Genomic DNA, 43,341 nt, shown 5'->3' with positions numbered 1-43,341 from the left:
TGCTCTACGAGGAATACGGCGGCGCTCTGGTCAACGGGGACAAGGTGCGCGAGGCCTACCAGCAGGGGATGGAGCCGGAGACCTGGCTGGAGTACGCTTCCGGGAAGAGCGCCTACAATTCCGACGGTGAGGGCGGCCTGACCATAGCCGAAACCGCCAAGTCCATCCGGGAAAGCGGGCTGACAAACGACCAGCAGGAACTCCTCTGGCTGGTCAGCTACCCGGAGTGGCCGGAAAAGGCAGACAAGGCCGGTGTTCCAATCTCGGATTACATCGCGTACAAGGCTGCGACCGCCGGGCTGAAGAAGTCGGCGGAGAAAAAGGCCGCCCTGATCGACGCCGGGCTTCCGCTCTCCCTGTACGACAAAATCGGCTGAAAAAAGCCCCCGCCTCCCGTAGCATCGGCTCTTGGGTGGCGGGGGATGTTTTGTGAGCAGAAATTTAAATGATAAAACTTTTGTTTTTTGAACGGTTTATGAGTTGACGTTCAATTCTTAATATATCCACATATGGACGAAGCTTTCCATTTCGGACTAGGCTTAAATATCTTGCCGCCTTCTTTCGAACGGCCTTTATTGTATTTTCATCTTTCACAATATAGTGTTGACAGGATATGGTAAATTCTTTACTTATGTACTCTTCAGTAACTGGAATCATATTGCCAACCAGCAATGCCCGCTCATCTGACATGAAATTCATGATATGATAGTAAATACAGTTTCCGTATTTAATCTCATCCTGTGCTATTTTGGCCTTATATTTGTCTACCTTGCTACTTATAGGTATAAACCAAGTAATTCCATTGTGCTCCCTTATTGAAAGATAGTACGGGCGGCCTTCGGACTTATTATGCATGTGGCGATCACTTTTGAAGTCGGAAAAGTATCTGTCCTTTATGGTGTACAACCCACAATCGACAATCTCCATATAACCACGTCACCGTCTCTTTGTATAAAGAGAATCCCTCCGCGCATAGCGGAGGGAGCCCCTTTTAATTTTTGCAAGCCGTCTATTTATATGTCGCCGAACGGCAGGCGGCAATCAAAAGCACGTCCGGTATTTATTAGTCGCCCCGCGACAGGCGGCAAAGCGGAGCAGACGGGCGCAGATACGAGGGTGTATCTTTTCGTCTGGCGGCAGATTCCTCTGTCGCACTCTTATTATAGCAGCAGAGTAACCAAAAATATACGTCAATTTTATATAAAAATGCCAGCAAATCGTTGTTGACTTTGTTCAGCAAGTCCACGATAAATAATGAATTGATTGCTACAACATATTCCAAATGATAACTTCTGTAACTCCACAAAATATGTTATATCGAAACAGACTCCTACGATAGCTGCCATCTTCCGCCCCCGCCTCTCATCTTTCGCTCCCCCAACATCCTCCCCCACCCCCGGATGCCCTGTTCTGGTATCCGGGGGATGTTTTTGGGCGCGTCGTCCGTGTGCAAATCCGTGTGCAATTTTTGCGATTTCTTCATGTTATGTTGTATCTGATTTTATTATTTCGTATTCGCTCGAAAGCCAGCAAACCATTGATAAATCAAAGAAAAATCCCGAAGCCCTGATTTCTCAAAGCTTCGGGATTTGGTACGGCTGAAGGGATTCGAACCCCCGACCTTTTGGTTCGTAGCCAAACACTCTATCCAGCTGAGCTACAGCCGCATACCGTCGTTTGGGAACCTGTCCCGTTGACAGCTTAATTATATTAGCACAGTCCGGGATAGAATGCAAGAGGGAATTTGCCAAAATACGAGTTTTTTATTTTGAATCGGGGAGCTGGGCATCCAAAGGGTCCAACGCGGAGTTGGAGGGAATGGCCGGATCGGGCAGGCGCTGGTAGAGAACGGAGTCGGTGCCCTGGAGGTTGCGTTCCTCGTAGGCCTTCAGGTCCTCCAGGGTGCGAAAGGTCAGGTTGCTGTGGTTCATGGCCACCTGATAGGAGAGCGGGAGCGATTGAAAATAGGACAGTGCCTCCGGAGTGAGGGCGGCATGGTCAAGCATGTCCCTCGCCCTCCGCGATGATGCGTTCCAGGCAGGCCATCAGGTCGGACATGGTCTCCAGTTTCACGTCCATGGAGAGGATGGCGTTTTTCAGGTCAATGGGCATGGATTCGAATTTGTCCCGAATGGCGGGATTGACATAAGACATGGAATATCACCTCGACCATATTATGGTCGGCAGAGCGGCGGGATATTCGGAGGGACATCAAAAAACGCGCCCCTGAAACAGAGGCGCGGAACATTTGGTCTGTCCCCCCCGCAGGGAGCGATTGCCGCCCTGCAGGGGGGACAGTGGCTGTGTGTTCGGAAAGAGAGAGGGAAGAGAGGAGGAGTTTCTGTTCTGTGTCTCTGGTGTCCTGACAATGATTATAATACCAGAAGGAACTGGAAATTGGTGAACCGTTTTCGAATTTACTGTGAACGATTTATGAACGGCAAAATACGCGCAGTTACGCCTCCCGGATGCGGTAGAGCGCATTCAGTACCCGCCAGTTTTGGGGAAAGTCCCGCATCAGGTTCCAGTAGCCGACGCCACGCAGGCCGTATTCTGGAATGAGGGCCAGTTTGGCACGGATGCTGCGGGCGTCCTCGAACCAGACCTCATGGACCACGCCGTCCCCGTCGGTGTAGCGGAACCAGGGCGCCTGGGCGGTCTCGTCGTACTGGATGGCCGCGCCATACCGGCGCGCCCGGGCCAGAGCCGCCTGGGGGGAGATGGACTGGGCGCGGGTCTCCCCCTGTACAAAGGGGAGAGGCCAATCGTAGCCGTAGGTGGGGACGCCCAGCCAGATCTGTTCCGGCGGCATCTCGGTCAGGGCATATTCCACCACCTGACGCACATTCGGCAGCGGCGCGACCGCCATGGGCGGGCCATAAGTATAAAACCATCTAAGGCATCGGTGATCGAACGGCTGGGCGCTCTTCCAGCCGCTCGATGCGGGGAAAGAGGAGCAGACGCATGTCGCTGGAGACCCAGCGGCCGCCCCGGGTTTTGGAATAGACCACCTTGTCGACGATCTCCTTCAGCAAGGCGTTCTTTGCGCCCGGGTCGGCGAGGGTGGGGTACGCCTCAAGTACATGCGCGACGCGGGGGACGCTCGGAAAGCGGCTGCCGGTCAGGCGGCGGGACGCGGCCTGGTGTGCCCGGGCCTCCAGAAGCGCCCGGTCGAGCGCGGCCATACGGGCGGAGAGAACTTGGGAGCGCTGCAGGAACCGCTGGGGCGTGTAAACGCCCTGCTCGACCAGATCACAGAGACGGTCCATCTGGGTTTGCAGGCCGTCAAGGGATCGCTGGAGGAAGACGACCGTTTTTTCCGCTCCCGGATCGGCGCGGTCGGACGGAAGCGGTTCAAGCTGGAGCTGATAGCCGGACAGCCAGCTCGCCAGGGCGTCCAGTATGGCCCGCTCCACCGTCTCCAGGACAGAACCTTTGGTGTCACAGTCCCGATTGGGACAGACCATGCAGTCCTGGCCGCGCGCATAGCGGCGGCGCTCCAACGTGCGGCCGCATGTTCCGCAGACGACCAGACCGGCCAGGGGGTTTTGGAGCGGGACGGCCCTGGGGACCGGGGGATGGGAGCGGCTGTTCAGAATGTCCTGGGCGCGGTTGTAGAGCGGCTCTTCCAGAATGGGGGCATGCCTGCCGTCGGAAAGCGGCACGTCATGGTTCACGGGACGGGAGGAGATCACCGCGCCGTCCACCATGCGCTTGACGGTGGGGCGATAGCTCCAGCGGACCTTGCCGATATAGGTGGGGTTGGCCAGGATCGCCTGGACCGTACACGCAGGCCACTTTCCGCCGCTGGGGGAGGGAACGCCGCAGGCGTCCAGCCGTTTGGCGATGGTAAAGGAACCGAGCGGACGCAGGGACCCGTCGGGCTGTTCCTCTCCGTTGACGTACCAGTCGAAGATCTGCCGGACCACCTCAGCCTGCTCGGGGATGATGCGCAGGGAATAGCCCTTCTCCCCGGGAAGCTTGTAGCGCTCATAGCCGTAAGCGGCCTTGCCCGCGATGTACTTCCCCTCCGCCAGGGAGGCGCGGCGGCCCCGTTGGAGCCTTCGGTTGATGGTCTTGTACTCCCGGCGGCTCATAAATAGGCCAAATTCGAAGTATTCCTCGTCAAACTCGTCCGCCGGATCATAGTCCTTGGCAGGGGTGATGATCCTGGTGCCGCTGTACTTAAAGGTATCGGCCACCATGCCCTGATCGGTGGTGTTGCCGCGGGCCAGGCGCTCCACCTCCATGACCAGGACGCCGCACCAGAGGCCCGCCTCCACGTCGTTCAGGAGCCGCTGCATCTCCGGCCGGGCGGCAATGGATTCGCCGCTGCATACTTCCTCATAGCAGCCCGTGACCGGAAGGTTTCGGGTATGGGCCAGCTTCAGAAGGGCGGCCCGATGACGGGCCAGCGTGTCGCCCTCTCCATGGGCTTCCGCCTCCAGATCCAGACGGGATTTGCGCAGGTATAAGCAGTATTCTCCCACAGAAGTCACCTCACAGTCTGCGATAAACCGCTCCGGGCAGGCGGGCCGGTCCTGAAAGGGCGAGCCCCCCCTTTGTTTATATGCATTCCATCCCGGCTGATGATTCTCCGCCCGCTTGCATCCGCTGCGGATTCATAGGACGAGCAGGCAAACGCATAGGGTGCCGGGGGGTGGCGCAATGAGCAGAACGGTCATAAGCAGAAACGGCGCGTTTCTTTACCGGTTTCCGTTTGAGCCGCCATGGGAGGATCTGCGGGCGGAAGGAACGGCATCCGGCGGCGTAACGTTTTGCCTGTTCGATTCCTGTGTGGAGCGGGAGCCGGAGAAACGGAATGAGATCGACCGGCGGGTGGCGGATATCCTCGCCCGGTCGGAGCAAAAAGGGCGTCCGACGGGGCTGGAAGAGAAAGAAGCCGGAACGGCGAACGGATGACGTGAGCCGAAAAGAGGGGAGGAAAGGGCAGAAAAACAGTACCGCCCATTGGGCGGGTGTCCGTAAAACGGTTTAGCACCACATTTTCTGCTTTACGGCATCTTGGTTAAAACGAGAATAAGCATCGCTAGGTTTTGCAACCAAGTGATGCTTATTTTGTACCATACAAAAGCATACTGAGACAGCCTTTCACGTTTCCAACAACGTGACCATTTGATACGGTTCATGTAGAATTGTTTATGAATTTGTGCTATACTACTAATTAAGAGGCGGTGAGCTCACGCAATGAGACTTATTCGAGGTAACTACTCGGTGCAGTTATAAATCTGGCAGCAGATTGTATCGAGCCTATTCTTATGATGTTGCCAGTTGACTGCACCTATTTTTGATTTATAATTACCAAATGCAGATAGGAGTAGTTATTGTGAACGAAATCGAATTGATGAGCTTTTGGCAAAAAGAAGAAAGTGTTGCCCATATCCACGGATGGGATTTTTCTCACATTGATGGCAGATATACCGAGGAAACCGATTTGCCTTGGGATTATCAGAGTATCATCCTGCATTACCTCAAGCCGGAAATGAAACTGTTGGATGTGGATACTGGTGGGGGGGAATTTCTGTTATCGCTTCACCATCCTCATACAAACACAAGTGCGACAGAGGCATACCCTCCGAATATTCAGCTATGCAGGGAAACCTTGCTTCCCCTCGGGATTGATTTTCGTGCAGGCGACGGAAAGGACATTCTCCCCTTTGATGATGCGGAATTTGATATAGTCATCAATCGTCACGGTGATTTTAATGCACAGGAAATATATCGAGTTCTAAAAGCTGGAGGCATCTTTATTACTGAACAAGTGGGAGCCGAAAATGATCGTGAACTGGTAGAACTTTTGTTAGGAAAGGTTGAGCTTCCGTTTCCAGAGCAGTATCTTGAAAAAGTACGCAAGCAGTTTCGTAATGCGGGATTTGATATCCTTGATGAACGGGAATGCTTCAGACCCATTAAGTTTTTTGATGTAGGCGCACTTGTTTGGTTTGCCCGAATTATAGAGTGGGAATTCCCTAATTTCTCGGTAGACACTTGCAAGGATAGATTGTTGAATGCACAGCGGGTTTTAGAGCGAAAGGGATGTATCGAAGGATTAATTCATCGCTTTTTACTGGTAGCTGAAAAGGTAAAATAAATCGATTATTAGGGCGCACTTCTATACAATGGATCTTTGACACAACAGCCCTGACCGAAGAAGTCAGGGCTGTTTAGCGTGGCCAAAAGACTTTTTTACACGTTGAACGGCCTGATCGCAATTAGATCATGCCATTCGCTGTTTTATGAAGCCCCGGCTTTGGGCGGCACTGTTTTTCATCCGTCCCCGCGGGTCAAATTTTCGGCATAGTCTTTGAGACTGGCGAAAGAGTTGACCCCGTTCGGGCGGGTGCGGATCTGCTCCCGAACGTAATCCGGCAGCGTGTCAAAATACTGCTTTGCCACCGGTTCGCGCTGGAGAAGCATATAAATATCACTGTAGGTCGGCTCCATGTTCCATCACCTCGCGGATAGTGTGCCCGCAACCGGCCCGATCTATCAGGCGGTTCTGCAGCGAACATGGGCCGTGTTTGCTCCGCGTGGGCAAGCAGGCTGCAGGACGAGCGGCCCCAGCGGCGCAGGCCGCTGGGGCCGCCAACTCAGATTCCCTTAGCAGCCGACGCCAAAATACCGGCAGAGAGTCTCCCAGATGGAGCCGCAATTAAAGTTATTGCCATTAAAGCAGAACATGGGTGAAACCTCCTTATAAGTATTGGTCTCGCGAAGACATTTTGATTGTAACCGTTTTGTAACTATTTTTCAAATGTAATATTTCCCGGTACCCAACCGGGGCTGACGGGAGCCGAACACAAACGGGAAATTTATGAAATCGGGGCCTGCGAAAGGCGCCAAAAAGCCGCCCCCTTTTGGGGGGGCGGCGCGGAAGGACCGGGGTCACCAGGGCCGGAAGCCGGGGCCGAAGGGCGGGCGCGCAAAGGGGGGACACCGGCGGCATCCGGCGGGCGGACGCACGATCGGAGGAAAGAAAACCGGCGGAAAGACAGCCGGAGGAAAAACAGCGGGCGGAACTGTGTCCCGCGGGATCACAGCGATATTGGATGCCGATATTTGCGGCGGTATGCTGTTCGTCATTACGCCGTTGTACCGGATGCGGATCAGGTCACCGGGGCGGAACCGGCGTGCATCCGGTGTATTTACAAGGATCGTTTGCCGTGTATCAAGATCCAGTACGAGCAGGCGTTCCCACTGTACCTCGATCACGACGGCTTGCATGAGCATGCATGACACCTCCTATCGTCATATTACAGGATATGCCGACTGGAGACAGACGGAGACAGACGGCGCTTGGACGCCGGGGAAAGGCCGCGGTGTGCAGCGGAAAGGACCATGGCGCCGGTATGTAGAAAAACGCCTCCAAGGAAGGGAGGGCGTCCGCTCCAGCTTGCCGAAAAAGCCTCACAGAGTTCGCGCCCGTGCCCAAGCCTGCAGAGCAGGCGCGGAAATGCCCTTGGGGTACAGGCGCGAATCCAGTCCAATCCGTTTGCTCCGGCGACATGTGCGTCGGAGCAAACGCTTCTCGGCCTGTAAGTGTGCCAGATGTCCGCCGTAAGCGGACGGCGAGTGCCCGCAGCAGGCCGCAGCTCCTTCGGAAAGGTGGCAAAGCCACTTTTTGACACGCAAAGGCGGGCGCCGGAGGGCGCCCGCCTTTGTTCAACCGCAGGGACAGTGAAGATCGATGCAGGTTGCGGTGATCTGCGGCGGTATACTCATGGTCATGGCCCCGCTGTAACGGATACAGACACAATCGCCGCACGAGAAACAGCAGGCTCGATCGGTGTGTACCAGAACCTCTTGATGCGTACAGCAATCGCAGACCAGAAGCCGGCAGCATTCCACACACAGCACCCGTGCGATCATTGTAACTGAGAAATTTTGTTCCAAGGCTATTCTCACCTCCGAAGAACTGCAGTACGAGCTGCAATACATTCTATGCAGCGGCCGGGGGCAGGTGCATTTCAGCGGAGGCATCTCTCCGGCCTGGAAGCAGGGGCGGGAAGGCCGCAGGCTCCCCGGCGTCACCGTGGACCTGTGTGGTGATAAGTATAGCCCCATTCATAGGTCATAAGCAGCACTTCGTTGACGGCTTCGGCAATGGCGCGGTAGTTGTGGGCCTCGTACAGCAGCCCCGGCTGGTCGGCGGAGGTCTTGGGGGCCAGTGCGGCGATGACCGGATAGCCCAGGGGATTGAGCAGTGCGGTCAGGCGGCCGAGAAAAGCGGCATAGGCCGATGCGTCCTCGGGAAAGACATACTCAAAGTCCACATCCAGACCCCGGTAGCCCTTTTCCTCCAGCGTGCGCCGGAGGTTGGAGATCAGCGCATCCTGCACCGTTCGGTCAGTGAGGGCGATGTGGGCCAGTTCATTGGAGAAGCCGCCCTCTCCGGTCAGCGTGGACAGGTGCATCAGCGGGGCCGCGCCCCCCGCCTTGGCCATGGCGATCAGTACGCCGTCATCCAGATCCACCAGCGTCCCGTCCGGGGTAAAGCCATAGGTAAAGGGGGTCAGAAAGGTCAGATAGGGGACCGTGGACTGGAGCAGGTCCTTGTCGATGAAGGGATAGGCGTACCCATTCACCGAGAGGACGCCCTCGGTCGCGCCCTCATAGGAGATGACCAGCGTCTGGCCGGGGTAAAGGACCGGGCCGCCGCCCAAGATCGGGTTGTTGCGATAGAGCTGCCGCAGGCTCATGCCGTATTGCCGGGCGATGGAAGAGAGGCTTTCACCGGGCTGCACGGTGTGCACCTGCTGGGGAAACTGCACCACCAGCGCCTGCCCCACCACCAGCCGGGGATCGTTCTGCAGGCCGTTGTCCACCGCCAGCTGGGACAGGGGCACGCCGTATTCCCGGGCGACGGAGGAGAGACTCTCGCCCGGGCGGACTACGTGGATGACCATGACCCTGCCCTCAGATCAGCGTGACAAAATCACTGCTGGCCCAGCCCATCACCTCTCCAAAGCGCACCAGATACCAGCCCTGCCACTGGTTGAGCACCGTCAGACGGGCTCCGTCGTAGGCCCGCGCCACCACGGGAGCGGAGCGGTCCGGCCGGTCCCGGATATTCAGATAGCCCCAGGATACGTCCACCACCGCGCTGCGGGGGGACTGGGGGGTCAGGAAGGGCAGGCCGAAATACTCGGTCAGGGAGAGCGCGATACTGCGGGCCACCGAATCCAGGTTGTTTTTGATCCAGGCCGCGTCGTCCACGTTATCATGGTAACCCAGCTCCAGAAAGACCGAAGGGGCCCGCACCCGGCGCACTTCACCGATGGCAATGGTGGGCTCGGCCCGGACGTTGTTGGGCAGAGGATAGATTTGTTTTAGACCGTCGGCCACCAGGTTAGCGGCCCGCTGCCCCTCGGCGGAGCCGGGATAGTAGTAGACCAGGATGCCGCGCACCTGTCCGTAGCGCCCTTCCGGAGCGGCATTGGAGTGGAGGGCCAGGTGCAGGTCGAAATTGCCCGCATTGGAGGCCCGGATCGACGATGCGGCGGTCATATCCGGCGTGTTGCGCACGTACTGGATGCCGGAGGCCGTCAGATAGGGTACCATGGCGTCGGCCAGACGGTTCATCCACTCCTCCTCAGTACCGCCGCTGACATATAGGTTGTTCTCCTGGGTGGAAGGAGAAAGGTAGATCACAGGCATGGGGATACCTCCTTTTTGCCCCATCCTATGCGCGGGCGCAGTTTAAGGGAACCTTTGGAAGCGGGACGCGTCTAAAAAGTACCGCGCAAACAAAACGAATGGAGGTGCTCCAATGAAACGAAACCGTCTTTTGCTCCCGCTCGCCCTGCTCCTGCTCCTGACCTGTGCCTGCAGCGGCGGCAACTCCTCCTCCGCCTCCTCCGCCGGGGAGGAGGCGGCGCCGGAGGCCATGGCCCCCATGGAAGCGACCGTGGCAGACCAGAGACTGAATTTTTCGGAAAGCGAAAGCGCTGCGGGGGAAAGCCGGGTCTATTCCGACGAGAACGCCAAGCTGATCCGCCGGGCGTCGGCACGGCTCCAGACCGACGACTTCTCCGCCGCGGAAGCCGCGCTGAACGCCCTGGTGGTGGAACAGGGAGGCTATTATGAAAGCGCCGCGGTGGAGGGCGGCGGCTATTATGACCGCAATGCCGCGCGGTACGGCAGCTACGTGATACGGGTGCCCAGGCAGGCCTACGATACGTTTCTGAGCGGCGTGGACGGCGTGGGGTATGTGGTCAGCCTGAACCAGAGCTCAGAGGAGATCGGAGAGGTCTATTTTGACACCGAGGCCCGCCTGCGCACCCAGCAGACCAAGCAGACGCGGCTGCTCGCGCTGCTGGAGCAGGCCGCCACCATGGAGGATATCATCGACCTGGAGAACGCCCTCAGCGAGGTGGAGTATCAGATCGAGAAGTACAGCACCGAGCTGCGCCGGTACGACAGCCTGGTGGATTACGCCACCATCGGCGTGGAGCTGTACGAGGTGCGCCGCCTCAGCGACGGCGCCGGGACCGCCGACCGCCTGGGGACGCGGATCTCAACCGCCCTTTCGGAGGGAGCGCAGGGGGCGGGGGAAGCGCTGGGCAATGTCATCGTCTGGTGCGCCTATCACCTGATCGCCCTGCTGGTGCTGGCGGCCGCGGCGGCCGTGGTCCTGGCCGTATGCCTGCGCCGCAGAAAAAAGCGCGCCGCACCGCCCGCAGCGTCTGCCCCCGCTGAACCGCCGGCCCAGGAGTGAGCGGGCGCGTTTTCCCTACGGGCGGAGGGTAAAGATGCGCCCGATCGTCGGCTACATACCAGCGGGGGTGGGTGTGCCCCCGGCAGAGGATGGAATGCCCCCCGGCCTCCAACAGGGCCCGCTGGTGGCCGGCCCAGGCGGCGATGGAGACGAAAATGCCCGCGGCGGCGGGGTCGGGAAGACCCGCGCCGCTCCTGGGGGCAAAATGGTCCCGGATATCCCCCACGGTGAGCGCCTGCCCGAAGGGGACCCGACGCACGTCCGGTCATAGTCCCTGGGCGGGGCCAGGCACATCCGCGTCTTGCCGTATGGTTCGATGGCCTTTGGATCGGTCACGATCTGCACCCGGGGCATACCGTTGTCCCGCAGCAGCATCGCGTTGAAATCCTTTTTTCCTCATTTGCCATGTCCCGAGCCTCCTGGACCCAGGAGCGCCTGTTTTTTACCGTCATGCAATGAAATGGCTTCAAAAAATGAAACGCACCGGCGCCCCGGGCCAATAGCCCGGGGCGCCGGTGTGTCCCAAAAGCCCCGCAGCGCTTCGCCGCCGCAGCGGCGGGCGGCGCGCCTGCGTTATTCCGTGGTATAATTGTCGAAATAGCCCTGGATATGGACGATGGGGGTCCCCTTGTCGCCCGAGCCGGAGGTCAGGTCGCACAGGGAGCCGATCAGGTCGGTGAGCCGCCGGGGGGTAGTGCCCTGAGCGGCCATCTTGCCCACCAGACTGCCGTCCTTCTTCTGGATCTCGCCCTTGATGGCATCCCGCAGGGCCTCGCCGGAGAGGGCGGCAAAATCATTATCCGCCAGATACTTCAGCTTGAGCTCGTTGGGCGTACCCTCCAGCCCGGCGGTGTAAGCGGGGGAGACCACCGGGTCGGCCAGCTCCCAGATTTTGCCTACCGGGTCCTTGAAGGCCCCGTCGCCGTAGACCATGACTTCCACGTGCCGGCCGGTCTCAGAGAGCAGCCGGGCCTGAATGGCCTCCACCAGGCCCTGGCAGTCCCGGGGGAAGAGCTTCACTTTATCCTCCGTGGATTTGTTGGAGCCCAGCAGGCCGTATCGCTCATTGCAGCCGCTGCCGTTCACCGGGGCGGTCATGATCTCGTCCAGCCCCAGCACCCGTTCCGCTCCGGCGGCTTTCAGACGCCGCTTGGTGCGCTGGCGGGTATGGATATCGCAGCAGAGCACATCCCTGGCATAGGGCAGGATGGCTTTGGGGTCATTGGCGAAGAGGATCTCCGCCTCCGCGCCGCTTTCCCGGATGAGCTGGGCGTAATAGTCCACATAGTCCACACCGGTGAATGGATGGGTGGTGTATCCGAACAGCTCGCGGTAGCGCTCCAGGGTAAGCACGTCCCGATAGGGGTCTACGCCCTTTTCGTCCATCCGGTCCACGTCGATCAGATGGTTGCCCACCTCGTCCGAGGGATAGGAGAGCATCAGGACGATTTTTTTGGCGCCTTTGGCAATGCCCCGCAGGCAGATGGCAAAGCGGTTCCGGCTGAGGATGGGGAACAGTACGCCTACCGTGCCGCCGCCCAGTTTGGCGCGCACGTCGGCGGCGATGTCGTCCACGGTGGCGTAATTTCCCTGGGCCCGGGCTACGATGGCCTCGGTCATGGCGATTACGTCCCGGTCACGGACGGAAAAGCCGTCCTGGCGGGCGGCCTCAAGAACAGACTGGGTGACGATCTCCACCAGGTCGTCCCCGCTGCGGATGATGGGAGCGCGAATCCCCCTTGATACGGTACCGACCATCCGGCTCATGCAACAACACTCCTAATTCAATTCAAATCATGGCGGCAGCTTTGCCGCGCTGAATGGATTATACTATATTTGCGGAAAGATGTAAAATCAAAATTGAACGGTTACACTCCCGACGGATGCGCCTGGCCGATCCAGCGGCGGACGCAGTCCACAAAGCGGGCGGTAAGGACGGAGGGGGCGCGCCCCCTCCGCACGGCCAGAACCAGATCCCGGAAGTGGGGCTGTTCCAAAGGGATGGCCGCAAAACGGTGGCCGGAATTTTGCAGGATCAGCTCGGGCTGGATGCTCACGCCCAGCCCCTGCTCCACCATGGCCTGGATCGCAAAATCGTCGTTGACGGTGTAATGGAGGTTGGGGCGCACACCGGCCTGCTGAAAGATGCGGCCAAACTCCACGTCCCGGTCCTCCGGCACACGGATGAAAGGATCCTCCGCAAAACGGGCCATCGGGTAGAATGGGGCTTGGGACAGCGGGTGATCCGGGGGCAGGATGGCCATGAGCTGATCCCGGAACAGGGGAAAGGTCTCCAGGTCCGGCCCGACCGGAAGGCCCAGAAAGCCGCAGTCCGCCTGGCCCCGGCGAATCAGATCCTCCACCTGGGCGAACTCCCAGCAGCAGAGCAGCTCGAACCGGATACCGGGATACAGGCCCATAAATTCCTTCATGATGGCGGGCAGCAGCTGAATGGAGGCGCTGGCAAAGGTGCCCACCCGCAGAGTGCCCCGGGTCAGCCCATGAAGGGCGGCCACTTGGGTCTCCAATTCCCGCCCGGCGTTGCAGAGGGCCTGCAGATAGGGAAGCAGGGCTTCCCCCTGGGAGGTGAGCACCGTCCCACTCCGGTTTCGGGTGAGCAGCGCCACGTCCCACTCCCGCTCCAGATCCGCTACGGCGCGGCTTACCGCCGACTGGGTGTAGCCCAGGGCCTCCGCCGCGCGGGTGATGCTCCCCAGCTCCACCGCTTTCAATAGGATCTGACACTTGGTGGTGTTCATTTGTATCATTCCAATCGCTCATGATAAACATAAAAAAGATTCGTTTGACTCATGTATGGAAGTATTGTATACTGCAATCAGAAGGAAGTCAAACACGAAATACAGAAAGGAGCGCGCCGTATGACGATGACAAGGGATCGGAAGAACGAGTGGAAGGGAGGGTACCGCCTGATGCAGCTGGGCGGGTACAACACGCTCCGGGAGCGTTATTGGAAGGGCAGCCCCTGGCGGGCCTTCCGGGACCTCCAGCGCAACGCGTAACGCCGCTTCTGCGGATTGGGGAGTTAAGGGGGCAGCGCCTCAGCCGAACGACTGGGGCGCTGCCCCCGTCGTTTTTGGCCAAAAATGAAACATGTTTGACCGAAACGATCGTGGCGTATGGAACGAACAGGTAAGGGTGCCAGCATTTCTCCGGCGAACCGGCGCGCTGCTCCGTCCGTCGGAGACAGACGGAACGGAGTGACCCTGATGAAGGAACCGGATGGCTGCCATGCCGGCCCTGCAGCTTGGCTGTGCGGCGGCGGGACGCTGCTGGGGGCGTATTCCGAGCTTTGGGACTCCCCGGGGATGCAGCGGAACGATTGGTCCGGCAGCCCTTGGCGTGCCGTCATGGACTGTTTCCGGCCGTCCGATAGGACTGCCGCGCAGCAGAAGCTTCCGGCAATGGGGCCGGGAGCTGTTTTTATTGGAGGAGGGCGGCGCAGGACGGCGGTCCATGCGTCAAAAAAGAAGCCGCAAAGCAACGCTTTGCGGCTTCCGTTTGCGCGGGGTCATTTGCGGCGGGTGATCTCGTGACGCTTGGGGCCGGTGGAGACCAGCTTGATGGGACAGCCAATGCGCGCTTCGATGAAGTCCACATAGTCCCGGGCCGCCTGAGGCAGCTTGGCATAATCGGTCTGGCCGCGGATATCGCATTTCCAGCCGGGCAGCGTGGTGTAAACGGGCTTGGCCCGCTCCAGCAGAGCGGGGACCGGGAAGACGTCGGTCGTTTTGCCGTCGATCTCGTAGCCGGTGCATACCTTGATCTCGTCCAGATAGCCCAGACAGTCGATGGCGGTAAGCACTACTTCCGTGGCGCCCTGGACCATGCAGCCGTACCGGGTGGCCACCGCGTCGAACCAGCCCACACGGCGGGGGCGCCCGGTGGTGGCGCCGTACTCGCCGGCGTCGCCGCCCCGGCGGCGCAGCTGCTCCGCTTCTTCGCCGAACAGCTCGGAGACAAAGGCCCCCGCGCCTACGGCGGAAGAATAGGCCTTGGAGACGCAGACCACGTCCGTGATGGCGGTGGGGGGCACCGCACCGCCCACCGTACCGAAGCCGGCCAGGGTGTGGGACGAGGTGGTGAAGGGACAGATGCCCAGGTCCGGGTCTTTCATGGAGCCCAATTGCCCTTCCAGCAGGACCTGCTTTCCGGCGGAGAGCGCCTCGTGGACGAAGGTGACCGCGTCGCCCACATAGGGCGTCAGAGCGTCCCGGTAGCCCATCAGGGTGTCGAACAGGGCCTCGGGGTCCAGGAGCGGCTTGTGGTAGAGGTGTTCCATGAGCACATTTTTCAGCGTACAGGCGTGCCTGAGCTGACCCATGAGCCGTGTCTCATCCCAAAGATCAGCCACCTGGATGCCGATCTTGGCGTATTTATCCGAATAAAAGGGGGCGATGCCCGACTTGGTGGAGCCAAAGGCGGCCCCGGCCAGACGCTCTTCCTCGTAGGTGTCCAGCAGCACATGATAGGGCATGAGCACCTGCGTACGCTGGTCCACGATGACCTTGGGGGCGGGTACGCCGCCGTCGGCAAGACTCTTGAGCTCGGCGATGAATTTGGGTACGTCCAGCGCTACGCCGTTGCCGATGATGTTCGTGGTGTGAGGGTAGAAGACGCCGGAGGGAAGCTGATGCAGTGCGAACTTTCCGTAATCGCAGATGATCGTGTGACCGGCATTGGCCCCGCCCTGGAAACGGATGACCACGTCGGACGCTTCGGCCAGCAGATCCGTGATCTTGCCCTTGCCCTCGTCGCCCCAGTTTGCGCCAACGATTGCTTTGACCATGATGTTCCTCCTGCCGCGGGGATTCGCGCATTGGCCTTTTCCCGCGTGCGAACATGCCGCAGCCCCGGCCGGGCCCACAGCGGCACTTATTATATCGCGGATTTTTTGCAAAGACAAGGCATAAAATGTAAAAAAATCTGCGCCGATCGCCGGAAGAAGGGAAGAAATTTTCCTGGAAACAGGGCCGCACAGACTTCGCGCCCGCAGCGGGCCGCAGCCCTGCCGGTAAAAGGGCGTTGCTGCTTTAGCGGCACGCTGCTTCTTCCGGCAGGGAAAGGGGAAAGACGGGGATCCCCTCGGCGTAAGGGGCGATGCGGTAGAGCGGGAAAAAGACCGCCGGACCCGCTTGGGTACAGTAAAAGTGTTCCGGGTCAAAGGCTGCGGGCAGCCGCTGCCGCCAGTCCTCAAAGAACCAGGCCTCGCCGTTGGCCAGCCGCGCCTCGATCTGTGCGCGCACCTGTTCCAGCACGGCCCGCCGCCAGCGGAAGCGGGGCGGGAAAAAGGAGGCCAGCGAGCGGGGCAGGCCCCGGGGCAGCTCCCAGGTGTCTCCCTGCCGCACCGTGACCCCGTGCGCTCCGCCGGAAAACTCATAGGCGTCCAGATAGAGGCTGAGCAGCGTCTCCGACTGAACGGTGAGGCGGTATGTGAGCGCCGCCTCCCAGGGGCGGAAGGGGCGGGACTGCTCCCGGGCAAGGCGCGCCGCCGCCTGGGCCCGGAGAAAAAGCGGCCCTGTCCACCGCGCCTTCCACTGTTCGGCCGCCTGCCGGTAGTACCGGGCGATCCGGCGCTGCCCGGCCGTCTCCTCCAACAGCCGGGGAAATTGCAGGGAAACCGTCAAAACCGGCTCGCCCTCCCAGTTCAGCGTTTGCTTCCAAAGTCCGTCTTCTATCTTCATGCCCGCGCCTCCCATCGGCTCATTTCTCTCTACAGCGTATGGCGCATTTCACGCAAGGGTGAAAAAGAGAAGGGTCGAAAGGGCGGCCCAGCCGCTTTTTTCGAGCGGGCGGCGGCCCGCCGGGGCAAAGCAAATGTCGTACGACTTTGGCAATCCTATGAAAAAGTGGTTTACTTCCATACTTCACTTTGGTAAAATAGGAGTTGTTGAACAAGGCGCTTTTCCTGAGAAACGATTGGGAGGCAAACGTGCAAATGACAAAAAACGAAAAGCGGGAGCACAGCGACGTGCTCTATCAGGCCATTTTGACGCTCCGGGATCTGGACGAGTGCAAGAAATTTTTCTCCGACCTGTGCACGGTGGCGGAGCTGCGTGCTATGGAGCAGCGCTTCGAGGTGGCGATGCTCCTGTCCGACGGCATGATCTACAACGATATCCTGGAGCGCACCGGCGCGTCCAGCGCCACCATCAGCCGGGTGAACCGGTCCCTCCAGTATGGGGCGGACGGCTATCAGGCGGTGCTGCCCAGGATCAAGGAGCAGATGGATCAGCATGGCGTATGAGAACCTGGCCGGGTGCTACGATCAGTTCACCCGGGATGTGGACTACGTCCGCTGGGCAGACTATCTGGAGCGCCACTTTGCCCGCAGCGCCCTGCCCATCCATACGGTGCTGGACCTGGCCTGCGGTACCGGCAGCCTGACCTTGGAGCTGGCCCGGCGGGGGTATGAGATGATCGGGGTGGACCAGTCGGAGGAAATGCTGGCTCAGGCCGCCGAAAAGTGCCGGCAGGCATCTGAGATCCCGCCCCTTTTTCTCCACCAGTCCATGGACAAGCTGGATCTGTACGGGACCATCGACGCCTGCGTCTGCTGCCTGGACAGCGTCAATTACGTTACAAGCCCCCAAAAGCTGGAGCGGGCCTTTCAGCGGGTGCATACCTTCCTGATGCCCGGCGGGCTGTTCGTGTTCGACGTCAACACGCCGGACAAGCTGCGCGCCCTGGACGGGCAGGTATTCCTGGACGAGAGCGCGGACGCCTACTGCGTCTGGCGGGCGGACTATTCCGCGCGCCGCCGCGTATGCACCTACGGGATGGACCTGTTTACCCTGGAGCCGGACGGCCGCTGGAGCCGGGCGGAAGAGCTCCACGAGGAATACGCCTACGAGCCGGACGAGCTGGAGGCGCTGCTGGTCCGGGCGGGCTTTTCCCGCATCAAACAATACGGCGAGCGGAAGCTGCGCGCCCCCAAAGCGGGGGAGGGACGCATCTTTTTTGCCGCGCGAAAGGAATCCTGACGAACATGGCAGACAGTATCATCCGCGTTCTGGCAAAGGACGCGCCCGTCAAGGCCTCGGCCATCACCGCAAGAGACATGGTGGAGCGTGCCCGGCAGATCCACAGGACCCTGCCCGTGGCCACCGCCGCGCTGGGCCGCGCCCTCATGGCCTGTTCCATGATGGGAAATCAGCTCAAAGAGGAGAAGGGCTCCGTCACCCTACAGATCAAGGGCGCGGGCCCCCTGGGACGGATCACCGTGGTATCCGACAGCTCCGGAAACGCCCGGGGGTATGTGCAGAATCCCCAGGTGGATCTGCCCCTCAAGGGGCCGGCCAAACTGGATGTGGGCTCCGCCGTGGGGCTTCCCGGCGCTTTGACCGTCATCAAGGACCTGCAGATGAAAGAGCCCTATGTGGGCACGGTCCCTCTGGTCTCCGGGGAGATCGCCGAGGATGTGACCTCCTACTTCGCGGAAAGCGAACAGATCCCAACGGCCTGCGCGCTGGGCGTGCTGGTGGAGGTCGACCAGAGCGTGCTGTGCGCCGGGGGATATCTGATCCAGCTGCTGCCCGGCGCGGACGATGGAGTGATCAGCGCCATTGAGCAGGGCATCCAGACGGTGGGGCCCGTCACAGAGGCCCTGCGCTCCGGCGCCGACGCGCGGGCGCTGCTGGAGCAGGTGCTGGGGGCGTTCGAGCTGGAGGTGCTCGCGCAGGAGCCGGTGGAGTACCGCTGCTATTGCAGCCGGGACCGGGTGACCCGGGCCCTGATCAGTATGGGCCGGGAGGAGCTGGAGGCGCTGATCCGGGAGCAGGGGAAGGCGGAGCTGACGTGTCAGTTCTGCGATCAGGCGTACCACTATTCCCGGGAAGCGCTGGAGGCGCTGCTGGCGTCTCTGTAAGAGACGCCAGCAAAAAATGTGGGAAAAGTGATTTTAGTGGTTGACAAGAGTGGGAGGTTTTAGTATAATAACCTTCGCTGCTTGAGTTTGAGCACGGACAAGGGAGCATAGCTCAGCTGGGAGAGCGCATGCCTTACAAGCATGATGTCACAGGTTCGAGCCCTGTTGTTCCCACCAGCCGCATTGCGGTTCCCCAAACCCCCTACCGTCTGGCGCGGTAGTTCAGTTGGTTAGAACGCCGGCCTGTCACGCCGGAGGTCGAGGGTTCAAGTCCCTTCCGCGTCGCCATTCGCCTCTGTAGCTCAGTTGGTAGAGCAGGGGACTGAAAATCCCCGTGTCGCTGGTTCGATTCCGGCCGGAGGCACCATTCTCCGGCGGATGCCTGTGGGCGTCCGCCGGGGAAGACAGTTTCATAGGTATCAAATGCGTGCCTTGGGCATAAGATGTGCTGTTGACACGCAGGTGTAGCTCATCTGGTAGAGCGCCACCTTGCCAAGGTGGAGGTAGCGAGTTCGAGCCTCGTCACCTGCTCCAGACAAATGATAACAGGAGCAAAGAATTGCTCCTGTTATCCATAGGGCGACATAGCCAAGTGGTAAGGCAGAGCTCTGCAAAAGCTCCACCCCCAGTTCGAATCTGGGTGTCGCCTCCAAAAAGAAACACCAGCCAACGGCTGGTGTTTCTTTTTGGATACCTGGGGATAGTTCAATGCTCGGGCGAAGTGAATTCGCTTTGCGCCAAGGGTTTGCGCCAGCGGCGCAGAAGCGCCGCCCCGCCGCGCGGGTCCCGATCCGGTCTCAGTTTGCCGAAAAAGGCCTCTGGCCTTTTTCGACCGAGGGATGCATGACGGACAGGGCTCGATTCTTGCAGAAAAGTCGCCCTGTCCGTCATGAAAGGTGTCATTTCCGACGCACGTGTCGCCGGAAATGACGGAACTTCCTTTCCTTCCGTCGTCTGCGGACGACTCAACTCTGCCAGGCTCTTCTCCAGGAGGGTTTTCGGCAGCCTGAAACGAAAAGACACACCGAATGGTGTGTCTTTTCGTTTGGAGGCGGCGCAGAAGGAAAGCCTGCCCGGGCCGTAAGCTTGCTGCTTGACAAACCAAAAAGATGTGGTATCATCTGATTTGGTTGATGCTACATCTTTTTGACGTGAGGCGGCAATGGATATTACCAAAAGAAAAATTACAAAAATTGCGCGGGAAGTCGGCAAATTTACAGTCCGTACCCTTCGGGAAGACGGGATCGGTACCGCGGAATTCGATGTGCTCCATGCGATCCGTAAGAATCCCGGCATTACACAGGCGGGCGTGTGCAGGATCGTCGGGATCGACAAAGGGGCCGTCGCAAGACAGACGGCCAATCTGGAGGCGAAGGGGTATCTGATCCGGAAAGAGAATCCCAACGACGGACGGAGCCAGCTGCTGTTTGCCACAGAAAAAGCGGAAGGATTGAAACATTCCAAAGCGCATGTGGAGGCGCTGTTTTACGAGTGGCTGCTGCAGCCGCTGCCGGAGGCGGAAAAACAGGAATTTGCACGGCTTCTGGACAGACTGTACCGGCGGTGTAAAGCAGAGAGCAGGGCGGATTTTCCGGAAATGAATCAAAGAATGAAAGGGTGCCGGCCGGATGAAGCATAGCAAGCGGAAAAGACTCTCCCAGGCGATGCTGTTTATTCTTCTGTTCGGCATTGTCAGCCTGTTTTCGGATATGACCCACGAGGGGGCATCCAGCATCCGCGGCGCATATCTCTCCCTGCTCGGCGCTTCTGCGGGTACGATCGGATTTGTTTCCGGGCTTGGAGAACTGATAGGCTACTCCATGCGCTATGTATTCGGGAAACTGACGGATCGAACAAAGCAGTACTGGCCCATGACGATTGCGGGCTATCTCCTGGATGTGCTGGCGGTGCCTGCGCTTGCGCTGGTGGGAGAGCACGGATGGATCGGGGCCTGCGCGCTGCTGATCGTTCAGCGGATGGGCAAGGCCATCAAAAAGCCCGCAAAGGATACGATACTGTCCTTTGCCGCCGCACAGGAGGGCGTGGGCAAGAGCTTCGGCATTCAGGAGGTGCTCGACCAGATCGGCGCGTTTCTCGGGCCCGTGCTGCTGTATCTTGTCATGCTCTTCAAGACGGATGGAACTGTGTTTCAGATCTACTCCGCCTGCTTTGCGGTACTGGCGGTCCCCAGTGTGATCACGATCGTCCTGCTGCTGGTAACCAGATACCGATTCCCGAACCCGGAATGCTTTGAGCCGGAAAGCAAAGAGTATGTCCCGTTCAAAATGAAGAAGGAGTTCATCCTCTATATTGCCGGGATCAGTCTCTTTGCCTTTGGATTTATCGACTATTCCATTGTGATCATGCACATCTCCCGCACCTATACGGGACTGGCTGCCGGCCTTGTGCAGACCTCCGCGCTGGTAAGCGGCGGGACGCTGCCGCTGCTCTATGCCGGAGCGATGCTGGTAGACGCCGTGGCCGCCCTGTTCTTTGGATTCCTCTACGATAAAAAGGGCGTCAGGGCCCTTGTCTGGTCGACGATCCTTTCGGCGCCCTTTGCGATTTTCCTGTTTGCCGTCCCGTCGGTCCCCATGGTGCTTGTGGGGATCGCGCTCTGGGGCATAGGGATGGGGGCGCAGGAATCCATCCTAAAGGCCGCTGTAACGAATATGGTTCCCAAAGCCAGCCGCGCCACCGGCTACGGTATTTTCGAGTGCTCCTTCGGCGTGTTCTGGTTCCTGGGAAGCTGGCTTTTGGGTGTGCTGTATGATATCAGCATCCCGGCCATGATAGCGGTCTCTGTTGCCGCGCAGCTTGCCGCGATACCGTTGTATATCCGTTCGGCAAAGTGGAGCAGGGCGGCGGAAAGCGGAACTTGAAAGCAGACGCGCCGGAAGATACCAAACAGGAAGGCGGCCCAGGCCGCCTTCCTGTTTTCCGTGCTGCAGATGGGGGCGGGGACGCTTTCTGACGGCGGGGGCCTCATCCCGCCGCCAGATCGACGTAGAGGTCGTCCAGCGATGGTGCCTGGCTGACATACACCGTGATGGTGATGGGGAAAAAGGTGATGAGCACCGTCACCAGGACTTTGCTCCAGATCCCATAGCCGAACCATAATACAAACAGGGGCGCGATGGCGGTGGTGGGGATGGTTTGGGAAACCACGACCAGGGGATAGAGCACCCGCCGTACCAGACCGCTGGCATCCATGGCCACCGCCAGGGCCAGACCGAGCGCCAGGGAGAACGCCAGGCCGAGTGCGGTTACCGTCATGGTGGCGGGCAGGTGGACGGTAAAGAGGAGCACGCGCAGCTCCCACAGCTTTTGGATGATCTGGAGGGGCGACGGCAGGGTATAGGCCGCGTCCATCCCCGCAGCTGCGGCCTGCCACAGGAGCAGCAGTGCAAAGAGAAAGAGAAGGGCGGGCAGGTCGGCCTTACAGGGACCTTTCATACCTTCACCTGCTTTCGCAAAAGCGCCACGAGCCGCTCTTTCAGGTCCGCCAGCTCTGGAGCCTTCAGGCAGGAGCGCTCCCGGGGGAAGGGCGCGGGGACCGGAAGCTCCGCCAGCGTTTGGATGGGGGTGCGCTCCACCACCAGCACGCTGGAGGAGAGAAATAAAGCTTCCTCCACGTCGTGGGTGATGAATAGGATGGTCTTCCCATACCGTTGCCACTGATCCAGCAGCCACTCCTGCATGGAGATGCGGGTAAGGAAATCCGGGGCGGAAAAGGGCTCGTCCAGCAAAAGCAGGCGCTGCCGGTGAGCATGGCACGGGCGAAGGCCGCCCGCTGCCGCATGCCGCCGGAGAGCTCGTGGGGCATTTTGCCGGCACAGCCGGACAGGCCGACGCCGCACAGGGCTTCCTCTGCCTGAGCGCGCCGCTGGGCCCGGGACAGGCCGCCCGCCAGCTCCAGGGGAAGGGCTGCGTTTTCCCCCACGGTGCGCCAGGGCAGCAGCAGATCCTTTTGAGGCATGTAGCCGCAGTACCGCTTCCGGCCGCCGATGGGCGCGCCGTCCACCCGAATGGCGCCGGACTTGGGCTGGAGCAGGCCGTTGGTCAGGCGGAAGATGGTGCTTTTGCCGCAGCCGCTGACCCCGAGGATGCAATGAAAGGAGCCCGGCGCGATCCGAAAGGAGAGGCGGTCGATGATGTCGAAGTCCTCGGAAGGGTACTGATAGGAGACGGAATCAAGTTCCAGCATGGCTACGGCTCCCGTTTCCAGGCCATGTCCCAGAAGCCGAGCTCATACCGGCTGCACGAGACAAAGATCTCCTCCAGACGCTGATAGTCCGCCTCACTGCAGTCCTGGGCCAGCGTATCCATCAACGCCACCAGAGCGGCGTTGGTTTTCTGGTAATCCGCTCCGGCATAGCCCTGGACCCACTCGCCATAAAAGGGGTGCTCCGCCGCTCCCGGCAGATCGGCCAGCCGCTGGCCGATCTCGGCATAGCTCCAGGAACAGGCCAGAAGGGAGGCCACGATCTCCGCCGGGCCTCCGGCGGCGGCCACGGCCAGCATGTAGTGGGTGTAGGACAGGTTGGCCAGGGCGGGCTGCACGGCGAAGACCTGTGCCTCCGGGATGCCGAGGCGGGCCATGTAGGCCCGGTGCAGCCGCATTTCGCCGCCCAGGATGGCGTCCAAATTGACGGAGAAGATGCGCATCAGCTCCGGGTCCCGGGCCTTGATCACTCCGTAGGCAAAGACCCGTGCGTAATCGAAAAGGTACCGGTAGTCCTGCAGCAGAAACCACCGAAACTGCTCCAGCGGCAGGGTGCCGTCGCCGATGCCCCGGACAAAGGGATGGGCATGGCAGGCCTCCCACACGGGGCGGGCGGCCTGGTACAGACGCTGTGTTACCGTCATACGGCGCTCCTCCAATCCAAAAGAGTCTCGTCGGCCAGGGCGGAGAGCGCAGGCCAGTCTGAGGCGTAAGCGGGCTCTGAAACAGCCACGGTGTAAAAGCCCGCGTCCCGGGCGGTTCGGGCGGCGTAGAGGGCGTCTTCAAAGACGGCGGTCTCCGCCGGCTGCGCGCCCAGCCGGCGGGCCGCCGACAGGTACACGTCCGGATGCTCCTTGCTCACGCCCAGCGTTTCGCAGCTCAGAATAAAGTCAAACAGTCCGTCCACCCCCAGCCGGGAGAGGCAGGCGCGGGACAGCGGCTCGGCGGTGGCCGTGGCCACGCACAGGCGGCACCCGCGGCCCCTCAGCCGCTCCAGATATTCTTTTGCTCCGGGCTTCAGGTCCACATCCTTCCGGTAGCGGACGTCCATGATGGCCTCCATCTCGTCCACGATGCGCTGGGGCGGGCCGGGAATGCCGAAGGCGTCCATAAAGCAGGCGGCCCCCTCCAGCATGGTCATGGACTCCATCGCCCGCAGCAGCGCCTCCTCCGGGCGGATGCCGCGGGCCCCCAGATAGTCAAGGCCCAGGTTTTTCCAATAGCGCATGGAGTCCACCAGGGTGCCGTCCATGTCAAAAATACAAAAGCGCTTATCCATGGCGTCCCACCAGTTCCTCGGCCAGCGTCCGCAGACGGGCGGCCGCAGCCCCCGCGTCGCGCTGGGCGAAGAGTGCGGACACCACCGCCACGCCGTCCACGCCGCTGCCCTTCAGGGCCGGGAGATTGTCGGCGTTGATCCCGCCGATGGCTACCACCGGGATGGTCACGGCGTCGCAGATGGCGCGCAGCCGGGCAAGCGTCAGGCTCCCGGCGTCCGCTTTGGTGGTAGTGGAGAACACCGCTCCCGCGCCGATGTAATCCGCCCCGGCCTGCTCGGCGGCTACGGCGGCGTCTACGGTGTTGGCGGAAATGCCCAGGATCTTGTCCGGGCCGATGAGGGAGCGCACCGGTTTGCCCGCCAGATCGGACTGCCCCATGTGAACTCCGTCGGCGCCGCATTCCAGCGCCACTTCAATGGAGTCGTTGACCACGAAGGGGACGTGGTACCGGGCGGCCTGAGCCTGCAGGCGCTTGGCTTCCGCCAGAAAAGCATCCCGCTCCAGGGCCTTCTCCCGGATCTGGAGGAAGGTGGCGCCGTTGGCAAGCACACGCTCCACATCCTCGGTAAGGGGGCGTCCGTTCAGCCAGGTGCGGTCGGTGACCGCGTACAGCAGCAGGGAGGCGCGGATCTCATCCTTGGTAAACTTCATAGCGGACTCCTTCTCTCAATTGGGTTTCGGTGAGGCGGAACACCCCGTCGATCAAATGCGTGCGGAAGCTGGCGTTGCCGGCGCCGCTGCGCAGGCGGTGCGCCTCGGCCAGCTCCCCCGCCACCCCGAGGGCGGCCGCGGCTGCGGCTGCGGCCGCAAAGGGATGTTCCGGCGATGCTCCGCAGAAAGCGCCGGTCAGGGCGGCGAGCATGCACCCGCTGCCGGTGATGCGGGCCATGGTGGGTACGCCGTTATGGAGCAGCAGGGTCCTGTGCCCGTCGGAGACGATGTCGGTAGCGCCGGAGAGGGCGATCACCGCCCCGGTGCGCCGGGCCAGGCGTTCGGTCAGCTCTGCCGCTTGGGGCAGCGTTTGTTGGGTAACGGCGTCCCCGGCGGATACGTCCACCCCGCTGCCGCCCCGCTGCCCCAGGGCCAGGGAGCGGATCTCGGAAGCATTGCCGCGGATGACGGCAAAGCCAAGCACCGCCAGCAGGCGGCGGCAGGCCTGCCGCCGCAGCGTGGTGGCTCCGGCGGCCACCGGGTCCAGTACCACGGGGATTCCAAGGGCGTTGGCCGTTTTCCCGGCCAGGAGCATGGCCTCCAGCTCCCCGACGGCTCCCAGGTTGAGCACCAGAGCCTGGGCCCCCGCGACCGATTCTTCCACCTCGCGGAGGTCGTGGGCCATGGTGGGAGATCCGCCGGCGGCCAGGATCATGTTGGCGCAGTCGTTGACGGTGACAAAGTTGGTAATGCACTGTACCAGGGGCGCGGCGCTCCGCACCGCCCGGAGCCGGGCGGCAAATTCGGCTGGCTGCATAGGTCCCTCCCCCTTAACGGTTGAGTTGATTCAGCATCCGGTTCAGAGCGCCGGAGTGCCTGAGAAGGAGAAGGACGGCGCAGCCCATCCCGCCGCCCACGGCAGCGGAGGGAACATAGAAGGGGATGTAGTAGAAGGGAGAGTGAGGGGGGAGACCGTAGAATAGCCGCATCAGTGGGTAAACGGCTATGGCGCTGAGGATGCCGGTGCCGAATACCTCGCCGGCATACGCCAGCCAGAGCTTGCGCGTTTTCTGATACAGCAGGGCGGAGAGAAACGCGCCGAACACGGCGCCCACCAGAGCCTGGATGGTCCGCCCCGTGAGCACCATCCGCAGCAGCCCGGTCAGGGCGGCGGCGGCCAGCCCGTACCAGGGGCCCAGGAACACGGCCCCCAGAAGGTTGCAGAAATGCTGGAAGGGCGCCATAGCGGGAAAATAGACGAAGGTGGAGAGCACGAAGCTCAGCACGGCCAGCATGGTGGTAAGCGCCATTTTTCGTACTGAGACGCCGCCGGCCCGGGTCATGGCGGACGCAGAATGAATCGGTTGCATCGGAATTTCCTCCTCCCTTACAGGGTTTGATAGCGGCCCGTCTTATCCGCAATGGTCCAGACGCCGTCGGGCTTGTAGCTGATCTTTACGTAGCTCATCACGCTGGGGGAGCCTGCCCGCACACAGATGCGGCAGCATTCCTTTACAAGATCCAGAAGCTGGTCCAGCTCACCCTCCAGCGTGGTCTCAAAAGGGCCTACCGCATAGTGCAGGCCGGTGGAGGCCAGGTAGGAAATGACCTCGTCCACGATGCGGCGGGTCTCCTCCTGCTCCAGGACCTTGGGAAGGACCTGGATGGCGACGCTCGCATTCATTGCACGGCGCCCCCTTCCAAAATGGCATAATTGTGTTTCAGCGGACCGCTGCCGCCGCCCAGGTCCAGCCCGGCCTCCAGGGCGGCGGTGATGTAGGCCTTGGCCATTCCGACCGCCTCGGGCAGGGCGTGGCCCAGGGCCAGGAAAGAGGCGATGGCGGAGGACAGCGTGCAGCCCGAACCGTGATTGTTGGGGTTGTCTACCCGGCACGCCCGGAACCAGCGGGCCGTGCCGCCGTGCCAGAGCAGATCGTCCGCATCGGCCGTCCGGTGACCGCCTTTTACCAGCACGGCGCCGGGGAGAACCGTTCCGACGGCCTCGGCGGCCCGGAGCATATCCGCCTCATCCCCGATGGGGAAACCGCATAGCCGTTCCGCCTCCGGAAGGTTGGGGGTGATGACTTCTGCCAGGGGGAAGAGCTCTTCCATCAGGGCGGAAAGCGCGCTCTCCCGCATCAGGCTGCTGCCGCTGGTGGCCGCCATCACCGGATCGACTACGATGTGCGCGGCCTGGTACTCCCGCAGCTTAGCCCCAATGGTGCGGATGATGTCCGCGTTGGATACCATGCCGATCTTTACCGCATCGGGGCGAATGTCCCGAAAGACGCAGTCCAGCTGCTGCCCTACGAATGCGGGAGCGGCTTCCAGCACGCCGTAGACCCCGGTCGTGTTTTGAGCCGTAAGCGCGGTGACGGCGCTCATGCCGTACACCCCCAGACAGGTCATGGTCTTCAGATCGGCCTGGATACCTGCCCCACCGCTGGAGTCACTGCCGGCGATGGTCAATACTGTTTTCATTTCGATACCTCCCAAAGAAAAAACTCGGAACGCCCGTCCAGGAGCGCTCCGAGTAATAGACTTTGACGGCTGGGGCCGCAAAGGGCCCAAGCCGTATGTTACTCACTGCGTCCCTACGTTGGCATTATCCACATCAGGTAAGGTCGGGATGTTTCCCCTCTCAGCCCTTCTTCAGAGCTCCCTTGCAGGCAACCATATTGACTTGTCGCAGAAGAAACCGCAGTGCGGCTCATTCTGCAACCATTACTATAACACAGGAATGAACGAAAGTAAAGATGAAACCGAAGGAGGAATGTTTCGCTCGCCCCAAAGGCCGGAAGAAATGCGTATAGAACGTTTTTTGTTTTTCGATAGCGCGTCAAGAAGGCGGAGGATGAGTACAAGGCGGCATGCCCAAACGGGTTATCCGTCCGATGATCTGTTGAATGGCTGCAGCAGGGAGGCATGGCGCCCTGGTGCCGGGGATTATTTTGTACGGCGCTCCCCCCCTGGGGGGGAGCGCCGTATTGGCAGTGTGCAGGCCGCCCTATGCTTTGGACCAACTTCAAATATACTGCGCGGCGTTGTGCCCAAAGTTTGATTTCGTCCATGGTAATAAAGGCATACCTGGTATCACAAATAGTGACAGACGCGACCGTGCTCAGATCAAATGCTTTTTTCGGTATAAACTGATATTTGGAATCGTCATCGTTTGATGACCGGCCGCCGGCGTAAACGCTTGGGATTTGGCCGATTACTTCCGATGTTCCATCTTAAGGCAACACCGCACAATTCCCCACGCACGTCTTGGCGGCCAATTTGCCCCACAAATGCGTTGCAAAACCTTGCAATACAAAAAGTATTCCTGCGGTTTCGCGCCTTTTTGCGGCACAAATTTTCGCGCCGATCCGCACGCGTTGAAGCATGCGGTAATGCCTTAATAATTTAGCCTCGCCCCACGCAGAGTTTCGTCCACGCTCGCCCACCCGTTCTTGGAAAACAGGGATCTTGTAATGATGGCACGAGACTCAGGCAACGCCTCGATATCTTCCGGACCGGCGATTTGATCAACTGCTTGATCCGCGTTCGATATGGTTGCCCACTCCGCGATACCCGGACGCTCAAGTTCTAACCTCAATCTATCCTGCACAGATTGAACTGTTCAGCTTGGCGTTCAGTAGGCCTGTTTAATTCTCAAGAATCAATTTCTTCCATCATTGTGGGGAAAAAATACTTAGTACCGTCAATGGTAATAGACTCTACCGCGCTCAAATCAAATGCCTGCTTTGGTGTAAATTGGTATCTTTGTTTGCCCTCATATACGGCATCCGGAGTTCTGCCGCTAGGCTGCAACCAAATGCCCGCTAAGTTACGTGGGATTTCGTCAATCACATCGGATGTTCTGTCTTTGTAATTTACCGATGCTCCCTGCAACGCCTCATTTACGCTAACGGTCCAATTGTTACGGAACAGACCTCGTATAAAATTTCCTTTTATATCTTCCATCCCAGGAGCCAACGGCATTTCTGGATCTACCTGAATTTTGACTTGTTCTGCGTTAGATTCTGTTGTCCATTGTGATAGACCCGGTGTTTCAAGAGCCAACTCAATATATCCGGCGCAAATTGCAATTTGAGTGATTTTGCCTTCCGATACGTAGTCAGGAACATCGGGCATCTCAGGGCGCAGGCCCCACACAGCTTCGAAATGGGCTTTCGTATTTTCGATGGGTATATCCACCGGGATGCTGATCATCTGACTTGCTGTAACGGGGATCACGATGGGACCATAGCGCTCTTCCGGTTTCAGATTATGGGTCAGTTCAAGCGTTAGTTCAACCTGCTCGATCTGCCTCAATTCCTCGCCGTACACAAATACTTTGACCAGTGCCGTTTGTGTTTCCGGATCATAGCTGGTTTGCTCCGTGTGGAAGGTACAACCTACCGTGCTCATTCCGCTCAAATCCCACTCGTATTCTGGAGAGGCGTTCTCGGCAAGGATCGCTGCAATTTGTTCCGGAACTGGCGAAATTGCTATATATGCATAAAGCCGTTCTTCCGCGCACATGGTGGACATCAGCGTCACTTGGACATCCTTCAGTTCTTCCGCTGTTTTTTCAACATCGTTATATTCCGTCCATTCCGGGATAGGAGTTTCAGCAGAGATACCCATATCCATTCTGGCTGCGTCGCGCAGGGAAAATACAATTGCGAATGCCGTTATACAGCAGAGCAATGCGATTATGGCAGCGATCAGCAGACAGCGGGAAAGAAGCTTGCGGATGCGGCCTTGGCCTCCTTGTTCCAGCATTGTTGCCGTGTTTTTTTGATTGATCCGGCTCAGGGTCAACTCCTTGATCCGCGAAGAGGAGAGCAGGGAGGTGCCATTTAGATCCACGCTTTCATCGATATAGGCGTCCAGCAAATCGGAAATATTGCGATTCATAAGGTTGCTCCCTCCTTCGTCAGTATTTCTTTTAGTTTCATTCGGCCTCGTCTCAGCTTAGTTTTTATTGTTGATTCGTTTAGGGCCATGCTGAGAGAAATTTCTTTTATTGATTGAGCGTAATAGTAATGGCGGAGGAACACTTCCCGGTCTTCGCCTGCCAAGGAGTTTACTGCTTGGCGGACCAGCCTTCGCTCTTCTGCGCGCTCCATATCCTCAGAAGGATGGTCCGAACTTGGTATGTCCAAAACATTGTCCTCCAACGGGAGCGTCTGTCCGGTCTGACGCAGTTTATCTTTGGCCTTATGTCTGGCTACCGCCCCGAGCCAGCCTTTCACATGACCAGGTCTTAAGTCGAATGACTGATTCCAGGCGGCCAGAAAAACGTCGGAAACGACTTCCTCCGCATCTTCTGGGGACATAGCGTCTCGAAGGATATTCCACACGATGACAGATACATAAGGCACGTAAATATCCATGAGAGCCTCTAGCCCAGAAGGATCTCGGACTTTTATCTTTTGTAATATTGTTGCTTCTCTCATAAATGACGCCCAACCTCCTCGAAAGCTGCTTTCACTAATAATATCGCAGCTGAATTACCGAAGGTTTCATCCATGATTTTACAGCCAGCGCCGGCAGACCGTATCGCACGTATTTCGATCCGCACTCCCCGTGCGGGGAGCGACCTCCCATCTGCCGGGAATGTAACCGGGGATGTGTGATTTCAATCCACGCTCCCCGTGCGGGGAGCGACGGGATGGCGGGGCAAACGCCCCGCCATCCCTGCTATTTCAATCCATGCTCCCCGTGCGGGGAGCGACATAGGTGCCGGCGTCAATACGCACGATAGCATGAAGATTTCAATCCATGCTCCCCGTGCGGGGAGCGACAGGACCGTACAGAGGCTGTGCAAGAGTGCGTATCATTTCAATCCATGCTCCCCGTGCGGGGAGCGACCGGGTCGTGGAGGTGTGACGGGTTGATCACATCGATTTCAATCCATGCTCCCCGTGCGGGGAGCGACGGGGCCAGTACGCCCGTCCATCGCGGCCCCGGTATTTCAATCCATGCTCCCCGTGCGGGGAGCGACGCGCAAAGCCGGTGTCCCTGTAGACACCGCCCTGATTTCAATCCATGCTCCCCGTGCGGGGAGCGACCTGAAAGCTCTCCTCGTCCACGTCGAACTCGCCCTTGATTTCAATCCATGCTCCCCGTGCGGGGAGCGACCCGGCTGAACAGCCTGGGATTCGACTTCACGGTATTTCAATCCATGCTCCCCGTGCGGGGAGCGACCTTGTTGGATGTAGTGGCCGTGTTGGCGAACACATTTCAATCCATGCTCCCCGTGCGGGGAGCGACAGACCTGGGCCGCGCACCGGCCACGACATAAGGATTTCAATCCATGCTCCCCGTGCGGGGAGCGACGTTCGACGTGGACGAGGAGAGCTTTCAGGCAATATTTCAATCCATGCTCCCCGTGCGGGGAGCGACGGAAGACCCGGGGCTATGTCACCGTTTCCAGGACGGATTTCAATCCATGCTCCCCGTGCGGGGAGCGACCCCTGCTGAAGCAGATGACGGAGTACCCCATGGGATTTCAATCCATGCTCCCCGTGCGGGGAGCGACCGCTACGTCAAGAGCGCGTCCCAGATCGGGATCACATTTCAATCCATGCTCCCCGTGCGGGGAGCGACACGTCCCTCTTTGCCACGGGCTACGGCATTTACAATTTCAATCCATGCTCCCCGTGCGGGGAGCGACTATAGGAGGATTACACCATGAAAAAGATCAACTGATTTCAATCCATGCTCCCCGTGCGGGGAGCGACGGCGCAGTGCCGGGCCGCCTCGTCCGCGATCCGTATTTCAATCCATGCTCCCCGTGCGGGGAGCGACGGACGCGGCACCACAACCTGCATAAAGGAGGGAATTTCAATCCATGCTCCCCGTGCGGGGAGCGACTCCGGGGCAAATTCGGCGAGACCATGGACGCAGCTATTTCAATCCATGCTCCCCGTGCGGGGAGCGACCCGGGACGGCGTTAACGCCGTCCTCAGCTTCCTATTTCAATCCATGCTCCCCGTGCGGGGAGCGACCCGGGACGGCGTTAACGCCGTCCTCAGCTTCCTATTTCAATCCATGCTCCCCGTGCGGGGAGCGACTACTTACGAGGACTTTGACCGCGGCCGCGTTTTTATTTCAATCCATGCTCCCCGTGCGGGGAGCGACGCTGGGAGGCGTTCCTGGCGCTGTGCGGCAGGGAATTTCAATCCATGCTCCCCGTGCGGGGAGCGACCAGTACCATATGTCGGACGATGACCAGCTTAGGCATTTCAATCCATGCTCCCCGTGCGGGGAGCGACTGCAGTTGAGCATACAGGCCCAACTCGCGGAAATAATTTCAATCCATGCTCCCCGTGCGGGGAGCGACATGCCCTAGCAACATGATCAACTTCGGCACAAAAGGATTTCAATCCATGCTCCCCGTGCGGGGAGCGACCATCCTCCAATGTGTCGCAGCGACGGACCCAGGCATTTCAATCCATGCTCCCCGTGCGGGGAGCGACGAGGCCCTGGACGCATGGATCGCCAGCCACCCGATTTCAATCCATGCTCCCCGTGCGGGGAGCGACTAGACCTGCTCCGCCAGCTGCCAGAGCATCCCGGCATTTCAATCCATGCTCCCCGTGCGGGGAGCGACGTTGCGACCCCGGTGGTCCAACTGTCTATCAACAAATTTCAATCCATGCTCCCCGTGCGGGGAGCGACGCCTGGCGGCGTCGCTGCCCTCGGTGATGATGGATTTCAATCCATGCTCCCCGTGCGGGGAGCGACCGGACTGGGTTTTACAAAGATAGGCATCGGGCAATCATTTCAATCCATGCTCCCCGTGCGGGGAGCGACTGGTGCCTGCTGTCCCTGCCCATGATCGTTATCCTTATTTCAATCCATGCTCCCCGTGCGGGGAGCGACCGCCGCGATGCAGCTGTTCGTGCTCCGCCGGTCCAGATTTCAATCCATGCTCCCCGTGCGGGGAGCGACATTTGACCATCAGAGCGCCATTATGGTTGCCGGATTTCAATCCATGCTCCCCGTGCGGGGAGCGACGCCGCCTGATGGTCGAGCTGGTGACTCCCGACGAATTTCAATCCATGCTCCCCGTGCGGGGAGCGACAGTCCAGGCTCCGGCCCCGCTCCTTCACGTCCCGCAATTTCAATCCATGCTCCCCGTGCGGGGAGCGACATATTGCGCACAAGGCAGTAATGTGGTCGTGGGAATTTCAATCCATGCTCCCCGTGCGGGGAGCGACGCCCTAGCAACATGATCAACTTCGGCACAAAAGGATTTCAATCCATGCTCCCCGTGCGGGGAGCGACGGTGACCAGGTCAATCTGCTTTTCAATGACCGCGCTGATTTCAATCCATGCTCCCCGTGCGGGGAGCGACTCCTCCATGCCGCCGGTGGCCTCCTTGGCTCCGCCATTTCAATCCATGCTCCCCGTGCGGGGAGCGACTCTGCCAGGCGGCGCCGTCAGTGCTGATCTCCAATTTCAATCCATGCTCCCCGTGCGGGGAGCGACTCTGCCAGGCGGCGCCGTCAGTGCTGATCTCCAATTTCAATCCATGCTCCCCGTGCGGGGAGCGACCCACGGCGGATGCGGCGGCCCACGGGACATACCTATTTCAATCCATGCTCCCCGTGCGGGGAGCGACCCCTCAAGGCCCTCTGGGACGATTGCACCGACGAGATTTCAATCCATGCTCCCCGTGCGGGGAGCGACCGGCCACCCATAGTCACGCCTGGAGCGCCATCACTGATTTCAATCCATGCTCCCCGTGCGGGGAGCGACCCTGGACGGTCATTGCCGCCCTGATTGCATGGTGATTTCAATCCATGCTCCCCGTGCGGGGAGCGACGGCGCATCAAATGCGGAGGAATTTTCTCCGGTATGATTTCAATCCATGCTCCCCGTGCGGGGAGCGACGCGGCCGTGACTACAACACCTCCACGTTCGCCAGATTTCAATCCATGCTCCCCGTGCGGGGAGCGACGCTCTCCTCCAGGGTGATCTCCGTGGGGTTCACATGATTTCAATCCATGCTCCCCGTGCGGGGAGCGACCCAGCGCCGCGATTACCTGTTCGGCCACCATAGTATTTCAATCCATGCTCCCCGTGCGGGGAGCGACGTCCGTCCCGGTCCAGGCTGCAGGCGGTGAAGCTATTTCAATCCATGCTCCCCGTGCGGGGAGCGACTCCAGCCATCAATCGTCAGCCCATTCGAGTCGCAATTTCAATCCATGCTCCCCGTGCGGGGAGCGACGGTGGATACCTTGGCCCGGTCCTCAAACTGGACCTTATTTCAATCCATGCTCCCCGTGCGGGGAGCGACTCTGCGTGTTGACAGTCTGGCGCTCAGAACTGGAGATTTCAATCCATGCTCCCCGTGCGGGGAGCGACCCCGCCTTATCCACACTGTTGTAATAGCGTTCCCGATTTCAATCCATGCTCCCCGTGCGGGGAGCGACAACGAGACCCAGGGCGTGGTGGACTACATCCTGATTTCAATCCATGCTCCCCGTGCGGGGAGCGACTTTCGCCGAAGCTGATTATGCTGCTGGGGAGTAAATTTCAATCCATGCTCCCCGTGCGGGGAGCGACCTCAGTCCTATCAGCCCAGCGCCTCGGCCCAAATATTTCAATCCATGCTCCCCGTGCGGGGAGCGACGGTGCGGACATCAGTACGGGCGGCGTGGCGTCGTTATTTCAATCCATGCTCCCCGTGCGGGGAGCGACGGCTCCACCACGTCGCCGTCCAGATCCACCACGTTATTTCAATCCATGCTCCCCGTGCGGGGAGCGACGTAGGATCCTGCCCTTGTCTGTCACAGCGTTATTCATTTCAATCCATGCTCCCCGTGCGGGGAGCGACTGTAGTCAATTCACCGCGGATATCCACGTCTCCGTATTTCAATCCATGCTCCCCGTGCGGGGAGCGACCCGGCTGCCCTCATGGACGCCGGAGACCACCAGATTTCAATCCATGCTCCCCGTGCGGGGAGCGACGGTCGTAAGCGATGGACGCGGACAAGCAAAATGAGAATTTCAATCCATGCTCCCCGTGCGGGGAGCGACCCCTTCAAAGTTAGATACAGGAGGTATCCTACCATATTTCAATCCATGCTCCCCGTGCGGGGAGCGACAGCAAAATTAGCCAAAATACGGGTTGCATTTTGGCAAAATAGCCGAAGTTTCAGATAGGCAGCAACAAAAGCTCGGTATGTATGAGGTAAAACACGAGAGATTGGAGCGTTTATAAGGACATTTCGAGAAATTTCGTGGTGCGAACGGGCGAAGAATATTCTGATTGCTGTCCCTTCGCACCGGTCAAATCAAGAGCGGTTCCTCCGGAAGGTAGGTGGTTTTACACCCAAAGTGCTCGATTTTCTTTGCGTAGTGATTGCCCAGATAGTAAAAGCGCAGACTGTCCCGCTTGGGGTCCATGATAGCGCATAGCTTAGCCTGAAGGCTTTTACACTGGGCGGCGTCCAGCAGGCATTCGAAGACAGAGCATTGTACCCTCTGCCCATAGTTGACGCACTGCCGGGCAATTTGCCGGAGACGCCGGCGGCCGGCCGCATCCTCGGTATTTACATCATAGGTAATCAGTACCAGCATAGACGCCTCACTTCCACAAAAACGGCGGATACGCATCCAGATCCTCCCGGAGCGTGCGCGCCAAAAGAAGCGCCTGGATGTACGGAACCATTCCCCAGGATAACGTTTCACCCAGATAGGGGTGGGTCAGGCTCTCACGCTTTCGTTCCTGCCAATGCTTCAGAACGCTGCGCCGGGCGGACGCAGACAGCAGGACCGCTCCATTTTCGCGATACGTGAAATCTGCCTTTTTTACGATGCGGTTGTTGATCAGCGTCAGCACGAAGCGATCAGCCATACAGGGGCGAAGCTCTTCCATCAGATCCAATGCCAGGGAGCTTCTTCCCGGGCGGTCCCGGTGAAGAAACCCCACATAGGCGTCCAGTCCCACGCTTTCCAAAGCCGCCGCACAATCGTGGGCAAGCAGGCTGTACGAAAAGGAGAGCATGGCGTTGACGGGATCGAGCGGCGGACGGCGGCTGCGGCCCGGAAAGGAGAACACGGGTTTTTCTCCTAAAATCATCTCGTCCAAAACGCTGAAATAGGCCGTGGCCCCAGTCCCTTCCAGCCCGCGCAGGGCATCCAGAGAGGTTTCTTCCGCCACCAGGGGCAGCAGCGCTTTGATCCGTGCCGAAGCCTGCTCCAGCCGGGCTCCATCGATCCGAAGTCCATGGTCCCGGCGGGTACGTTCCACGCTCCACCGGGCGTTATACAGCTTGCCGAAAATCATGGAGCGCGCCATACGGCAGCTTTGCGCAGGATCGTCCGCCGTTCGGTACTGGGTGCGGCGCAGCAGTACGTTTCCATTGCTTTCCCCGCAGACCCGCGCAAGGAACCGGCCCCTGGGCGTACAAAAAGCAAGGGAGACGCCGCGCTGGGCACAGGCGCCCATCAAAGCCGGTGAAGCGCCCGGATAGGCAAAGGATATAATGCCGGAAAGCGTATGCAGCGGATAGCGCGCCGCGGCCTGCTTTTCCCGGCTGGCCACCACATTTTCCCCGTCCAGAGACAGGTAAATGTCTTCCGAAGTCACAAAAAGGGTATTGAGCAGCTGCTTCATGGCGTATCCTCCATGGCCCGGGCAAGGTAGTCCGCCACCGTGCTCCGCCGCCGCAGGATCGGGAGGCAGAGTTCCTTCAAGGAACAGGCGCTGCAGGATTTGGCGGGCTTTACCTTGGGCGTGTGTCCTCTGCGGTAGAGCTGATGCATCTCCTCCAAAGCGGCGGAGACCGCCTGGCGCAGGCCTCCGGTAAAGAGCACCGGCGTCCGCCTCCGGGGGTCTCCATAGTAAAGCGCACCCTCTGGGATGACGCAGCAGAGCATCTCCTCCAGGCACATGGCCTGGGCGCAGAGCTGCAGGCGGTCGGCGTCGTGCGCTTTGGGCGCGCCCCGTTTATACTCGATGGGGTAGGGCAGCCAAAGACCGTCTTCGCCCCGGAGGGGCACGCCGTCCGGAGCGCCGTGAAATTCCACCACGTCGCACTGCCCTGTGATCCCAAGCCGATGCGAGATCACAGGGAGCCCGCGCAGGATCAGCGTGTCTCCCCGGCGTTCCCGCTGGGCTTCGTCGTGGGCGCGCTGGTGGAAGAGGGCTCCCTCCACCGTGCGCAGATTTTCCTGCCACTGGTGTTCCACGTGGATCAGGGCCCACTGACGGCGGCAGAAGGCAAAGTGCTGCAGGCCGGAGAGCTGGAGGAGATCCTCTTCCGTATCGGTCACCCCATGCGCGTGACCGTGACGCCGGCCGGCAGGCCGGCCTCGTCCACCGTGACGGTATAGTCGGCGTAGGAGCGGGCGGGGGCGGGATCATCGGCCTGCTTCCGGTCGACGTGTACGGTCTCAAACAGCTTCCAGGCGGGGGCACAGCCCAGTTCGCTGTCGTGCTTGAATACGATGAGCTCCCGCACCGCCATCTTCCCACGGGCGGCGGAGCGGTCGTACTCGAACATATTCAGAATGGCCTGCCACAGCAGCTCCAGATCCTCCTCAGAAAAGCCGGTAGTCTTGCGGGCCAGGTTGGCGGAAATATAGCCCTCGCAGCGATAGAGACCGTAGGGGACGATGTACTTGCGGCCCATCTCCGTGCCCTTTTTCTCCGCGTCCGCCTCGGTGGTAATGGCCACGCGGGTGATCGTGACCTCCTGGGGCACCACCGGCTCCACGCTCCGGGCGAAGCCCAGCTGCACCGGGCCGCGCACCTGGCCGCAGTTCAGGGCGGCCTTCACAAAGGTGGTCATCACCGCGCCGAAGGTGCGGATGTCGTAGAAATTTTGGCACATCCAGTCACGGACCTTGGCATCCAGCTCCGGGTCGGCCTTCTTTTTCTCCTTCACGGTCTTTTCCGTTACGTCCAGGGCGGCATAGGCCTCGGCGTCGCTGCGGTTCAGCGGCACGCCGTCCTTGACGTAGATGCGCCAGCCGGTACGGTCCTCCTTGACGGTCTCCACATAGTTGCGGATCTTCCGCTTCAGGCACACGTCGGTGACCAGGCCCAGGCCGGTCTCCGGGTCCACCCGGGGCATATTGCCGGCGTCCGGGTCGCCGTTGGGGTTGCCGTTTTCCACGTCGAACAGGACCACGAATTCATAGCGGTTCTTAATGGGCTCAGACATTTTATTTCTCCTCCTTTTTTTCATAGCGGGCCTGGGTCTGGTGGTAGTAGCCCAGCTGGAACGCCCCCTGCTGGGGCAGGGTCAGCCGGGCGGGGTACTCCTCCCCAAGCTTGTCCGTAATGCCCTGCAATTTTTTTTCATAAGAGATACGCCAGCCTGCCTCCAGCTTTTTCAGGTGTTTCTGGGCCAGGTTGACGAGGGTGGGGAACACCACGGCGGGGGTGGCGGAGGCGGAATTGAAATATTTGTCCTTGATGGTGGAATTGATGCCGGGGTTGGCTTTCTGCTGGATCTCCTCCAGCACGGAGAACAGCCGGCCCAGGGTATAGGGGATGCTTGTGCTGGCTTCGTTGAGGGACACGGTCAAAACCTCCTTTGGTACGTTTTTGTTCGGATTTTTGGAGTAGTAGGCCTTCAGAATTGCCGCCCGCTCCCAGGTGATTTTAAATGGCCGCTCCGGGTGCTCCTTGTCGCGCTGTTCTGCACGGATGCGTAAGGTCACGCCGTTGAGCAGCGTGGCGGGGTAGGGCGTGTTGTTCAGCACGGCCCGGAGCATTTCACCCGCCAGCTCCGGTGAGGCGTCCTTGTTCCTGGAGTTCTGGTTCACCGTGGCGTCCAGCAGGGCTTTCAGCGACGGGACCTCGAATTTTGCATAGGCAGGGCGGACGATCCTCAGCCGCTCCCGGTGGGCCTGAATATTCTGCAGGAAGCCCCCGAAGGAGTTGCGCAGGAAGAAGCGCACGGAGAGGCGCGCGGCGTTGGGAGACAGGCCCAGGACATAGAAGTCCATGTCCGGGTCCAGCATAGCCTCGTCGTATTCCGCTTTATGGCCCTTGCAGAGCTCCGCGATAACGTTCCGCAGGTCGCTCTCCTCATAGGTGTCGCTGAATAAACTGCCGAAGGTGCTCTGGTAGGCAGCCTCACCGCTTTTTGCCCAGAAAACCACCGTGGCGTCGCCCATGCGATAGACGTGCTCCCGGTCGGAGAGCAGGTAATTCAGCGCGGTGGTGTAGGCGAAGGCGGCGGCCTTGCTGGTGGGGGCGTTCCGGTTCTGCTCCCGTCCGTAGGAGCAGAAGGCCGGCGCGTTGAAGGACACCAGGGCCGCGCCGCTGGACTGCGCCCCCTGCACGCCCTTGACGGAGGGGTGGGTGTTCTCCACCGGCCCCTTCTCGCCGGTCACCAGGCACACCATCTCTGTCCCACCGTCATCTCCGGAGCCGCCGTAGTGCCGCTCCCAGGCCCTGCGGATGGCGGGATCGTCGTGGACAAAGCCGCCGTCATAACGGAAGATCAGGTTGGCGCCGGATAGGATGTCCTCCCAATACTCCGCCAGGGCGGGGTGTTCCGGGGCGGCTTCCGGCTGCCAGCTTTGGAAAAACGCCAGCACCGCGCGGGCGGCGGGGGTGTCCACATCCGAAAGGACTTTTTCGTGGAGGGCCTTGCAGGCCGCAAAGCACTCCAGTGCCCGCTGGGGCCTGCCCTTGCCGTCCACGCCTAACATATAACTGGAATTGTCACAGAGGAAGTTGGACACAACACCCACGGTTCGTTTCTCTGGGGCGGGCAGGGACATGATCTGCGGAGCCGGGACGGTTTTTTCCCCGCGCTGCTGCTCTATCTGGATGGACGCCACACGCTCCAGCGTACCGCCTTCCCCAAGATACAGGGTATAGGACACTTTCACCGGCCCCCAGCCGGGGGCGGCTGCTTTTCCCTGTTTTTGCAGAACCTCATAATACTCCGTCAACGCCTGTAAGATCATCCCCGTACCTCCTCGCTGTCCCAGGGGGGCACGTCCAGCGCCCCGTCCCGGAGGACTGCCCGGAAAAAGCGGGGCGTGATGTTCTCCGGGTCGGAGTAGTCCAGGTCGTACAGCATCCAGCCCAGGTCCCGCGCCCCCTTCAGTTCCTCCGGACAGGGGGGAAGGGCCTGGCAGAGCTTGAACTGGGCGGGGAACTTCCGGCAGCCGAAGCAGGGCTGGTGATAAAACTGCCCCTTTTGAACGCGGCGCTTGGCGATGTCCTGGAATTTGCCGCAGTTGTCGCCGGGGGCCATTTTCTCCGGGACCAGGTCAAAGTGGGCCTCGATAACGTAGCGCACGTCCCGCAGCAGCAGGGCGGCCCGCTGCTGGATATCGCCGCTGGCACAGAGGTACAGCTCCCCCTTCCCCCGCTCCATCACCGTGCGGGCCGTGCGGGCGCTGACGGTGGATTTGACTTCGTTGCGCCGCAGATTGGAAAAGCGGATGGGAGCCCGGACGTGAATGCGGTCGATCTTCCATTTGAGCCCCGGGTGCCAGTATATTGCTTCCATCAGTCCCCGGGCCGCCGACGGGGTCATCACGTCGTAGCTGACCCGCTCTACCTTCATCTCCGGCCTTGTAAACAGGGCGTAATCGCCCCAGACTTCCAAACGGATGGACATAGGCGCTCAACTCCTTCCTGTATGGTTGAAATTGCAAAAATTAAAATTTGTTTCACAGGCCGAACGCGGGGTCACAGAATCCATGCTTTGCCTTCCTCTGCCTCCAGCGACAGCCCGGTGTGTCCGTCATAGAGCGTTGGATTAGAGAGAACGGCGGAGCCGTCCTCCAGAAGTTCCAGATCACCCGCCTGCTCCAGCGCCTGGAAGTGATTTTCATAGACGGACACCCCGTACCGCCCCAGCCTGCGGAACAGAGAGCGGTTCCGCTCCCCGGCGCGCAGACGCTCCACCAGCTCCGCTCCCGCTCCCGCCGGGATATAGACGGTACGGGTGGGGCTGTCGATGAGGTGGAATTTCTCCGCCGTTTTGCGGAAGGGGAACGGTTCCGACCGGATCAGCGGCAAAATGCCGCTGCTATCCTGCGCGTGCTGCCCCTTCAGCTCCAGCAATTCATGAAAATAGTCGTGGACGGCCTCCCGGGAGGAAAGATCCGCCTGACGAGCCATGACCATCCGCCCCACCTCAATGGCGGTGGCAAACAGCTTCGGCGGCTTGCCCTCCCCCTGGAAGACGGTGACGGCGCTCTCCCCGGCGGGGCGTTTGCCCTCCCGATTGCACCGCCCGGCGGCCTGGAGGACGGAGTCCAGCCCCGCCTCCTCCCGGTAAACCGCCGGGAAGTCCACATCCACCCCCGCTTCGATCAGGGAGGTGGACACCACCCGGCAGGCAAGCCCGTCCCTCAGCCGCTGCCGGATCTCCTCCAGCTGGGCCTGCCGGTGGGCGGGGTACATCAGGGTGGACAGATGGAAGCATCCGTCTCCCTCCAGCCGGTCGAACACCTCCTTGGCGCTCTTCCGGGCGTTGACCACGCAAAGCGCCTGCCTGTGTCCGTTCAGCCGCTGTGCCAGCGCGTCCCAGGTCAGGCGTCCCGCCCGCTGAAACCTCACCCGGCGAAAGACGTCCTGATCGCAGACCTCGGCGGGGCACAGTTCCACCGGCGGCCGGCCGGGCAGAAACGCCCGGAAGACGGGGTCCAGCGCCGGCTGGGTGGCGGTGCACAGGACGGCGGAAACACGATAATGCTCCACCAGCTGCGCAATGGCGTGGACGCAGGGACGCAGATAGGGGAGGGGCAGCATTTGAGCCTCGTCGAATACCACCGCGCTGCCCGCGATGTTGTGGAGCTTGCGGCACTGGGACGGACGGCTGGCGTACAGGGACTCGAAAAACTGCACCGCTGTGGTCACCACCACCGGCCGGTCCCAGTTTTCCGTGGCCTGGATCAGACGGATGGTCTTCGGATCGGCTTCGGTCTCCAGATCGTATTGCACGTTGGAGTGGTGCTCCAGCACGTTTTCCTCCCCTAAAATGTCCCGGAACGTTTTGGCGGTCTGTTCGATGATGGAGGTGTACGGGACCACATAAATGACCCGCCGCAGGCCCTTCGTCCTGGCGTGGGCCAGGGCGAAGGCCAGGGACGCCACCGTCTTGCCGCCCCCGGTGGGCACCGTGAGGGTGAACAGCCCCGGCTCCCGCTGTTCCCCCTGGGCCATGCACCGCTCCAGAATGGCGCACCGCTGCCGGTTCAGCTCTCCCTTGGGCGGGAACCAGCCCGCGATGTAGCGCCGGAGCTTGTCCCACAGCGCGTCCATGGATGCGCCGCAGTCCTGCGCCCGGGGCTGTCCGGCCATAAAGGCCTCCGTGTCCAGAAAGTCCGCGTCCACCAGACAGGAGTACAGCATCCGGGTGAAGAACATCCCCGCCGCCGGGTCCCGCAGGGAAAAGGCGGGGAGCGGCGGGGCGGGCAGTGCCACCTCGCCGGACCAGCTATTGTATGGCTCCAGTTTCCGATTCATGCGGCCAAACAGGGTGGGCGCCTCTTCGCGGTCCGTTTTCCCGCCGCCGTCCGGCAGGCCGCCGTGGTGCCCGGCCACGGCGAAGGCGGCGAAGGGCTGCTTGCACTTCCAGCATTCCACGGCCCCGGCAGTGGAATGGTCGACTTTTGGCCCGCCCTGCAGCCGGCGTTGGAAAGCGGCGGAGTATTTACCGAGGTCGTGGGCCAGCCCGGCCAGCTCCGCCTGCCCCTCCGCGCCGAAAGGCCGGGCAAACTGGGCCGCCAGCACGGCGGTCCCCTCCAGATGGGCCTGAACGGTCTGTTCGCGGCCATCCGCGGCGATGTGGGCAAGATACTGCATGATTTCTGTGTCCTCCCCTCTGGGCCAGGTCTTGCTTGCTGATCCGAGACAGGAACGGCGGCGCGGGAATTTTCGCATGGCAGGCGGTTTTGCAGATCTTCGGACAGAGTTCAAAAAACTGCGCCGCTCTGGCGGAAAAGACCGATGACCGGCGGGCCGTCTCTTTTCAATCCTGGCCTGGCCTTCAGAATAAACCTTGAAGCTCTGCGAAACGGACGTTTCGATTCTGCCGGAACATAAGTGCCACAGACGGGGCGATTGTGCGGGACGGCCTGCAGATAAGCGTTCGATTTCAGTCCCTCACGCGGCGTGCGGATCAAATAAAAGCCGTGCAGAGTGGTTCTCTGCACGGCGCGGCTTTCGGCATGGGCGCAAGCCTGCCGTTGTCTAATTATACCGGATTTTGCCGGGCAGAGCAAGGGTAATATTGTCGTATCTGCACATATCCTGTTCCGGCGTGCGGGAACGCACCCTGAGTTGAGCGTGCGCCGCTCCAGGGCTGCAGCACGGAATAAGGCAATGTGCTTCTGAGGAGGGAGCTTCCTGTTTTTTAGCGGCCTGAACCGAATACAGCCATTCCTGGGCTTTGTATCGTTTCCATCAGGGATCTGCCGGCGGAAGGTCCCCCGCGGTGCTGTGGCGCATAGGGCCGCCAGAGCCAAACGCTGGGGATCGTGGACCGGAGCGCAGCCGGGCAGGTCCCGTTCTCTGCTTCCGTGAAGAAGGTCGGGACCACCCGTAAAACGGGTGGTCCCGACCTCAGCTTGT

41 protein-coding genes, 6 tRNA genes, 1 CRISPR repeat array and 1 riboswitch are annotated in these 43,341 nt (G+C 60.3%); of the genes, 16 read left to right on the top strand and 31 right to left on the bottom strand.

Translation table 11 applies throughout. The features are described from left to right. On the top strand, positions 1 to 377 hold a 377-nt coding region (locus NE547_RS14710), incomplete at its 5' end, for a hypothetical protein (RefSeq protein ID WP_256176276.1). A gap of 64 nt (positions 378 to 441) precedes the next feature. Here NE547_RS14710 and cptIN read toward each other — a convergent pair. The 6 genes from cptIN to NE547_RS14680 all read right to left on the bottom strand — a co-directional run bounded on the left by cptIN (position 442) and on the right by NE547_RS14680 (position 4,490). Beyond that, on the bottom strand, positions 442 to 927 hold the full coding sequence (gene cptIN, locus NE547_RS14705; protein WP_256176275.1) for a type III toxin-antitoxin system CptIN family toxin: 486 nt from the start codon (positions 925 to 927) through the stop codon (positions 442 to 444). A 663-nt stretch (positions 928 to 1,590) separates the two neighbouring features. Next, positions 1,591 to 1,667: transfer RNA gene (locus NE547_RS14700), tRNA-Arg, on the bottom strand. A 96-nt stretch (positions 1,668 to 1,763) separates the two neighbouring features. Further along, positions 1,764 to 2,006, bottom strand: a complete 243-nt coding sequence (locus NE547_RS14695) for a hypothetical protein (RefSeq protein WP_186908929.1) — start codon at positions 2,004 to 2,006, stop codon at positions 1,764 to 1,766. Beyond that, on the bottom strand, positions 1,999 to 2,154 hold the full coding sequence (locus tag NE547_RS14690) for a hypothetical protein (protein WP_186908930.1): 156 nt from the start codon (positions 2,152 to 2,154) through the stop codon (positions 1,999 to 2,001). Before NE547_RS14690 ends, NE547_RS14695 begins: the two co-directional genes overlap by 8 nt. 301 nt (positions 2,155 to 2,455) lie before the next feature. Beyond that, complete coding sequence (locus NE547_RS14685) at positions 2,456 to 2,869, bottom strand: glycosyl hydrolase family 18 protein (RefSeq protein ID WP_186908931.1); 414 nt, start codon at positions 2,867 to 2,869, stop codon at positions 2,456 to 2,458. A 25-nt stretch (positions 2,870 to 2,894) separates the two neighbouring features. Continuing rightward, a complete protein-coding gene (locus NE547_RS14680; protein WP_256176274.1) occupies positions 2,895 to 4,490 on the bottom strand; it encodes a recombinase family protein in 1,596 nt (531 codons plus the stop codon). A gap of 178 nt (positions 4,491 to 4,668) precedes the next feature. On the opposite strand from NE547_RS14680, the gene NE547_RS14675 reads away from it, so the two are divergent. Together NE547_RS14675 and NE547_RS14670 are read left to right on the top strand one after the other, a co-directional pair. Beyond that, the gene (locus NE547_RS14675) at positions 4,669 to 4,923 is read left to right on the top strand and encodes a hypothetical protein (protein ID WP_256176273.1); all 255 of its coding nucleotides are present in this window, start codon (positions 4,669 to 4,671) and stop codon (positions 4,921 to 4,923) included. A gap of 424 nt (positions 4,924 to 5,347) precedes the next feature. Next, positions 5,348 to 6,112: a methyltransferase domain-containing protein gene (locus NE547_RS14670; protein WP_256176272.1), complete on the top strand. Its 765-nt coding sequence runs from the start codon at positions 5,348 to 5,350 to the stop codon at positions 6,110 to 6,112. Between the two features lie 176 nt (positions 6,113 to 6,288). On the opposite strand, the gene NE547_RS14665 is transcribed toward NE547_RS14670, so the two are convergent. The 3 genes from NE547_RS14665 to NE547_RS14655 all read right to left on the bottom strand — a co-directional run bounded on the left by NE547_RS14665 (position 6,289) and on the right by NE547_RS14655 (position 9,678). Then, positions 6,289 to 6,465: a hypothetical protein gene (locus NE547_RS14665; protein ID WP_186908934.1), complete on the bottom strand. Its 177-nt coding sequence runs from the start codon at positions 6,463 to 6,465 to the stop codon at positions 6,289 to 6,291. Positions 6,466 to 8,048: 1,583 nt separating this feature from the next. Further along, positions 8,049 to 8,927 carry a LysM peptidoglycan-binding domain-containing protein gene (locus NE547_RS14660; RefSeq protein WP_256176271.1) on the bottom strand — a complete coding sequence of 293 codons (879 nt, stop codon included), beginning with the start codon at positions 8,925 to 8,927 and terminating at the stop codon, positions 8,049 to 8,051. Positions 8,928 to 8,937: 10 nt separating this feature from the next. Continuing rightward, positions 8,938 to 9,678, bottom strand: a complete 741-nt coding sequence (locus tag NE547_RS14655) for an N-acetylmuramoyl-L-alanine amidase (RefSeq protein WP_186908937.1) — start codon at positions 9,676 to 9,678, stop codon at positions 8,938 to 8,940. Between the two features lie 112 nt (positions 9,679 to 9,790). Between NE547_RS14655 and NE547_RS14650 the strand changes: the two genes are divergently transcribed. Further along, complete coding sequence (locus tag NE547_RS14650; RefSeq protein ID WP_256176270.1) at positions 9,791 to 10,738, top strand: DUF4349 domain-containing protein; 948 nt, start codon at positions 9,791 to 9,793, stop codon at positions 10,736 to 10,738. A gap of 34 nt (positions 10,739 to 10,772) precedes the next feature. After that, positions 10,773 to 11,009: a hypothetical protein gene (locus NE547_RS18670; protein ID WP_370866855.1), complete on the top strand. Its 237-nt coding sequence runs from the start codon at positions 10,773 to 10,775 to the stop codon at positions 11,007 to 11,009. Between the two features lie 302 nt (positions 11,010 to 11,311). Here the strand turns inward: NE547_RS18670 and NE547_RS14640 are convergent, their stop codons facing one another. After that, on the bottom strand, positions 11,312 to 12,505 hold the full coding sequence (locus NE547_RS14640; RefSeq protein ID WP_186908939.1) for a coenzyme F420-0:L-glutamate ligase: 1,194 nt from the start codon (positions 12,503 to 12,505) through the stop codon (positions 11,312 to 11,314). A 101-nt stretch (positions 12,506 to 12,606) separates the two neighbouring features. Then, complete coding sequence (locus tag NE547_RS14635) at positions 12,607 to 13,497, bottom strand: LysR family transcriptional regulator (protein ID WP_256176269.1); 891 nt, start codon at positions 13,495 to 13,497, stop codon at positions 12,607 to 12,609. A 120-nt stretch (positions 13,498 to 13,617) separates the two neighbouring features. Here NE547_RS14635 and NE547_RS14630 point away from each other — a divergent pair, with 120 nt between their 5' ends. Then, positions 13,618 to 13,758 (top strand): hypothetical protein, encoded by a 141-nt coding sequence (locus NE547_RS14630; RefSeq protein WP_256176268.1) that lies wholly within the window; start codon positions 13,618 to 13,620, stop codon positions 13,756 to 13,758. 509 nt (positions 13,759 to 14,267) lie between these two features. Here the strand turns inward: NE547_RS14630 and NE547_RS14625 are convergent. Together NE547_RS14625 and NE547_RS14620 are read right to left on the bottom strand one after the other, a co-directional pair. Continuing rightward, positions 14,268 to 15,545 carry an adenylosuccinate synthase gene (locus NE547_RS14625; protein ID WP_256176267.1) on the bottom strand — a complete coding sequence of 426 codons (1,278 nt, stop codon included), beginning with the start codon at positions 15,543 to 15,545 and terminating at the stop codon, positions 14,268 to 14,270. Between the two features lie 244 nt (positions 15,546 to 15,789). Then, entirely contained in the window at positions 15,790 to 16,440 is a 651-nt protein-coding gene (locus NE547_RS14620; protein WP_256176266.1) for a DUF3298 and DUF4163 domain-containing protein, read from the bottom strand. 254 nt (positions 16,441 to 16,694) lie between these two features. Here NE547_RS14620 and NE547_RS14615 point away from each other — a divergent pair, with 254 nt between their 5' ends. The 10 genes from NE547_RS14615 (at position 16,695) to NE547_RS14570 (ending at position 21,505) form a co-directional block, all read left to right on the top strand. Further along, positions 16,695 to 17,003 carry a YerC/YecD family TrpR-related protein gene (locus tag NE547_RS14615; RefSeq protein ID WP_186908944.1) on the top strand — a complete coding sequence of 103 codons (309 nt, stop codon included), beginning with the start codon at positions 16,695 to 16,697 and terminating at the stop codon, positions 17,001 to 17,003. Then, entirely contained in the window at positions 16,993 to 17,739 is a 747-nt protein-coding gene (locus NE547_RS14610) for a class I SAM-dependent methyltransferase (protein ID WP_256176265.1), read from the top strand. The genes NE547_RS14615 and NE547_RS14610 overlap by 11 nt, the downstream gene beginning before the upstream one ends. Before the next feature lie 5 nt (positions 17,740 to 17,744). Beyond that, on the top strand, positions 17,745 to 18,623 hold the full coding sequence (hslO, locus tag NE547_RS14605) for an Hsp33 family molecular chaperone HslO (protein WP_186908946.1): 879 nt from the start codon (positions 17,745 to 17,747) through the stop codon (positions 18,621 to 18,623). A gap of 101 nt (positions 18,624 to 18,724) precedes the next feature. Continuing rightward, positions 18,725 to 18,800: transfer RNA gene (locus NE547_RS14600), tRNA-Val, on the top strand. A 34-nt stretch (positions 18,801 to 18,834) separates the two neighbouring features. Further along, positions 18,835 to 18,911: transfer RNA gene (locus NE547_RS14595), tRNA-Asp, on the top strand. Between the two features lie 3 nt (positions 18,912 to 18,914). Further along, positions 18,915 to 18,990, top strand: a tRNA-Phe gene (locus NE547_RS14590). A gap of 91 nt (positions 18,991 to 19,081) precedes the next feature. Continuing rightward, positions 19,082 to 19,157: transfer RNA gene (locus tag NE547_RS14585), tRNA-Gly, on the top strand. Positions 19,158 to 19,201: 44 nt separating this feature from the next. Beyond that, positions 19,202 to 19,275 (top strand) — tRNA-Cys (locus NE547_RS14580). Between the two features lie 510 nt (positions 19,276 to 19,785). Beyond that, positions 19,786 to 20,262: a MarR family winged helix-turn-helix transcriptional regulator gene (locus NE547_RS14575; protein ID WP_256176264.1), complete on the top strand. Its 477-nt coding sequence runs from the start codon at positions 19,786 to 19,788 to the stop codon at positions 20,260 to 20,262. After that, complete coding sequence (locus NE547_RS14570; RefSeq protein ID WP_256176263.1) at positions 20,252 to 21,505, top strand: MFS transporter; 1,254 nt, start codon at positions 20,252 to 20,254, stop codon at positions 21,503 to 21,505. The genes NE547_RS14575 and NE547_RS14570 overlap by 11 nt, the downstream gene beginning before the upstream one ends. Positions 21,506 to 21,608: 103 nt before the next feature. Here NE547_RS14570 and NE547_RS14565 read toward each other — a convergent pair whose 3' ends face one another. From NE547_RS14565 to cas3, 18 genes are all read right to left on the bottom strand, one after another. Further along, positions 21,609 to 22,079 (bottom strand): ABC transporter permease, encoded by a 471-nt coding sequence (locus NE547_RS14565; RefSeq protein WP_186908818.1) that lies wholly within the window; start codon positions 22,077 to 22,079, stop codon positions 21,609 to 21,611. Between the two features lie 64 nt (positions 22,080 to 22,143). Next, entirely contained in the window at positions 22,144 to 22,830 is a 687-nt protein-coding gene (locus NE547_RS14560; protein WP_370866854.1) for an ABC transporter ATP-binding protein, read from the bottom strand. A gap of 2 nt (positions 22,831 to 22,832) precedes the next feature. Beyond that, positions 22,833 to 23,492 carry a thiaminase II gene (tenA, locus tag NE547_RS14555; RefSeq protein ID WP_186908817.1) on the bottom strand — a complete coding sequence of 220 codons (660 nt, stop codon included), beginning with the start codon at positions 23,490 to 23,492 and terminating at the stop codon, positions 22,833 to 22,835. Further along, complete coding sequence (locus NE547_RS14550) at positions 23,489 to 24,127, bottom strand: HAD-IA family hydrolase (RefSeq protein ID WP_256176262.1); 639 nt, start codon at positions 24,125 to 24,127, stop codon at positions 23,489 to 23,491. The genes tenA and NE547_RS14550 overlap by 4 nt, the downstream gene beginning before the upstream one ends. Beyond that, entirely contained in the window at positions 24,120 to 24,779 is a 660-nt protein-coding gene (gene thiE, locus NE547_RS14545) for a thiamine phosphate synthase (protein WP_256176261.1), read from the bottom strand. The genes NE547_RS14550 and thiE overlap by 8 nt, the downstream gene beginning before the upstream one ends. Beyond that, the gene (gene thiM, locus NE547_RS14540) at positions 24,760 to 25,596 is read right to left on the bottom strand and encodes a hydroxyethylthiazole kinase (protein WP_256176260.1); all 837 of its coding nucleotides are present in this window, start codon (positions 25,594 to 25,596) and stop codon (positions 24,760 to 24,762) included. The genes thiE and thiM overlap by 20 nt, the downstream gene beginning before the upstream one ends. A 13-nt stretch (positions 25,597 to 25,609) precedes the next feature. Next, entirely contained in the window at positions 25,610 to 26,149 is a 540-nt protein-coding gene (thiW, locus tag NE547_RS14535) for an energy coupling factor transporter S component ThiW (protein WP_186908813.1), read from the bottom strand. A 17-nt stretch (positions 26,150 to 26,166) separates the two neighbouring features. Beyond that, positions 26,167 to 26,463, bottom strand: coding sequence for a thiamine-binding protein (locus NE547_RS14530; RefSeq protein ID WP_186908812.1), 297 nt, complete (start codon positions 26,461 to 26,463; stop codon positions 26,167 to 26,169). Beyond that, positions 26,460 to 27,260: a bifunctional hydroxymethylpyrimidine kinase/phosphomethylpyrimidine kinase gene (gene thiD, locus NE547_RS14525; RefSeq protein WP_186908811.1), complete on the bottom strand. Its 801-nt coding sequence runs from the start codon at positions 27,258 to 27,260 to the stop codon at positions 26,460 to 26,462. Before thiD ends, NE547_RS14530 begins: the two co-directional genes overlap by 4 nt. A 92-nt stretch (positions 27,261 to 27,352) precedes the next feature. Then, positions 27,353 to 27,454, bottom strand: a riboswitch (TPP riboswitch). A 979-nt stretch (positions 27,455 to 28,433) separates the two neighbouring features. Continuing rightward, on the bottom strand, positions 28,434 to 29,684 hold the full coding sequence (locus NE547_RS14520; protein ID WP_256176259.1) for a hypothetical protein: 1,251 nt from the start codon (positions 29,682 to 29,684) through the stop codon (positions 28,434 to 28,436). Next, positions 29,681 to 30,226 carry an RNA polymerase sigma factor gene (locus NE547_RS14515; RefSeq protein WP_186908809.1) on the bottom strand — a complete coding sequence of 182 codons (546 nt, stop codon included), beginning with the start codon at positions 30,224 to 30,226 and terminating at the stop codon, positions 29,681 to 29,683. Before NE547_RS14515 ends, NE547_RS14520 begins: the two co-directional genes overlap by 4 nt. A 111-nt stretch (positions 30,227 to 30,337) precedes the next feature. Beyond that, a CRISPR array of direct repeats spans positions 30,338 to 34,888; the repeat unit is 33 nt; unit sequence ATTTCAATCCATGCTCCCCGTGCGGGGAGCGAC. Between the two features lie 184 nt (positions 34,889 to 35,072). Next, positions 35,073 to 35,363, bottom strand: coding sequence for a CRISPR-associated endonuclease Cas2 (gene cas2, locus NE547_RS14510; protein ID WP_186908808.1), 291 nt, complete (start codon positions 35,361 to 35,363; stop codon positions 35,073 to 35,075). Between the two features lie 7 nt (positions 35,364 to 35,370). Next, positions 35,371 to 36,402 carry a type I-C CRISPR-associated endonuclease Cas1c gene (gene cas1c / locus NE547_RS14505; protein ID WP_256176258.1) on the bottom strand — a complete coding sequence of 344 codons (1,032 nt, stop codon included), beginning with the start codon at positions 36,400 to 36,402 and terminating at the stop codon, positions 35,371 to 35,373. Beyond that, positions 36,399 to 37,061 (bottom strand): CRISPR-associated protein Cas4, encoded by a 663-nt coding sequence (gene cas4 / locus NE547_RS14500; RefSeq protein ID WP_256176257.1) that lies wholly within the window; start codon positions 37,059 to 37,061, stop codon positions 36,399 to 36,401. The genes cas1c and cas4 overlap by 4 nt, the downstream gene beginning before the upstream one ends. Next, positions 37,058 to 37,954 carry a type I-C CRISPR-associated protein Cas7/Csd2 gene (gene cas7c / locus NE547_RS14495; protein WP_186908805.1) on the bottom strand — a complete coding sequence of 299 codons (897 nt, stop codon included), beginning with the start codon at positions 37,952 to 37,954 and terminating at the stop codon, positions 37,058 to 37,060. The genes cas4 and cas7c overlap by 4 nt, the downstream gene beginning before the upstream one ends. 1 nt (position 37,955) lies before the next feature. Beyond that, positions 37,956 to 39,716, bottom strand: a complete 1,761-nt coding sequence (cas8c, locus tag NE547_RS14490; RefSeq protein ID WP_256176256.1) for a type I-C CRISPR-associated protein Cas8c/Csd1 — start codon at positions 39,714 to 39,716, stop codon at positions 37,956 to 37,958. Continuing rightward, a complete protein-coding gene (gene cas5c, locus NE547_RS14485) occupies positions 39,713 to 40,378 on the bottom strand; it encodes a type I-C CRISPR-associated protein Cas5c (RefSeq protein WP_256176255.1) in 666 nt (221 codons plus the stop codon). The genes cas8c and cas5c overlap by 4 nt, the downstream gene beginning before the upstream one ends. Positions 40,379 to 40,449: 71 nt before the next feature. Further along, entirely contained in the window at positions 40,450 to 42,573 is a 2,124-nt protein-coding gene (cas3, locus tag NE547_RS14480; RefSeq protein ID WP_256176254.1) for a CRISPR-associated helicase Cas3', read from the bottom strand. Positions 42,574 to 43,341: the final 768 nt, after the last annotated feature.

Origin of the sequence: Flavonifractor sp. DFI.6.63, from assembly GCF_024462255.1 — a bacterium.
GTDB lineage: Bacteria > Bacillota > Clostridia > Oscillospirales > Oscillospiraceae > Lawsonibacter_A > Lawsonibacter_A hominis.
Note: the sequence above shows the minus strand (reverse complement) of the source record. Positions and strands in the feature narration are given on the sequence as shown.

Coding starts and splice junctions, on each gene's coding strand:
- NE547_RS14650 (WP_256176270.1), top strand. CDS start 9,791: ATGAAACGAAACCGTCTTTTGCTCCCGCTCGCCCTGCTCCTGCTCCTG.
- NE547_RS14630 (WP_256176268.1), top strand. CDS start 13,618: ATGACGATGACAAGGGATCGGAAGAACGAGTGGAAGGGAGGGTACCGC.
- NE547_RS14575 (WP_256176264.1), top strand. CDS start 19,786: ATGGATATTACCAAAAGAAAAATTACAAAAATTGCGCGGGAAGTCGGC.
- NE547_RS14690 (WP_186908930.1), bottom strand. CDS start 2,154: ATGTCTTATGTCAATCCCGCCATTCGGGACAAATTCGAATCCATGCCC.
- tenA (WP_186908817.1), bottom strand. CDS start 23,492: ATGACGGTAACACAGCGTCTGTACCAGGCCGCCCGCCCCGTGTGGGAG.
- NE547_RS14695 (WP_186908929.1), bottom strand. CDS start 2,006: ATGCTTGACCATGCCGCCCTCACTCCGGAGGCACTGTCCTATTTTCAA.
- cptIN (WP_256176275.1), bottom strand. CDS start 927: ATGGAGATTGTCGATTGTGGGTTGTACACCATAAAGGACAGATACTTT.
- NE547_RS14685 (WP_186908931.1), bottom strand. CDS start 2,869: ATGGCGGTCGCGCCGCTGCCGAATGTGCGTCAGGTGGTGGAATATGCC.
- NE547_RS14615 (WP_186908944.1), top strand. CDS start 16,695: ATGACAAAAAACGAAAAGCGGGAGCACAGCGACGTGCTCTATCAGGCC.
- hslO (WP_186908946.1), top strand. CDS start 17,745: ATGGCAGACAGTATCATCCGCGTTCTGGCAAAGGACGCGCCCGTCAAG.
- cas3 (WP_256176254.1), bottom strand. CDS start 42,573: ATGCAGTATCTTGCCCACATCGCCGCGGATGGCCGCGAACAGACCGTT.
- NE547_RS14665 (WP_186908934.1), bottom strand. CDS start 6,465: ATGGAGCCGACCTACAGTGATATTTATATGCTTCTCCAGCGCGAACCG.
- NE547_RS14570 (WP_256176263.1), top strand. CDS start 20,252: ATGAAGCATAGCAAGCGGAAAAGACTCTCCCAGGCGATGCTGTTTATT.
- NE547_RS14515 (WP_186908809.1), bottom strand. CDS start 30,226: ATGAGAGAAGCAACAATATTACAAAAGATAAAAGTCCGAGATCCTTCT.
- thiD (WP_186908811.1), bottom strand. CDS start 27,260: ATGAAAACAGTATTGACCATCGCCGGCAGTGACTCCAGCGGTGGGGCA.
- NE547_RS14565 (WP_186908818.1), bottom strand. CDS start 22,079: ATGAAAGGTCCCTGTAAGGCCGACCTGCCCGCCCTTCTCTTTCTCTTT.
- NE547_RS14625 (WP_256176267.1), bottom strand. CDS start 15,545: ATGGTCAAAGCAATCGTTGGCGCAAACTGGGGCGACGAGGGCAAGGGC.
- thiW (WP_186908813.1), bottom strand. CDS start 26,149: ATGCAACCGATTCATTCTGCGTCCGCCATGACCCGGGCCGGCGGCGTC.
- NE547_RS14520 (WP_256176259.1), bottom strand. CDS start 29,684: ATGAATCGCAATATTTCCGATTTGCTGGACGCCTATATCGATGAAAGC.
- NE547_RS14550 (WP_256176262.1), bottom strand. CDS start 24,127: ATGGATAAGCGCTTTTGTATTTTTGACATGGACGGCACCCTGGTGGAC.
- thiE (WP_256176261.1), bottom strand. CDS start 24,779: ATGAAGTTTACCAAGGATGAGATCCGCGCCTCCCTGCTGCTGTACGCG.
- cas7c (WP_186908805.1), bottom strand. CDS start 37,954: ATGTCTGAGCCCATTAAGAACCGCTATGAATTCGTGGTCCTGTTCGAC.
- NE547_RS14655 (WP_186908937.1), bottom strand. CDS start 9,678: ATGCCTGTGATCTACCTTTCTCCTTCCACCCAGGAGAACAACCTATAT.
- NE547_RS14675 (WP_256176273.1), top strand. CDS start 4,669: ATGAGCAGAACGGTCATAAGCAGAAACGGCGCGTTTCTTTACCGGTTT.
- cas1c (WP_256176258.1), bottom strand. CDS start 36,402: ATGAAGCAGCTGCTCAATACCCTTTTTGTGACTTCGGAAGACATTTAC.
- NE547_RS14660 (WP_256176271.1), bottom strand. CDS start 8,927: ATGGTCATCCACGTAGTCCGCCCGGGCGAGAGTCTCTCCTCCGTCGCC.
- NE547_RS14620 (WP_256176266.1), bottom strand. CDS start 16,440: ATGAAGATAGAAGACGGACTTTGGAAGCAAACGCTGAACTGGGAGGGC.
- cas5c (WP_256176255.1), bottom strand. CDS start 40,378: ATGTCCATCCGTTTGGAAGTCTGGGGCGATTACGCCCTGTTTACAAGG.
- NE547_RS14635 (WP_256176269.1), bottom strand. CDS start 13,497: ATGAACACCACCAAGTGTCAGATCCTATTGAAAGCGGTGGAGCTGGGG.
- cas8c (WP_256176256.1), bottom strand. CDS start 39,716: ATGATCTTACAGGCGTTGACGGAGTATTATGAGGTTCTGCAAAAACAG.
- thiM (WP_256176260.1), bottom strand. CDS start 25,596: ATGCAGCCAGCCGAATTTGCCGCCCGGCTCCGGGCGGTGCGGAGCGCC.
- NE547_RS14610 (WP_256176265.1), top strand. CDS start 16,993: ATGGCGTATGAGAACCTGGCCGGGTGCTACGATCAGTTCACCCGGGAT.
- cas2 (WP_186908808.1), bottom strand. CDS start 35,363: ATGCTGGTACTGATTACCTATGATGTAAATACCGAGGATGCGGCCGGC.
- NE547_RS14530 (WP_186908812.1), bottom strand. CDS start 26,463: ATGAATGCGAGCGTCGCCATCCAGGTCCTTCCCAAGGTCCTGGAGCAG.
- NE547_RS14640 (WP_186908939.1), bottom strand. CDS start 12,505: ATGAGCCGGATGGTCGGTACCGTATCAAGGGGGATTCGCGCTCCCATC.
- NE547_RS14560 (WP_370866854.1), bottom strand. CDS start 22,830: ATGCTGGAACTTGATTCCGTCTCCTATCAGTACCCTTCCGAGGACTTC.
- NE547_RS18670 (WP_370866855.1), top strand. CDS start 10,773: ATGCGCCCGATCGTCGGCTACATACCAGCGGGGGTGGGTGTGCCCCCG.